At 56.4% G+C, this 57,671-nt stretch carries 51 protein-coding genes, 1 rRNA gene and 1 pseudogene (2 of these 53 cut by a window edge); 22 read left to right on the top strand and 31 right to left on the bottom strand.

Features of this window, described 5'->3' with window-relative positions:
- Positions 1–1,226, top strand: partial view of an FAD/NAD(P)-binding protein gene (locus RGU44_RS11100; RefSeq protein ID WP_322178351.1) — the 3' portion only. It extends 214 nt beyond the left edge of the window; the window shows 1,226 of its 1,440 coding nt (coding positions 215–1,440); its start codon lies beyond the left edge, outside the window; it ends in the stop codon at positions 1,224–1,226.
- 82 nt (positions 1,227–1,308) lie between these two features.
- Here RGU44_RS11100 and RGU44_RS11095 read toward each other — a convergent pair whose 3' ends face one another.
- The 4 genes from RGU44_RS11095 to ssuD form a co-directional block, all read right to left on the bottom strand.
- Positions 1,309–1,743, bottom strand: a complete 435-nt coding sequence (locus tag RGU44_RS11095; protein ID WP_322178352.1) for a hypothetical protein — start codon at positions 1,741–1,743, stop codon at positions 1,309–1,311.
- Positions 1,744–2,005: 262 nt separating this feature from the next.
- A complete protein-coding gene (locus RGU44_RS11090; RefSeq protein ID WP_407074570.1) occupies positions 2,006–3,112 on the bottom strand; it encodes a sigma-54 interaction domain-containing protein in 1,107 nt (368 codons plus the stop codon).
- Positions 3,113–3,120: 8 nt separating this feature from the next.
- Positions 3,121–4,308, bottom strand: coding sequence for an acyl-CoA dehydrogenase family protein (locus tag RGU44_RS11085; protein ID WP_322217805.1), 1,188 nt, complete (start codon positions 4,306–4,308; stop codon positions 3,121–3,123).
- Positions 4,309–4,422: 114 nt separating this feature from the next.
- Positions 4,423–5,562, bottom strand: a complete 1,140-nt coding sequence (ssuD, locus tag RGU44_RS11080) for an FMNH2-dependent alkanesulfonate monooxygenase (protein WP_322178354.1) — start codon at positions 5,560–5,562, stop codon at positions 4,423–4,425.
- Positions 5,563–5,974: 412 nt separating this feature from the next.
- On the opposite strand from ssuD, the gene RGU44_RS11075 reads away from it, so the two are divergent.
- The 9 genes and pseudogenes from RGU44_RS11075 to RGU44_RS11035 all read left to right on the top strand — a co-directional run bounded on the left by RGU44_RS11075 (position 5,975) and on the right by RGU44_RS11035 (position 14,303).
- Entirely contained in the window at positions 5,975–6,097 is a 123-nt protein-coding gene (locus tag RGU44_RS11075; protein ID WP_322217116.1) for a hypothetical protein, read from the top strand.
- A 50-nt stretch (positions 6,098–6,147) separates the two neighbouring features.
- Complete coding sequence (ampC, locus tag RGU44_RS11070; protein ID WP_322217113.1) at positions 6,148–7,329, top strand: class C beta-lactamase; 1,182 nt, start codon at positions 6,148–6,150, stop codon at positions 7,327–7,329.
- Positions 7,330–7,446: 117 nt separating this feature from the next.
- Positions 7,447–8,367 carry a LysR family transcriptional regulator gene (locus RGU44_RS11065; RefSeq protein ID WP_322178356.1) on the top strand — a complete coding sequence of 307 codons (921 nt, stop codon included), beginning with the start codon at positions 7,447–7,449 and terminating at the stop codon, positions 8,365–8,367.
- A gap of 135 nt (positions 8,368–8,502) precedes the next feature.
- A complete protein-coding gene (locus tag RGU44_RS11060) occupies positions 8,503–9,696 on the top strand; it encodes a CaiB/BaiF CoA-transferase family protein (protein WP_322217111.1) in 1,194 nt (397 codons plus the stop codon).
- Positions 9,693–10,631 carry a hydroxymethylglutaryl-CoA lyase gene (locus RGU44_RS11055; RefSeq protein WP_322217109.1) on the top strand — a complete coding sequence of 313 codons (939 nt, stop codon included), beginning with the start codon at positions 9,693–9,695 and terminating at the stop codon, positions 10,629–10,631. Before RGU44_RS11060 ends, RGU44_RS11055 begins: the two co-directional genes overlap by 4 nt.
- A 100-nt stretch (positions 10,632–10,731) precedes the next feature.
- The gene (locus RGU44_RS11050) at positions 10,732–12,069 is read left to right on the top strand and encodes an MFS transporter (protein WP_322178359.1); all 1,338 of its coding nucleotides are present in this window, start codon (positions 10,732–10,734) and stop codon (positions 12,067–12,069) included.
- A 123-nt stretch (positions 12,070–12,192) separates the two neighbouring features.
- Entirely contained in the window at positions 12,193–12,579 is a 387-nt protein-coding gene (locus tag RGU44_RS11045; protein ID WP_322217107.1) for a hypothetical protein, read from the top strand.
- A gap of 310 nt (positions 12,580–12,889) precedes the next feature.
- Positions 12,890–13,081: pseudogene (locus RGU44_RS25040) on the top strand (hypothetical protein); the annotation flags it as partial.
- A 307-nt stretch (positions 13,082–13,388) separates the two neighbouring features.
- Entirely contained in the window at positions 13,389–14,303 is a 915-nt protein-coding gene (locus RGU44_RS11035; RefSeq protein WP_322178361.1) for a hypothetical protein, read from the top strand.
- Positions 14,304–14,344: 41 nt separating this feature from the next.
- Here the strand turns inward: RGU44_RS11035 and pssA are convergent, their stop codons facing one another.
- On the bottom strand, positions 14,345–15,688 hold the full coding sequence (pssA, locus tag RGU44_RS11030) for a CDP-diacylglycerol--serine O-phosphatidyltransferase (RefSeq protein WP_322217105.1): 1,344 nt from the start codon (positions 15,686–15,688) through the stop codon (positions 14,345–14,347).
- Positions 15,689–16,269: 581 nt separating this feature from the next.
- On the opposite strand from pssA, the gene RGU44_RS11025 reads away from it, so the two are divergent.
- Positions 16,270–17,343, top strand: coding sequence for a diguanylate cyclase (locus RGU44_RS11025; protein WP_322178363.1), 1,074 nt, complete (start codon positions 16,270–16,272; stop codon positions 17,341–17,343).
- A 97-nt stretch (positions 17,344–17,440) separates the two neighbouring features.
- Here the strand turns inward: RGU44_RS11025 and RGU44_RS11020 are convergent, their stop codons facing one another.
- The gene (locus RGU44_RS11020) at positions 17,441–18,538 is read right to left on the bottom strand and encodes a glycerophosphodiester phosphodiesterase (RefSeq protein WP_407074576.1); all 1,098 of its coding nucleotides are present in this window, start codon (positions 18,536–18,538) and stop codon (positions 17,441–17,443) included.
- Between the two features lie 650 nt (positions 18,539–19,188).
- On the bottom strand, positions 19,189–19,752 hold the full coding sequence (locus RGU44_RS11015) for a histidine phosphatase family protein (protein WP_322183075.1): 564 nt from the start codon (positions 19,750–19,752) through the stop codon (positions 19,189–19,191).
- Positions 19,753–19,920: 168 nt separating this feature from the next.
- Between RGU44_RS11015 and RGU44_RS11010 the strand changes: the two genes are divergently transcribed.
- The 4 genes from RGU44_RS11010 (at position 19,921) to RGU44_RS10995 (ending at position 24,233) form a co-directional block, all read left to right on the top strand.
- Positions 19,921–20,856 (top strand): 2-hydroxyacid dehydrogenase, encoded by a 936-nt coding sequence (locus RGU44_RS11010; protein WP_322217103.1) that lies wholly within the window; start codon positions 19,921–19,923, stop codon positions 20,854–20,856.
- Between the two features lie 55 nt (positions 20,857–20,911).
- Complete coding sequence (locus RGU44_RS11005; RefSeq protein ID WP_322178365.1) at positions 20,912–21,313, top strand: DUF488 domain-containing protein; 402 nt, start codon at positions 20,912–20,914, stop codon at positions 21,311–21,313.
- Between the two features lie 233 nt (positions 21,314–21,546).
- A complete protein-coding gene (gene ccoN / locus RGU44_RS11000) occupies positions 21,547–22,983 on the top strand; it encodes a cytochrome-c oxidase, cbb3-type subunit I (protein WP_322178366.1) in 1,437 nt (478 codons plus the stop codon).
- Positions 22,984–23,102: 119 nt separating this feature from the next.
- Complete coding sequence (locus tag RGU44_RS10995; protein WP_322217102.1) at positions 23,103–24,233, top strand: HPP family protein; 1,131 nt, start codon at positions 23,103–23,105, stop codon at positions 24,231–24,233.
- On the opposite strand, the gene RGU44_RS10990 is transcribed toward RGU44_RS10995, so the two are convergent.
- The 4 genes from RGU44_RS10990 to RGU44_RS10975 all read right to left on the bottom strand — a co-directional run bounded on the left by RGU44_RS10990 (position 24,234) and on the right by RGU44_RS10975 (position 28,307).
- Complete coding sequence (locus RGU44_RS10990; RefSeq protein ID WP_322178368.1) at positions 24,234–25,097, bottom strand: LysR family transcriptional regulator; 864 nt, start codon at positions 25,095–25,097, stop codon at positions 24,234–24,236.
- A gap of 180 nt (positions 25,098–25,277) precedes the next feature.
- Entirely contained in the window at positions 25,278–26,696 is a 1,419-nt protein-coding gene (locus RGU44_RS10985; RefSeq protein ID WP_322217099.1) for a short-chain fatty acid transporter, read from the bottom strand.
- A 177-nt stretch (positions 26,697–26,873) separates the two neighbouring features.
- The gene (locus RGU44_RS10980) at positions 26,874–27,530 is read right to left on the bottom strand and encodes a CoA transferase subunit B (RefSeq protein WP_322178370.1); all 657 of its coding nucleotides are present in this window, start codon (positions 27,528–27,530) and stop codon (positions 26,874–26,876) included.
- Between the two features lie 75 nt (positions 27,531–27,605).
- Entirely contained in the window at positions 27,606–28,307 is a 702-nt protein-coding gene (locus RGU44_RS10975) for a CoA transferase subunit A (protein WP_322178371.1), read from the bottom strand.
- A 126-nt stretch (positions 28,308–28,433) separates the two neighbouring features.
- Here RGU44_RS10975 and RGU44_RS10970 point away from each other — a divergent pair, with 126 nt between their 5' ends.
- Positions 28,434–29,345, top strand: a complete 912-nt coding sequence (locus RGU44_RS10970; protein ID WP_322217098.1) for a LysR family transcriptional regulator — start codon at positions 28,434–28,436, stop codon at positions 29,343–29,345.
- 144 nt (positions 29,346–29,489) lie between these two features.
- On the top strand, positions 29,490–29,756 hold the full coding sequence (locus RGU44_RS10965; protein ID WP_322217096.1) for a hypothetical protein: 267 nt from the start codon (positions 29,490–29,492) through the stop codon (positions 29,754–29,756).
- Between the two features lie 7 nt (positions 29,757–29,763).
- Here the strand turns inward: RGU44_RS10965 and ssuE are convergent, their stop codons facing one another.
- Positions 29,764–30,345: an NADPH-dependent FMN reductase gene (gene ssuE, locus RGU44_RS10960; protein WP_219061349.1), complete on the bottom strand. Its 582-nt coding sequence runs from the start codon at positions 30,343–30,345 to the stop codon at positions 29,764–29,766.
- A gap of 406 nt (positions 30,346–30,751) precedes the next feature.
- Positions 30,752–31,360, bottom strand: coding sequence for an NIPSNAP family protein (locus tag RGU44_RS10955; RefSeq protein ID WP_322178374.1), 609 nt, complete (start codon positions 31,358–31,360; stop codon positions 30,752–30,754).
- A 306-nt stretch (positions 31,361–31,666) separates the two neighbouring features.
- On the opposite strand from RGU44_RS10955, the gene RGU44_RS10950 reads away from it, so the two are divergent.
- On the top strand, positions 31,667–32,566 hold the full coding sequence (locus tag RGU44_RS10950) for a LysR family transcriptional regulator (protein WP_322178375.1): 900 nt from the start codon (positions 31,667–31,669) through the stop codon (positions 32,564–32,566).
- A 284-nt stretch (positions 32,567–32,850) separates the two neighbouring features.
- Here RGU44_RS10950 and RGU44_RS10945 read toward each other — a convergent pair whose 3' ends face one another.
- From RGU44_RS10945 to RGU44_RS10870, 16 genes are all read right to left on the bottom strand, one after another.
- On the bottom strand, positions 32,851–33,048 hold the full coding sequence (locus tag RGU44_RS10945) for a transposase (RefSeq protein ID WP_322183150.1): 198 nt from the start codon (positions 33,046–33,048) through the stop codon (positions 32,851–32,853).
- A 187-nt stretch (positions 33,049–33,235) separates the two neighbouring features.
- Complete coding sequence (locus tag RGU44_RS10940) at positions 33,236–34,312, bottom strand: polysaccharide biosynthesis/export family protein (protein ID WP_322178376.1); 1,077 nt, start codon at positions 34,310–34,312, stop codon at positions 33,236–33,238.
- A gap of 145 nt (positions 34,313–34,457) precedes the next feature.
- Positions 34,458–35,867, bottom strand: coding sequence for an undecaprenyl-phosphate glucose phosphotransferase (locus RGU44_RS10935; protein ID WP_322178377.1), 1,410 nt, complete (start codon positions 35,865–35,867; stop codon positions 34,458–34,460).
- 13 nt (positions 35,868–35,880) lie between these two features.
- The gene (locus RGU44_RS10930) at positions 35,881–37,098 is read right to left on the bottom strand and encodes a glycosyltransferase family 4 protein (RefSeq protein ID WP_322178378.1); all 1,218 of its coding nucleotides are present in this window, start codon (positions 37,096–37,098) and stop codon (positions 35,881–35,883) included.
- A gap of 183 nt (positions 37,099–37,281) precedes the next feature.
- A complete protein-coding gene (locus RGU44_RS10925) occupies positions 37,282–38,427 on the bottom strand; it encodes a glycosyltransferase family 1 protein (protein ID WP_322217094.1) in 1,146 nt (381 codons plus the stop codon).
- A complete protein-coding gene (locus tag RGU44_RS10920; protein ID WP_322217091.1) occupies positions 38,366–39,820 on the bottom strand; it encodes a hypothetical protein in 1,455 nt (484 codons plus the stop codon). Before RGU44_RS10920 ends, RGU44_RS10925 begins: the two co-directional genes overlap by 62 nt.
- A 46-nt stretch (positions 39,821–39,866) precedes the next feature.
- Complete coding sequence (locus RGU44_RS10915) at positions 39,867–41,123, bottom strand: glycosyltransferase family 4 protein (RefSeq protein ID WP_322178381.1); 1,257 nt, start codon at positions 41,121–41,123, stop codon at positions 39,867–39,869.
- Entirely contained in the window at positions 41,120–42,121 is a 1,002-nt protein-coding gene (locus tag RGU44_RS10910; RefSeq protein WP_322217089.1) for a glycosyltransferase, read from the bottom strand. The genes RGU44_RS10915 and RGU44_RS10910 overlap by 4 nt, the downstream gene beginning before the upstream one ends.
- A gap of 50 nt (positions 42,122–42,171) precedes the next feature.
- Positions 42,172–42,687 (bottom strand): transcription/translation regulatory transformer protein RfaH, encoded by a 516-nt coding sequence (gene rfaH / locus RGU44_RS10905; protein WP_322178383.1) that lies wholly within the window; start codon positions 42,685–42,687, stop codon positions 42,172–42,174.
- A 52-nt stretch (positions 42,688–42,739) separates the two neighbouring features.
- On the bottom strand, positions 42,740–43,492 hold the full coding sequence (locus RGU44_RS10900) for a WbqC family protein (protein WP_322178384.1): 753 nt from the start codon (positions 43,490–43,492) through the stop codon (positions 42,740–42,742).
- A 34-nt stretch (positions 43,493–43,526) separates the two neighbouring features.
- Positions 43,527–45,743, bottom strand: coding sequence for a polysaccharide biosynthesis tyrosine autokinase (locus tag RGU44_RS10895; RefSeq protein ID WP_322178385.1), 2,217 nt, complete (start codon positions 45,741–45,743; stop codon positions 43,527–43,529).
- Positions 45,744–46,196: a low molecular weight protein-tyrosine-phosphatase gene (locus tag RGU44_RS10890; RefSeq protein WP_322178386.1), complete on the bottom strand. Its 453-nt coding sequence runs from the start codon at positions 46,194–46,196 to the stop codon at positions 45,744–45,746. It abuts the gene before it with no gap.
- Complete coding sequence (locus RGU44_RS10885) at positions 46,186–47,124, bottom strand: glycosyltransferase family 2 protein (RefSeq protein WP_322178387.1); 939 nt, start codon at positions 47,122–47,124, stop codon at positions 46,186–46,188. Before RGU44_RS10885 ends, RGU44_RS10890 begins: the two co-directional genes overlap by 11 nt.
- Before the next feature lie 3 nt (positions 47,125–47,127).
- Complete coding sequence (locus RGU44_RS10880; RefSeq protein ID WP_322178388.1) at positions 47,128–48,642, bottom strand: lipopolysaccharide biosynthesis protein; 1,515 nt, start codon at positions 48,640–48,642, stop codon at positions 47,128–47,130.
- 5 nt (positions 48,643–48,647) lie between these two features.
- Complete coding sequence (locus tag RGU44_RS10875; RefSeq protein ID WP_322178389.1) at positions 48,648–49,769, bottom strand: DegT/DnrJ/EryC1/StrS family aminotransferase; 1,122 nt, start codon at positions 49,767–49,769, stop codon at positions 48,648–48,650.
- 77 nt (positions 49,770–49,846) lie between these two features.
- Positions 49,847–50,608, bottom strand: coding sequence for a hypothetical protein (locus tag RGU44_RS10870; protein ID WP_322183077.1), 762 nt, complete (start codon positions 50,606–50,608; stop codon positions 49,847–49,849).
- Positions 50,609–51,731: 1,123 nt separating this feature from the next.
- On the opposite strand from RGU44_RS10870, the gene RGU44_RS10865 reads away from it, so the two are divergent.
- From RGU44_RS10865 to RGU44_RS10855, 3 genes are all read left to right on the top strand, one after another.
- Positions 51,732–52,898, top strand: coding sequence for a cysteine desulfurase family protein (locus RGU44_RS10865; RefSeq protein ID WP_322178390.1), 1,167 nt, complete (start codon positions 51,732–51,734; stop codon positions 52,896–52,898).
- A 57-nt stretch (positions 52,899–52,955) separates the two neighbouring features.
- Positions 52,956–54,764: an aminopeptidase P family protein gene (locus RGU44_RS10860; protein WP_322217086.1), complete on the top strand. Its 1,809-nt coding sequence runs from the start codon at positions 52,956–52,958 to the stop codon at positions 54,762–54,764.
- An 81-nt stretch (positions 54,765–54,845) separates the two neighbouring features.
- On the top strand, positions 54,846–55,001 hold the full coding sequence (locus RGU44_RS10855; RefSeq protein WP_322178392.1) for a hypothetical protein: 156 nt from the start codon (positions 54,846–54,848) through the stop codon (positions 54,999–55,001).
- Positions 55,002–55,011: 10 nt separating this feature from the next.
- On the opposite strand, the gene RGU44_RS10850 is transcribed toward RGU44_RS10855, so the two are convergent.
- Positions 55,012–55,290 (bottom strand): hypothetical protein, encoded by a 279-nt coding sequence (locus RGU44_RS10850; RefSeq protein WP_322217803.1) that lies wholly within the window; start codon positions 55,288–55,290, stop codon positions 55,012–55,014.
- A 186-nt stretch (positions 55,291–55,476) separates the two neighbouring features.
- Positions 55,477–56,364 carry a threonine/homoserine exporter RhtA gene (gene rhtA / locus RGU44_RS10845; RefSeq protein WP_322178393.1) on the bottom strand — a complete coding sequence of 296 codons (888 nt, stop codon included), beginning with the start codon at positions 56,362–56,364 and terminating at the stop codon, positions 55,477–55,479.
- Between the two features lie 684 nt (positions 56,365–57,048).
- Here rhtA and RGU44_RS10840 point away from each other — a divergent pair.
- Positions 57,049–57,671: ribosomal RNA gene (locus RGU44_RS10840) — 16S ribosomal RNA — on the top strand; it runs 916 nt beyond the window's last position.

Raw genomic sequence — 57,671 nt, 5'->3', positions numbered from 1 at the left:
CACGCATGGGTGTCGATCCAGACAACCCCGATGACCTGACCCAATGGCTGGGCGACTACATTGCGGCTGGCGGCTGGCCGGAGTCTGCCGGGCAACACGTACCCGTGGCAGAGCTGTTCCCGCCACGGGGTATTTTTGGTCTGTATGTGCAGCAACGATTGGCGGATGCGCGGGTGCTCGGCGCTTCATACGGATCTAGCCTGGAACATGTGCGCGGCGAAGCAACTGATCTGGAAAGCAGTGATGCGGGTGTGCGGATCACCCTGAGTGATGGCCGCCAATTACAGGGCACGTTTGCGGTGCTGGCCACCGGCATGTTCCCTGCTGCGCGCACCTCGCAACGCGAGTCCAGCGGGCTTAATGCGGCGTCTGTCGATCCGTGGGATGTCGACGCCATGCGCGAGCTCGACCCTTTGGCAAACGTACTGATCATCGGCTCGGGCCTGACCATGGTCGATGCATTGGTGTCCTTGGAGCAGGCCGGGCATCGCGGACCAATCGACGTGTTTTCCCGTCACGGTCTATTGCCCCACGTCCGCCGCCAGCCGCCGGTGTGGGTGGATTTTCTGGCCGAAGATCACAGTATTCGCAGCACGCGTCAGCTGCTGCGCAAGGTCCGCGAGGAATGCGAACACGCCATTGCTGACGGGATTGATTGGCAGGCGCCGCTGGATACGGTTCGTGCGCACATTGGCCGTCTGTGGTCCCAGGCCAGCGATGTGCAGCGTCGGCAATTCGTTCGCCATGTGCGGCCCTGGTGGGAAAGCCATCACCATCGTTCACCACCGCCAAGTGCAGCACTGCTGGCGCGACGTGTGGAAGAGGGACGGCTGACCATTCACGCCGCGTCATTGCAGGGGGTGGAAGTGCTGCCGACAGGGCAGGTACAGATTCGCATCCGTCGTCGCGGAGAGTCTGAGTCGTCGCACGTCATTGGCGATGCCTTGATTAACTCCACGGGCATCGAATACGACTGGCGTCGGGTGGACCGTGCATTGCCCAGGCAGCTTTTGGCGCGGGGCCTTATCCTCCCAGGTCCGCTGGCGCTAGGGATTGCCGCGCAGCCCGATGGTGCGTTGCTTGATGCGCAAGGGAACGTCTCACCGCGGCTGTTCGCCATGGGGCCGCCGTTGCGCGGAATGTGGTGGGAAAGTACTGCAGTAACCGACGTCGCCAGTCAGGCCAAAGCCCTGGCGGAGCGATTGGCTTCTCTGGATAAACACTGACTCATAAAAAACGCCGCTCAGCGGATATGCGCTGAGCGGCGTTCGTTCACGTCACTGGGATTCAATCCAGAGCGAGCAGTCCTTAGCGGATGCTGCTGATGCTGCCTTTGTTACCGGTAACCTTGACGTTGACCTTCTTGAACAGAAAGTAGTCTTCAACGCTGACTTCGTAGCGAGGTGCGACGATCAGGTCGGAACCGGAGCTTTTCACCGCTTTGAACGCGGCGGCAGCTTTCACTGCGGAGATCGGGTCAGGCAGGCCGATTGCGGAACCGCCCGCACCACCGTAAGTAACGCCATCGGCGAACTGGGTATCGCCACCCACGTTAAGCCAGCCGAACAGGATCGTGGTGGATGATTCGCCGCTGATTTGTTCCCCTACTTTCACATCGGCTTTCAAGTCAGCGGTGACCGAGCCAGCAATCGGCGCGGTTGGCTGGCTCATGTTATAGCTCACGCAGCCGCTGGTCGTTGCGATCAGGGTGGCGACAGCGGCAGCAAGGTATAACTTCTTCATGTGTGGTGACTCCTGGTGGTTTGTGCTCGGGCATAAATAAGCCGGCGCAACCATAACGGGAGTCGACCCCTGAATCTGTCAGACGCTTCCTGCATAGATGCAGGGTTCGTGACTAGGTTTAGTAGGGGATTTCGTACGGTATTAAATAGTTAATATTTCCCCCCGTAAATGCTGGGTTTGAGCAGTCGAAGATACTGTCGTTTCTGATCGAAGCGTTACGGTCCTACACCTTTTTACTTCGTGCCAGACACCTGATCGGCGTTCAGATTGATAGCTGAAGCACGCGATCTCCTGCCGTCTGTTCAGTGGGACGACGTTTGTTCACTGCCAGCTCGCCAATCTTGATCAGGCGGGTCCGCGTGACGTTGCGGCTCAAACCGAGCAAGTTGGCGGTGTGCACCTGGTTGTAATGGCTGAAGCGATAGGCCGCGCGCAACAGGGCGTCTTCGACTTTTTCGTGCAGGGCACCGGCCTGCTCTTCGAACAGGGTCTGGAACGCTCGCGTCAGCAGCGCCGCGGCGGAGTCGTCAACAGGCGCCGTATCATCCAGGCGCTCGATGCGCATGTTCGACAAGCGCAGATCGTTGTGCTGGATCAACCCGTTGCGGCAGATGAGCAGGGTATGGTGGATGACGTTTTCCAGTTCGCGGATATTACCCGGCCAGCTGTAGCTCCTGAGCTTGTGTTCGGCTTCTGCGCTGATGCTGATCGGGCCATAACCCAAGCGCTTGCTATAGACCTCGATGAAGTGCCGGGTCAATGGCAGGATATCGCCGGGACGCTCGCGCAGCGGGCTCAACTCCAGGCTTACCACGTCCAGCCGGTAATACAGATCCTCGCGAAAATGCCCTGCATTGATGGCTTTCTCCAGCTGTACGTTGGTGGCCGCCAGGACCCGCACATCAATGGGGATGCTTTTACGTGAGCCCAGACGCACCACTTCACGCTCCTGCAACACCCGGAGCAGTTTTACCTGGATGGGCATTGGCAGATCGCCGATCTCATCTAGGAACAGCGTGCCGCCATTGGCCTCTTCAAACCAGCCGGCTTTAGCGCTGAGGGCGCCGGTGAAGGCCCCTTTTTCGTGACCGAACAACTCGGCCTCGACCAGCGATTCGGAAAAGGCTCCGCAGTTGACCGCCACGAAGGGGCGATTGCGTCGGGCGCTGAGGTTATGGATATGGCGCGCGACCAGTTCCTTGCCGGTGCCGGTCTCGCCGATGATCAGCACACTGGCTTCGCTGGGCGCGACCTGCTGCACATGCGCCAACAGGGCTTGGGATTTTGGATCTTCGAAGACCTGAGCGGTGGCCCGGATCGACGTCGCCAAAGCTGGCGATGGGGGTAAGGTCAGAAGCTGCATGGGCATCTCTATCACTATGAGTAGAAGGTCGGAACAGGCAGAGATCGGTTCAATGCCCAGTCACCCAGTTCGTGGAGTTTGTAATCCACAGGATCGTGCAAGGTCTGAGTGCGCAGGTTGCGCCAATGCCGGTCGAGACGCAGGGACGCGTGGGTCGAGCGCGCCCCCGTCACCTCGAACAGCTTGCTACACAGCTCCAGGCCTTGGCGGCTGGCGGCGACTTTTGCGGTGGCGATCGCTGTTGCCAGATAACCACGCTCCTCGTTGCTTAGATCCGGGCCTTTGGCCCAAGCGGCATCGAGCAGTTCGGCGGCCCGTTCTACCAGCAACCGCACGCCTTCCAGCGCTACCCAGAACTCCCCGTAGTGTGCCAACACATAAGGGTCCTGGCGGATGTCCTCGGTCGTGGATTTGAACCAGGTGCGGGTTTCGGTGAGGGTGTATTGCCGCGCTTCATTGAAGGCCCCCTCGGCGATACCGAGAAACATGTGGGTGAACGTCAGTTGCGCGATCAGCGGACGCAAGCAGGCAAAGGGCGTACTCAAAGGACCGGGGTCAAGGAGCAACTCCGACTCGTCGACCCGCACCCGCTCAAAGCTGGCACTGCCGCTGTCGGTCTGACGCTGGCCCATGTTGTTCCAGTCTTTATGCAGGGTGATACCGCTGCGCCCGCTGGGGATGGCGGCGATCAGCAACTTGCCGCCCGCCGTTTCGTCCACGGCCGAAGCGATCAGCATCTGTGAATCGCTGGCCCCGGAGCAGAAGCTTTTTTTGCCGGAGAACTCCCGCCAGCCGTTGAATGTTTTGACGACAGTGCGTGTGTCCAGCGGGTTGAGGGCGTTGCCCCAGAACCAATTCTTGCGCGCGGTCTGCTCGAACCAGGGCTGCCATTGTTCCGGCTTGGCGAACAGGCGCACGGTGGCCAACATCAAATGATGGAAACCGAAGACATGAGCGATGGAACTGTCGACCTTGGCGAACTCGCGAACGATGTCTAAGGTTTCACTCCAGCGCCCACCTAGCCCGCCATATTGACGAGGAATGCTTAGCGCCAGCAGGCCGCTTTCGCGCAGTGCGTCGCGCTCGGCTTTGGGAGTGCCACCACGTTCATCACGCTCTGCGGCGGTTTCGGCAAATTGTGCAGCCAGTTTTTGGGCTGTCTGCAAGGGCGTGGACGGGGCGCTTGGCGGCTTGGCAGTCACACGGGTTTCCTCAAGGGTTAATGCAGGGTCGGACGGAAGTGTCACGCCCCCCCGATCCTGTTCAGGCTGTGTGAGCAGACTTGCCTGCGAAAACGGTATGTCAGGCGCAACCGATCACTTGGCCTGAGGCGGCAAGTCATTGGCGATCATTTCGCCAAATGGCCCGGTCAGGTTGGTGATCCCGCGACCGGCCAGGCTCGCGTAGGGCTCGGGCAGCAGCGGAAACACCAACTCGGCGAAGCGGTAGGCTTCTTCGAGGTGCGGGTAGCCGGAGAAGATGAAGCTCTCGATCCCCAGGTCCGCATATTCTTTGATCCGTGCCGCGACCTCTTGCGGGTTGCCCACCAGCGCGGTGCCAGCCCCCCCACGAACCAGGCCGACACCGGCCCACAGATTTGGTGCGATTTCCAGATTATCGCGACGCCCGTCGTGCAGCGCTGCCATGCGTCGCTGGCCCTCGGAGTCGAAGCGCGAGAACGACTTCTGCGCGGCCGCGATGGTTTCGTCGCTGATGTGCTCGATCAGGGTATCGGCGGCTTTCCAAGCCTCTTCGCTGGTTTCACGCACAATCACATGCAGACGAATACCGAAACGCACGGTGCGTCCTTTGCGTGCGGCACGTTCGCGAACGTCAGCGATCTTCTCGGCGACGGCGGCTGGCGGCTCACCCCAGGTCAGGTACACATCCACCTGCTCGGCGGCCAGTTCGTGAGCAGCCTCGGAAGATCCCCCGAAGTACAGCGGTGGATAGGGTTTCTGAATCGGTGGGTATAGCGCTTTGGCGTTCTGCACGCGCAAATGCTTGCCTTCAAAATCCACGGCTTCGCCTTGCAGCACGCGACGCCAGATGTGCAGAAACTCGTCGGTGACTTCGTAGCGCTCGCTGTGATCGAGATAGATACCGTCGCCACGGTTTTCATCCGGGTCGCCGCCGGTCACCACGTTAATCAACAGTCGGCCACCGGACAGTCGATCCAGGGTTGCCGCCATCCGCGCGGACACGGTCGGCGAGATAATGCCGGGACGGATGGCCACTAGATACTTCAGGCGCTCGGTCAATGGCACCAGCGCCGAGGCGATGACCCAGGAGTCTTCGCAAGAGCGGCCAGTGGGGATCAGCACCCCGTGATAACCCAAGTCATCCGCTGCCTGGGCCACTTGTTTGAGGTAATTCAAGGTGACGGGGCGGGCGCCTTTGGTGGTGCCCAGGTAATGGCCGTCGCCGTGAGTAGGGAGGAACCAGAAAACATCCATGACAAATCCTTCAAACAATGTGCAGCCAATTTTTTATGGACGCCGAACAGCAGTACGGCGCGTTATGCAGTAGGGCAAAAAAGCGGTGTCTCAGTCGGTAATGAAGTTCACGGGCTCAGAGCAAGAGCTGTATCAACGAGCCCCCCGTATTCACACCTTGGGCAGCGCTGGCTAGCGTCAGTCACCTGTTCACCGGCAACGCTTTTGTTGAATGACTGTTGCCGGGCAAACAGTTGCTGGGCCAACACTGCATTGAGTCAGTGCTAGTTATAAAGCTTATGAGTTATTCCTCAAAAGAACCTAATTTCATATTTTTATAACTTTAATATATATGTATGAGTCCTATGCTCGGGCGCTGCAGGCTTGCAGTGCTACGCGAGGCTGCGAGGCCCGACACACTCAAGGCGCCATCATGGGCGCGCACGTAGACGCATCAATGGCGAGCAGTGATGGCATGGGGCATGGTTCGTGTTTGATCGCCGAAAAAGGTACTTCAGTACCGAGAGTCGCCAAGCAGCGGTTCTGGAAAAACTAAATCATGTGATAGTTTTCGCCGTCCAATAGAAACCCCCAAAGGACGACCGGATGCACTCGAATGGAAAATTCTGCGCACCGTTTCTCTTTCTTGTCTGTGCGGCTTTGTTCGGCACCTCCGCAGCTGCGGATACGGAAAAGTCGGATATTGACAACCTCGTGCAAGACGCCGCCCAGGCGATCATGCAGCAGTACAAGATTCCCGGCCTGGCTATTGCAGTTACCGCTAATGGTAAACAAAGCTTCTACAACTACGGGGTGGCCTCCAGGGAAACCGGGCGAAAGGTCACCCGCAATACGCTGTTCGAGATCGGATCGATCAGCAAAACGTTCACGGCGACCCTGGCCACTTACGCTCAGGTCAACGGTCGGCTTGCACTCAGTGACAACCCCGGCAAATACCTGCCGCAGCTCCAGGGCAGCCAGTTGGACAAGGTGACGCTGATCAACTTGGGGACTCATACGGCGGGAGGGTTTCCCCTTCAGATTCCTGATGACGTCCAGAACAACGAGCAGTTGATGGACTACTTCAGGTCTTGGCAGCCCCTTTTCGCCCCTGGCACCTACAGGACTTACGCCAATCCCAGTATCGGCTTGCTTGGGATGATCGCTGCCAAGAGCATGAACATTCCTTTCGATGAGGCTCTTGAGGCCCAGCTTTTCCCGAAACTTGGCATGCACGGCAGCTACATCAATGTGCCTTCAAGCAATATGCCGCTCTATGCACAGGGCTATAACAAACAGGACGCTCCAGTCAGGCTTAGCCCAGGAGTGCTTGCAGCCGAAGCCTACGGAGTGAAAACCAGCGTCCAGGACTTGATTCGCTTCGTCGAGGTTAACCTGAACCTTACCCAGACAGATGCCACGCTTAAGCGCGCAATCGCCGATACCCATATAGGTTACTTCCAGCTTGGTCCGATGACCCAGGACCTTATATGGGAACAATATGGGTACCCGGTTAGCCTCGATACGCTACTGGAAGGCAACTCTGACAAGATGGCTTATGAGCGTCAGGCGGCCACCGAGCTGATCCCGCCCCAGCCCCCGCAACAGGCGGTCTGGGTGAACAAGACGGGCTCAACCCGCGGGTTTGGAGCCTACGCTGCCTTCATCCCTGAGAAGAAGCTCGGCATTGTGATCCTGGCCAACAAGAATTATCCCAACGAGCCTCGGGTTCGTTTGGCGTATCAAATCCTGAGCAAATTGGATTGCTGCTCGCGAGCAGAGCACTGAGGCATCTACCTGGGCCTACCACGGACGTTTTTCGTGCAGGCGAGTGTGGGGTTTTAAACCTCAGCAGCTGATTTACGGATATCCTCGGCCTCATCGCGAAGCCGAGAGCCGCACCCCATGCGCCACAAAAACCTCACCCGTCGTCTTGACTTGATTACCCTGCAATTGTTTGTCGCCGTGCACGAAGAAGGCACGTTGACTCGGGCGGCTGCGCGGGAGGCGATTGCGGTGTCGGCAGCCAGTAAGCGTTTGATGGAGTTGGAGAATGCACTGGGCATTGGCCTGTTCATGCGTAACGCTAAAGGCATGGCATTGACCGCAGCGGGGGAAACGCTGTTGCACCATGCGCGGCGGATGCTGTTCGATGTGGAAAAAATCGGCCTGGAACTAGGCGAACATATTCAGGGCGTACGCGGTTATGTGCGGATGCTGGCGAACCTGTCGGCGATCATCCAGTTTCTGCCGGAAGACCTGCACGACTTCGTCTCCAGCCATGAGCAAGTGAAAATAGACCTCGAAGAACGCCCCAGCAATGGCGTGGTGCAGGGCATCATTGATGGCGTGGCGGACATCGGCATTTGTTCGATGGACACCGACACCCAAAGCCTGTTCAGCGTGCCTTATCGCCAGGATACGCTGGCGGTCGTGATGCGCAGCGACCATCCCTTGGCCGATCGTGATCACGTGGCCTTTGCCGATACCCTGGACTATGACTATGTCGGTCTGCATGCGGCCAGTTCGATCAACATGCGCACCCACGCAGCGGCTCGTGCCTGCGGGCGGATCGTGCGCCTGCGGATTCATGTCCCAGGTTTCGATGCGGTGTGCCGGATGGTGCAGGCCAATATGGGCATCGGCATCCTGCCGCAAAAGGCGTATGAACTGTTCGGTCGCTCGCTCGGGTTGACGGCGGTGGCGTTGAGCGATGATTGGTCCGAACGCACCTTGTTGCTGGTAGCCCGCGACCAGGCATCGTTGTCACCGGTCAGCTGTTTGTTGTTCGAACACTTGCGCCGCCTGGAAAATCCCGCGAACTAGACACACCACCTCAAGCGTTCGCGTTTCGCGAACGACGCTTGCCAACAGAAGGTTGGATTCTTCAGTGCCTGGTCCTCTAGCCTTGGCTCACGTTACAAGGCTTACATTCCAATAAAAAAATATGAGGCACTGAAGATGACGGCTCCCCTGAGTGGAATCCGCGTTATCGAGATTGGAACACTGATCGCGGCACCCTTCGCGGCGCGTCTGATGGCGGAGTTCGGCGCTGAAGTGATCAAGATCGAATCGATGGGGCAGGGCGATCCTCTTCGTAAATGGCGAAAAATCCACGAGGGCACCTCCCTGTGGTGGTACCTCCAATCACGCAACAAAAAATCCCTTGCACTGAATCTCAAATCTCCCGAAGGCATCGCCATCGTCAAGCAGCTCGCTGAAAGCACCGACGTGCTGATCGAGAACTTGCGCCCCGGCGCCCTGGAAAAACTGGGTCTGGGCTGGGACGTTTTGCATGCGCTGAACCCCAAGCTGACCCTGGTGCGCATCTCAGGCTACGGCCAGACCGGTCCCTATCGTGACCGTCCCGGTTTTGGCGCCATCGGCGAAGCCATGGGAGGTATTCGTTACACCACCGGCACGCCTGGTTCACCGCCAGCGCGGGTCGGCGTCAGCCTGGGTGATTCGCTGGCATCGATGCACGCGGTGATGGGCGCACTGATGTCGTTGCTGCGGGTGAAGACCGGGCAGGGCGAAGGTCAGATTGTCGATGTGTCGCTGGTCGAAAGCGTGTTCAACGTCATGGAAAGTCTGGTACCGGAATACGCCATGCAAGGCCATATACGTGAGCGCAGCGGCGGCGCCTTGCCAGGCATCGCACCTTCCAACACCTACCCGACTGCCGACGGCGCCTACGTGGTGATTGCGGGCAATAGCGACCCGATTTACAAGCGACTGATGCAGGTCATCGGCCGCCCCGACTTGGGCGAAAACCCCGAATTGACGCATAACGATGGTCGGGCGCTGCAGAGCTCGATGCTCGATGAAGCGATCAGCACCTGGACCTTGAGCCAGCCCATCGACACCGTGTTGCAGGCCCTGGAAACGGCTGAGGTGCCGGCCGGGCGCATCTACTCAGTGGCTGACATCGTTGCCGATCCGCACTATCAGGCACGCGACATGATTCTCGACGCCGAGTTGCCGGGCGGGGCTGCGGTGAAGATGCCGGGCATCGTGCCCAAACTTTCCGAGACACCGGGCTCAATCAATTGGCAGGGGCCAAGCCTGGGCCAGCACACCTCCAGCGTACTCAGCGAACTGGGCATGACCGAGCAGGATATCGCCCGACTCAAACACGATGGAGTGGTCCAATGATTACTGACTATTCCGACAGCCTGATCGTCCAGGAGGTCGCGCCGCGAGACGGCCTGCAAATCGAGCCCAAGTGGGTAGAAACTGCCGACAAGATCGCCTTGATCGATCAATTGTCACTGGCCGGGTTTTCCCGTATCGAAGCAGGCTCCTTCGTCTCCCCCAAAGCCATCCCAGCGTTACGCGACGGTGAAGCGGTGTTTCTGGGCATCCAGCGTCAGCCTGGCGTGACCTACGTTGCGCTGGTGCCCAACCTCAAAGGTGCGCAGCGCGCCCTCAGCGCGGGTGCCGATGAGCTGAACCTGGTGATGTCCGCCAGCCAGACCCATAACCTGGCAAACATGCGCATGCGCTGCGAGCAATCACTTACGGCATTTTCCGATGTGGTGGCACTGGCTCGCGGCACGTCGCTGGGCCTGAATGCCTCCATTGCCACCGCCTTCGGTTGCCCCTTCGAAGGCGTGACCAGCGAAGACCGGGTGATGCAGATCGTCGATGCTTATCTGGAGTTGGGCATGCAGGGCATCACCCTGGCCGACACAACAGGCATGGCCAATCCACGTCAGGTCTATCGTCTGGTACAACGCGTATTGACGCAGGTTCCGGCGTCAATGCTGACGCTGCACTTCCACAACACCCGAGGTCTGGGCCTGAGCAATGTGTTGGCTGCATACGAGGCTGGCGCACGGCGCTTCGATGCCTCCCTTGGGGGGCTGGGAGGTTGTCCGTTCGCCCCTGGCGCCTCCGGCAACATCTGCACCGAAGACCTAGTGAACCTGTGCGAGGAAATGGGTATTCACACCGGTACCGATCTGCCTCATTTGCTGGAGATGTCTCGCCGTCTGCCTGCGCTGTTGGGTCATGAAATGCCCGGTCAGGTAGCCAAGGCCGGTCGCAACTGCGACCTGCATTCCGCGCCGGAGAATATGCCCGTTTGATCCTGTTTCACCCCTTAGCGTGACCAAGGGGGCACACGCCCCCGGACCAGACAACAAAAACAATCGGACACCCACGGGAAGTCCGTCTGGAGAAAATGAAATGACAATCTCTGTTCTGAACGCGGACAGCAGTCCTGCCGAGATCGTGAGCGCGGAAAAGGCCCTGATCAGTAAAGTCGCCTGGCGCCTGATGCCATTGATCATGGTCTGCTACCTGTTCGCCTTCTTCGACCGCATCAACATCAGCTTCGCCAAATTCCAGCTACAGACTGACCTGAGCCTGAGCGACACCGCTTATGGTCTCGGCGCGGGGCTGTTCGTGGTCGGTTACGTGCTGTTCGAAGTGCCCAGCAACATGATGCTGTACAAGGTCGGCGCACGGCGCTGGATCGCCCGGATCATGATGTCCTGGGGTGTGGCGACGGCGCTGATGGTCTTCGTCAATACTGAATGGCAGTTCTACGGTTTGCGCTTCATCATTGGCGCGATGGAAGCGGGCTTCGCGCCGGGCGTGCTGTATTACCTGACGTTGTGGTTCCCACAGCACTATCGCGGGCGGATCACCTCGATGCTGTTCCTGGCCTCGGCCTTCGCCGGTCTGATTGGCGCGCCGCTCTCGGGCCTGGTCCTCGGTCATCTTGATGGCGTGATGAACATGCGCGGCTGGCACTGGCTGTTCCTGCTGGGCGGTTTACCCTGTGTGCTGCTGGGCCTGTTGGTGTTGGTTGTCCTCAAGGACAAGATCGCCGATGCGCATTGGCTGACGGGCCAGGAAAAGACCTATTTGGCCAGCCGCGTCGCCCACCACGAACCCCACAAAGGCGGCGGCTCCTTGCTGGCGGCATTGAAGCTGCCAGGCTTCTTGATGCTCGGGCTGATTTACTTCTTGATTCAAGTGGCGTCCTATGGCCTCAACTTCTGGGCCCCGCAGTTGATTCGCAGCGCTGGCACTGAAAGCCCGGTGATCATCGGTTTGCTTACGGCTATCCCGTATATCTGTGGCGCCATCAGCATGGTGGTAGTTGGGCGGATGTCCGATGCCAGCGGCGAACGGCGCAAATACGTGGCCGGTTTGGTGGTGCTGGGAGCGATCGGTTTCTTTAGCGCCGGGATATTCGCCGAGCACACGTTGTTTCTTATCATCTCCCTGAGTTTGCTGGGTGCAGGCATCGTCGCCTCAATCCCTGCCTTCTGGGCCCTGCCACCAAAACTGCTGGCCGGTGCTGGCGCAGGTGCAGCCGGCGGTATTGCGGTAATCAATACCCTCGGGCAGTTCGGCGGTATCGTCAGCCCGATCATGGTCGGCCGAATCAAAGACCTGACCGGCAGCACCACCCCAGCGCTGTACGTGATCGGCATCGCCAGCCTGATTGCCGCCGGGCTGCTGCTTTGGGCTTTGCCGGCCAAACTGCGGACGCTTGACAAGACCGATCAGTGATTGCCAATCGACCAAGGCTCCTGCCTTGGTCGGCCTCATCGCAGCCTTCACTCGTCGCCTCCCCGAAACTTTGTCTCGACGCTCCTGCCATTTCTATAACACGACAGCGCAGGGAGTCAGGTGATGGCACGAGCAATCTGGAAGGGTGCGATCGGTTTCGGGCTGGTGCATATCCCGGTCGCGTTGAAGCGCAGTATGGAACCGGTCGGTTACAAGCGGATCAACAAGGTCACCGGCAAGGAAATGACCCCGGAAAATATCGTCAAGGACATGAGCGTCGATTGGCAGCCCGATGAGTACCGTGACACCTTCGAAGAAAAGATCATGCAACTGGTCGAGACCAAGGCCCGCCAAGGAAAAATCGAGGATGTCGAAACCAGTGTCGGCGAACTGGAGCGCAAAAGCGCCGATGTCATTGACCTCACCGAGTTGCTCAAGCGCAGCCTGAGCAGCAAAAGCCCGGCCAAAGGACGGGCACCTGCCCGAAAGAAAACCAGCAAAGCCTCTTGAGGTCTCTTTAAGCAAATCTCCACCTGCTCCGATCCAGTGCAAGGTAATCGATCATGGCCAAGCCATTGAGTGAGTACGCTCGCAAACGCAATTTCGACATCACTTCCGAGCCGTCGGAGCTTGCTGATCGAAAGCAGACCTCGCGCGGGGCCAAATCATTGAGTTTTGTGGTGCAAAAGCACGAAGCGCGTGACCTGCAGAGGAGTACGACCTCGTCGAGGCGCTACCGAAGAGCGTGATCAGTGGCGCGACTGTGGGTGAGACACGCACTGTGGATACAACCAAAAAAGCCAAAACGTCCTTCCACGTCCCTGACAAGCTGGCGCCTCAGTTGGCAACGCTGGTCGATAGACCGCCGAGTGGCGAATGGCTGTATGAAATCAAATTCGACGGCTACCGGATCCTGACCCATTTCAGCGCTGGACAGGTGCGCCTGCTCCGCCGCAACGGCAACGACTGGACTGAGCGATTACCACTGCAAGCCAAGGCTCTGGCAGCCCTTACGTGTCCAAACGCAGCCCGGACTGGATCAAACTCAAGTGTCGTTTACGTCAGGCGGCATTTATCGCCCTGCGTAGCGACAAGCCAGCGGGTGACGTGGTCCGCGAGCATCTTCTCTCTGCACGCACTCGAAGCTTACGATGCCTTGAAGAGTTAGCTTCTGTCTTGAACGGTCAGGAAATGCCTTGCTGGCTGGTAGGCACATTGGTATGTCTTGCCAGCCAGCGGTTTCTGTTCGGATCGCTGCTATTCGCTGCAGGCCATTTGCCATACCATCGGTCCATTCAATGGAAAGAGAGGGTACGTACGTGAGCAGTTTCCTGGACAAAATCAAGAACAAGATCAATGAGGCCTCTCCTGATCTGCTCGCTCGCACATCCGAGTTGATGGAGAAAGGCAAGAAGGTCGCTGTTGAAATGGCTGACAAGGCCGCTCCCGTGATCAAGCAGGCGTCTGCGAAAGCCAGCGCTTATGCCCAAGAAAAATCTCCGATCATTAAGGCGCAGGCGATCAAAGCGCTCGAAGAAGCCAAGGTTCAGCGTGCGGTTCTGCAAGAGAAAGCCCGAAACGACAAGGTGGCCCACGCCGAGTACGTAAGGACCATGTACTTGATGACCCTTACCCCGCGGTCGCTGGCGTTCATCGACGAGAAATTCAACCATTACGGTCGCTCGCTGAACTTCATGTGCATCACGGGTGAAGTACTGGCGTCTGACAAGCGTTCTGAGGTGAGGATGTCTGCCAGCCATTCGCTCAGTAGCACAGGTGGCGGGTTTCTTTGGCAAGGCACCGGCTCGGTGAGCATGAATGTGTCCAGCCACTCCTTCGTCAACGCCACAACCAACACGGCCCATGAGTTCTGGATCCGACTGCCGGACGGAGTCGAAAAGCCGATCTATCTGTTTGACAGCAACATCCCCATGCGCAAGGGACAGGTTGTTTCGCTGATCTTCTGCAACGCTGACGACAGCCCCAACGGGATGCTGGTGGCACTGGTCAACCATAATGCCAAAGCGATGTGGAAGGTCCTGGGTCCGGCCGAGATCAATCAGCGTTATAAGCTCTACACCAAAGAGCCAGGCTTGTTTAATGGTCGGGAAGTTCGCGAGACGACCGCGCGACTGCTCAACGAACTGGATATCCGCTTGAGCCAGTTGGGTGAGTGGGCCAGTCGCTTCGAAGCGCCCTCGAGTGAAGCCGATTCGGCCCTGCTCGGTCACTGAGCCCTGTCGTGGGCGCGCTACGCGATCATCGAACGTTGCAATTAGAGGATGCGGTACAACAAACGCTCTATGCGAACCCGGCTGACCCGACGCAGAAACGTGCGCACGGCGACCGGGTATTCGCTCAGCGTGTCCAGTTCGTCGTACTTGTCGACCCGCAAGGTATTACGCATCAGTTGAGTGACTTCCACATCACGGCGTGCAGTCCACTCGGACTTTGGATCGTCGATCAGCAGAGCATTTTCCAGGTCCAGCTGGAAGGCTCGCGGATTGAGGTTGTTGCCCGTCAGTAAGGTGTAGCGCTGGTCGGCCCAGAGTCCTTTCAGGTGGAATGTGTTGTCGCCGTCTTTCCACAGGTGCAGATTCAACTGGTCCTTGGCGATGGCCTGCTGATGCTTTTGTGCGAAGCGGCGCAAGCTGATTTCGTAGAGATAAGGCAGTGCGGCAATGACTTTAAAGGGCTCGTCGGCCGGGATGAAAAAGTCATTGGCGGTCTTGTCGCCGATGATGATATCGATGGTCACGCCGCGCTTGAGGGCGCGATTGATTTCCCGCGTCACGGTCACCGGCAGATTGAAATACGGCGTGCACAGCGTCAGTTGTGTCTGACTGGCCGCGATCAACTCGCAAATAGTGCGACTCAGCGGGTTCTTGTTGCCCACACCCAGCAGGGGAATGACACGCAGGCCACCGGTTTCATCGCTGCCGTCCGATGTGTCGTATGACGTGCGTTTGAGATGGCTCCTGAAGGCTCGGATTTCACCCCGCAAACTGCGAGAGGTGGGAGGCGCGGGCAGGTCCAGGCGGTGCACGGCTTTGGATGTGAGTACATCGTTGCGCACCAAGTGTTGCATCGAGTCGGCCAGTGCCTTGTTCTGCAACAGGTGATAGCGATCAAGGCGGTACTTGTCGAACTTGTGCAGGTAGACGTTATTGATGCTGGCGCCACTGTAGATCACGCAGTCATCGATCACGATTCCCTTGAGGTGCAGCACCCCGAACAGTTCGCGGGTCTGCACAGGCACGCCATACACCGGCACTTCAACGTCATGCTCCAGGTTCTGCGCCTGATACCACGCGGAGTTACCGGGCTGCTTGCCGGCACCGATCAACCCTCGTTGTGCGCGAAACCAATCCACCAACACCACGACATCCAGTGTCGGCCGCGCTGCTTTGGCGGCGTACAAGGCGTCGAGGATTTCCTGACCGGCTTCATCCTGTTGCAGGTACAGGGCAACCACATAGATTCGCTGAGTCGCAGCAGCGATTTTCTCCAGCAGGCAGCGTCGGTAGTCGGTGGCGTGGGGCAACATCGTGATTGCATCGGCTGCCAAGGCAAAACCACGAAGCGTGGGCAGGATGGAACGTCTGAAAGTGGAGCGCATAAGCCTCTCGAAGCGTTAGCCAGATAGCACGGGAGCTTACACCAGAGTGTCAGTGAGAGGGTTTGCTCTTTGCCTCGCTGCACAAAGTTGACCGGTATGGCAGTTGAAACACGCCAAAGACCATGAGTTGGGCGCGGCCCAGACCGAACAGCTTCATCATCTCTTGGTGCAGCACGTCGTTGAAACTGAACAATGACAGGGTTTGTTTTTTTATAATCGCGCGGGGGCATGGTGCCTGACCTTTTTGGCGAGCACGCCGGAAAACGCTAATAGTGCTGATCGCGAATACTTCTACTATCACCAACCATATGAAAATATGGGGCCGCACGTTCAGCTGGATGTTTAATCCCGTCCCGATGCGTTCTGTATCCGGACAAGAGGGTGATGGCTATTTGATAGCTCTCTGATAAGCTTCAGATCGTGAGCCAGGAGGTTAGCTGAATGACGCTACTCGTCGGTTCGCACCCTCAACAGAAGTGGATGCCATGGATGTGTGATTGCCTGTGGATCGATTGCCCGAACAGCCATCCTGTCTCATTCCCCGCCCTTATCGAGCGGTAGGGCAGAGGAGCCTCGACCCCATGCAAGACCCCGGAGGAAAAGGACTTTCACTCACGAAGCGGCTGTACAAGTCGCGCACGCTGGGAATGATCCTCGGGTTTTTCTGCGTTGCCGCCGTCGTCTACCCACTGCACAAGTCTGGCTGGGTATGGGGGCTGATGGTCCTTACCGGATTTGTCTGGCCGCATCTGGCCTTTCAATGGGCTCGCGTATCGACGGTTCCATTCCAGGCTGAGCAGCGCAATCTACTGATTGATTCATGTCTAGGCGGCCTCTGGGTGGGGGCCATGCAATTCAACCTGCTGCCCAGCGTCATCGCTCTTTCAATGATGTCCATGAACAATATGGCCATCGCGGGGCCGCGTTTTCTGCTGGGAGGCTGGCTGGCACAAGCGTTGGGTATTGCGGTCTCCCTGCTGATTTTTTCCCCGGTATTTACGCCCGAAACCACAGTTTTCCAGATGTATGCCTGTGTACCTTTGCTCGCTATCTACCCGTTGGCGCTTGGCTGGGTTGCGTACAAACAGACTCATCTGCTGAAAAACCACAAGCGCGAATTGCTGACCCTCAGTCGTACCGACAGCTTGTCGGGCCTGTTGAACCATGGCTCGTGGAAGGATCATCTGGACCTTGAGTTCCAGTCCTGCAGCAATACGCAGCAGAGTGGCACCATCGCCCTGATCGACATCGATCACTTCAAAGTGATCAACGATACCTATGGCCATGTGGTGGGGGACCATGTGCTCCGGCAATTGAGCACGGTACTCAAACAAAACCTGAGGGCCTCGGATCTGGCAGGGCGGTATGGCGGCGATGAGTTTTGCGTGATCTTGCCTGATACCCCGATCGTGGTCGCGGCCGAGATTATGGACCGCCTGCGCGATACCTTCGGCTCCATCCGTTACGAACGGGAACCGGCGATGAGGGTCAGCCTTAGCATTGGACTGGCCGCCTACAGCCCTGCCCATCTGGATGCGACCAGTTGGCTAAGTGACTCCGACAAGGCGCTGTATGGGGCTAAAAGCACGGGGCGTGACCGGGTCGGTTGTTTGATTGACGGGGCATTTCATCAGGTCGTGCGTGATCCCGCTTGAGTGCGGGGTCGCAGTAAACATGCTGTTCAGCAAGGACTCGTTAGCGCTTGCCTTGAGCCGATAACGGAGCCTTGCCTTCAGCACGGGTGAAATGCGCTCAATACCCGCTTCGACGAAGAAGGGTGTCGAGGCTTTCTGAAGACGGACGGCCATAGAACGTCAGCAGTTGTGCCGCGCGGTTGGTGAAGAAACCGTCGACTCCGCGGGCGCTGAGTGCTTTGAAATCCACCTCGTCATCGACGGTGTAGGGATGGATTATCAGGCCTTTGTCATGGGCCATACGGTTCATCCATGGCTTGACCAAGTCCACATAACTTTGATCGCCACCGTCTTTGAGCGCTGATGAAGGCCCAATGCCGATTGCTCCGTGAGCTTTGGCCCACTCAATCCACCCGGCGAACTCCGCTTCGGACTTCACGTCCTGTCCGGCATAAAAGCTGGCCTTGTCTTTGGCGCCAGAGGTCTTGAACGTGGCGTCCGAACTGGCCTGGATATAGCCATCCCCTAACCACAACAACAGCACTTTTGGCACCTGTGGCATGCTTTTTTGCAGCAGTTCGAGGCTTGGTTTTTCGAAGGTCTGCAATACCACGCGACCAGGCATGTGCGCGACATTCACCCGGCCCTGGGCGGCTTCGGGTCGTTGATCGAGCCAGCCGCGTTTGGCCAGGACATTTTTAAGGTCTTCTTCTATGCCGGGAAACTGGGCGGGAACCTTGGTCTCGATATACAGCCCCGGTTTGTTCTCACCGCCCTCGGCGATATCGATGACTTCGTCCAGGGTCAGAATTTTTAAACCGACATAACTGCTGCGGGCTCTGGCGGGGAAGGCGGTATTGAACCAGGAACCAGCGTCCAGCTGTTTGAGCTCCGCCAGCGTGAAGCTGCTCACAGGTTGCGTGATCCGGTCCGGGTAGACCTGCGCGATGTTGGTAGTGCGTCGGAGGGTATCGTCATGCAGGGCGATCAGAACTCCGTCCTTGGTGCGCTGAATATCCATTTCCAGATAATCAGCCCCCAGCTCTCGAGCCAGCATATAAGCGGGAATGGTTTCCTCTGGCGCATCAAACGACGCGCCCCGGTGCGCAATGACGGCAGGCCAGGGCACCCCGATTTTGGCGGCGAGTGTCTTGCTCGGCGGTTCAATCGCGAGCGTGGACTCACTCATCAGCAGCGCGCTCGCCAACAGTGTCATGAGCCCGACCGCTCGTGGAATACCTTTCAACATGTTTGATTTTCCTTTTCTGCACGGATCATTCACGCCCGTCTTGATCGCCATGCAGGCCCCGATAAATCGAGGCCTCCCAAGTCTCAAGCATTAACAGCAACCATCAGCGAGAGCAATCAAGCTGTCGTTGCTGCACTGTAGCAAGTCGTCGATGACGAAATGGTGAGTGAGCCGTCGGTCACTTTTGCAACGATTCGGCCCGTTTCAGGTATTCCAGGAACCGACAGGTCACGGTTAAAATGGCGCCAATTTTTAGTGAGGAATCATCCAGGCATGGAGATGACGGTAAAGACTTTTTTGGAACTCAACATAGCGAAGCGAGAGCCTGGCGTATTCTTTTCGAGCTGTATCCGTAGCTTCACTGATACCGAACTGCTCTACGAAATAGACGTTGATCAGAACTTGGAGACAGTGGATGTCGGGCTGTACTCGATGCATGACAAGTACGTGTGGTCACAGAAGCGTGTTTATTTCATCTATGACGAAGACGGCAAACAGTTCCTTCGCTCAGTCCCCCGGAACCAGATCTGACACTCATCGAATCATCTGGTTTTTTTGACCTGACATCATGTGCATAAGGGCGTCTCGGGTGCCTTTTTGCGCCCGCTCTAGAATCCTCACAAAAGCCCTTCCTGCATCCGTAACCGCCACCGCCCGTTGAACCGCAACTCAGTCGCGGATAATGGCTCGATGTCTATCGAGTTGAAGGCTGCCGTTGGGCACTGCAGGGCATGCAGGATGGCGGCGCGGATGACGAAGGGGTGGGTGATCGCGACGAAGTGTCCCTGCATGCGCAGGGTGTCGAGCCATGCGCCGACGCGGGCGCAGACCTCGGCCACCGATTCGCCGCCGTGCGCAGTTGAAGCGCTGTCTGCACTCCAGGCCTGGAGTGCTTCGGGCTCATGCGCCTGGAGGTCTTTGATGCGTTTGCCTTGCCAGTGTCCAAAATCGCAATCGCGCAACTCAGGGACGATATCCATCTGCGACCCGAACAGGTGAGCGGTTTGCCGGGCGCGGATCTCGGGTGCGCTGAGTAAATGCACGGAGGGCTTGAAGCGGTCGGCCAGCGAATGCCCTGCAGCCTGCCAATCCAGTTCGACAGGCTCGTCCAGCGGAAAACGCGCGAGCTTCTGTGCGAGTGTCCGGGCATGGCAGATCAAGGTCAAACGAGTCGCCATTATGGGGATCCATACGGGGTTTACGGGTGGGCAAGTTTACATGCCTCATGCCCTTGTATCATTTCGCGGGAGCGACCGCCGTTTGCCACGTGACGGGCAGGCCTGATAGACGGCATAGTCCTCAGACTGATTGAGTGTGGTCTGACAGTGGACTTGGGGATGGAGGAACGTATGACGACTGTTCTAGTGCTGGTTGAAACCATTAACGACTATTTGCCGATACTCGAAAACAGTGGTTTTAACCTGATTCTCGCGCCGAGTCCGGCCGAGCGGGCAAAAGCCATCGAGACGCATGGTGCGCAGATCAATGCCGTATTAACCCGCGGTCCGCTGGGTTTTTATGCCGATGAGATCGCCGCGCTACCTCATCTGGAAATCATCTGCGTGATCGGCGCCGGCTATGAGCATGTCGACCTTGAGGCCACCGGGGCTCGGAATATTACGGTGACAAACGGGGCCGGGGTCAATGCACCCTCGGTCGCCGACCACGCCTTGGCGCTGTTGCTGTCGCTGGTGCGTGATATCCCGCGTGCCGATGCATCGGTACGGCGCGGCGAGTGGCGTAAAGTCATGCGTCCTTCGCTGGCGGGCAAACGCCTCGGTATTCTTGGGCTGGGTGCGGTGGGCATGGCGATCGCCAAACGTGCCGCTCTGGGTTTTGATATGTCCGTGAGTTATCACAATCGCCAGCCTCGCAGTGATGTGCCTTACGCTTATTGCGCAAGCCCGGTCGAACTGGCGAGCGCCTCGGACTTCTTTATCGTCGCGACACCGGGTGGGGCAGAAACTCTGCAGTTGGTCGACAAACACGTACTGGATGCCCTGGGCCCTCACGGTTTTATCGTCAACATCGCGCGTGCCAGCGTCATCTCGACGGCGGACCTGATCGATGCGCTTGAACATGATCGTATCGCTGGCGCCGCACTGGATGTCTTCGATAATGAACCGCAGGTACCGGACGCGCTCAAGGCGTTGAGCAACGTGGTGCTCACCCCTCATGTCGCAGGACTCTCTCCGGAAGCTTCGCAGGGTACTGTTCAGTTGGTGGCGGACAATCTGCTGGCGTACTTTTCCGGGCAACCGGTGCTGACCCCAGTGCGCAGTTGAATCGAGCGTTAACGTTGTGACCCTGTTACGTAGCCGTCGGTAAAAGGAGAAGGCCATGATTCAATGCAAGCGCGCTTATGACCCGGCGTCCCCCGCAGATGGTTATCGGGTATTGGTCGACCGACTTTGGCCAAGAAACATGCGCAAAGACCGCTTGGTCCTCAACGAGTGGCTGCCTGACACGGGCCCGACCACCCCGTTAAGAAAGGCGTTCAAAAGCGGCGCGATGAGCTTCGCGGATTTTTGTACGGGGTATCGCCAAGAACTGACGGCTCATCCGGAACATTGGTGGCGACTTCTCGAACCTGCCCGCCAAGGCACGCTGACACTCATCTATTCGGCGAAGGACACGGAACATAACAATGCAATCGTGCTGAGGGAGTGGCTTGAAGAAGAACTGGATAAGCAAGGGCCGCAAAGTTCTCCCGTCTGTTATGCCGGCTCACACCTCAAGTGAGTAACAGGTGTAATGCAAGTCACTTCAATAAAAGTGAAGTTAAACATCATTAATTTGACATTGCCCAGCGTGCCGCTGATCGGCACACTGCGGGCGCTCACGGTTTACTGTCTCCATCCCCGCTGTCTCGAGTGCTTGCTTCATTGAGTTCTGACGCTTGGATTCAAGGCACACATGTGTCTTTTTTTCGGCGATCAGTGTGAGTCACTCAGTGTGCTTGTAATGGAATAATTATGGCCCGTGTAACCGCTCCCGATATCAACGCTTCCTATAATTACGACGTTGTTCGCCGCTTCACGTTAATGACCCTGTTCTGGGGGATCCTTGGCATGGGGATGGGCGTGATTCTGGCCGCACAGTTAGTCTGGCCGGAGCTGAACTTGAATATGCCATGGACCACGTTTGGCCGCTTGCGGCCTGTCCATACTAATCTGGTGATTTTTGCATTTGGTGGCGGTGCATTATTTGCAACGTCATTGTATGTGGTTCAGCGCACCAGTCGGGTTCGGTTGATATCCGACAGGTTGGCCAACTTTGTATTCTGGGGCTGGCAAGCCATTATCGTTGCCCTGCTGATCACGTACCCCTTGGGCTATACCACGTCCAAGGAATACGCCGAAATGGAATGGCCAATTGCGATAGCGGTGGCCGTCGTCTGGGTGGCGTATGCCTATTTATTTTTCGGCACTATCGCCCGCCGCACCGTTAAACATATTTATGTCGGTAACTGGTTTTACGGTGCCTTCATCGTGGTGACAGGCATGGTGCATGTGATCAATCACCTTTCGGTTCCGGTCAGTTTGCTAAAGTCCTATTCGGTCTATTCCGGCGCGACCGATGCAATGGTCCAGTGGTGGTATGGCCATAGCGTTGTGGGCTTTATTTTGTCTGTCGGCTTTTTGGGCATGATGTATTACTTCGTGCCGAAACAGGCCGCGCGGCCGATTTACTCCTATCGGTTATCCATCGTGCACTTCTGGTCAATCATCACTCTGTACATCTGGGCGGGTCCGCACCATTTGCACTACACCGCACTGCCCGACTGGGCTCAGTCGCTGGGCATGGCGATGTCGATGATTCTGCTGGCGCCAAGCTGGGGCGGCATGATCAACGGCATGATGACCCTGTCGGGGGCGTGGCATAAGTTGCGTACTGACCCGATTTTGCGATTCCTTGTCGTGTCCCTGGCGTTCTACGGCATGTCGACCTTTGAAGGGCCGATGATGGCGATCAAAACCGTCAATGCGCTTTCCCATTACACCGACTGGACCATTGGCCACGTACACGCTGGCGCGCTCGGCTGGGTTGCCATGATCAGCATCGGGACGCTGTACCACATGATCCCCAAACTGTATGGCCGCGAACACATGCATAGCGTGGGGCTGATCAACGTGCACTTCTGGCTGGCGACCATCGGTACCGTTTTGTACATCGCGTCGATGTGGGTCAATGGCATCACTCAGGGTTTGATGTGGCGTGCGATCAACGATGACGGGACATTGACTTACTCCTTCGTCGAAACGCTACAAGCCAGTCACCCAGGCTACGTTGTGCGACTTATCGGCGGCTCGACCTTCGCTGGCGGGATGCTGCTGATGGCCTACAACACCTGGCGCACTGTGCGAGCAGGCGAGCGCAACGTCCAATCACCGATTGTGGCCGTGGCTTGATTGACGACAAGAGATGTGAAGCGCTTCCCTGTCCTGGGATGAATTTTTTTTAGTATCGTCGCCCTGATACGAGGCTCATCCATTTGTTTGGGTGCGCCTTTTTAATTCTGGTTTTGATTATGCAGCGTTATCGCTTTATGGGTTGGCTTGCTCGTTTTACGCCGGCGACATTAAACACACGTCCCAAAGAATGGTTGAGAGCGAGTGTCGGAAGTTTTCTCGGGTTGCTGGTCAGCACGATGATCTGTCGCGCAGTCTTTGGCAGTTCAGTCGAATTGCATTTGATGGGGCCGGTGGCGGCGTCGGCCGTTATCCTGTTTGCCGTGTCTTCGGGGGCACTGGCGCAACCCTGGCCGGTCATTGGCGGCTATCTGACCTCAACAGCGGTGGCGTTGATTGTCACCCATTATGTCGGCTATTCGCTGGAAAGCGCCGCCTTGGCCGTTGGCCTGTCGTTGGGCGCGATGTGTGTGTTGCGTTGCTTGCACCCCCCTGGGGCGGCCTTGGCCCTATGCCTGGTATTGGCGGATACCGAACTCTCGGGGATGGGCCTTCAGGTGTTCTACCCGGTCATGCTCAATGCGATTTGCCTGTTGGTTGCGGCCTTGCTCTACAACAACATCACCGGAGTACGTTATCCCAAACTGCACGTTGTGACGGCTGTACGCGCTACCGACGATCCAGCCCCAGAGGAGCGCGTCGGCATCACCTCTGCAGACCTGGATCTGGCGTTGGCCGACATCGGTGAGTTTGTCGATGTGACACGTGAAGAGCTCGAAGACATCGTGCGTGCCACTGAAAAATATGCGTTACGGCGCAGCATGGGGGATATCACGGCGTCTCAGATCATGTCGCGCGATTTACAGTGTGCCACCCCGGACACGCCGGTCGAGCAGGCGCTGAATATGCTGACCTCGCAACACCTCAAGACGTTACCTGTTCTGGATAAGGAGCGGCGCCTTGTCGGCATTGTCAGCTTGATTGATTTGCTTGGGCATTCGCGCAATACCAGACGATTGGGGGTATTGGGCCGATTGGGCCTGCGCCGCGGAAGGGTGCTGGAGCACGTGATGACCCGCCCAGTAACGTGTGTGAGCGGTAATGCACATGTCGTCGAACTGATTCCGCTGTTATCAGGATCGGGGCTGCACTGCTTGCCCGTCATCGAGAAGGGAGAGCTGGTCGGCATCGTGACCCAGACCGATCTGATTGCAGCGCTTCATCGGGATTTGATCATGCACCTTGGATGACTAGATGATTGGGTCCCAGCGTTGCGACCAATCACTGTCTGCTTTGACGATGTTTCGTAACAGCTCGAAAGCCGACTGCAATACCGCCGAGTCACGATCACGCGAATAGACCAGATAGGTGGGGTAGGTGAACTCTGGCGCCTTTGGCACGCGCTCGAATACGCCGCTGTCCAGATAACTCTGGACCACCCGGGTACGGAAGTAACCGGCACCGCCATTTTCAAGAATGTAGTGCAGCGCCAATGGCCCCAGGTTGAAGCCGATCGCCGCTTTGGCCTGGTCTGGAAGCGCCGCATCGTGTTGCTTGCGGAAGTCATCGCCCCAGTCGACATACACGTAGGGCTCCGGGTTGGATGTCAGGCGCACCTGAATCAGTTTCTCTTCCAGCAGTTGCTCGACTTGCAGGCCCGGCCAGTAGGTTGGCTGATAGACCAGCGCGGCATCCAGTACACCCAGTTCAAGTTGTTGCAACAGTTGCTTGCCGTCCCCTATCTCTGCGCGCAAGGCGTGGGTCGGGATTTTTTCGCGTAGCTGTTGCACCCAGCTCAGCATCAGCGGGTTGCACAAACTGACTTCACCCCCGATGTGCAGCACATTGCGGTAGCCTTCAGGCAGAGGAAGGTCCCGACGCGCCGCTTCCCAGGTCTGCACCAGTTGATTGGCATACGCGACGAACGCTTCGCCATCAGCCGTCAATTTAGCGCCGGCCCGGTTGCGGATGAACAGCGTGCAGTTGAGATGACTCTCAAGTTTCTGCACGCGGGCCGTAATGGCCGTCTGCGTAACATGAAGTCGTTCGGCGGCAGCGACAAGACTGCCATACCGCGCGATCTCTACAAAGGTTCGAGCCAGGTCGATGTCCATGTGGGTTCACTTCAAATCAGAGGGCCTGATTGTAGAGACATCCGCCAGGTGTAGGGAGTCATCAATAAAAATGCCAGAGCACGCTGGAAACCTTGGCTAACTCAATCGGAAGGATTATCTCGATGGTGGAGGAACCGCTAAGAAGGCCACCTCTTGCATCGGTAAGAAGCGGCCAATGGTTTATGGCATGACCGGCGGTAGATACGTCAGCGTGGTGCCCAACGCCCACAGCATGAACAGCACCAGAGGCGCATGGACCAGCAACTGTACAAATGAGAAGCCAATCAGGTCACGCGCCTTCAGGCCCAGAACGCCCAGCAGCGGCAGCATGTAGAACGGGTTGATCAGGTTCGGCAGGGCTTCGGCTGCGTTGTAGATCTGCACCGCCCAGCCCAGGTGATATTTCAGGTCATTGGCAACTTGCATCACGTAAGGCGCTTCGATGATCCACTTACCACCACCTGACGGAATGAAGAAGCCCAGCACCGCCGAGTACACGCCCATCAGCAACGCGTAAGTATCGTGCGAGGCGACCTGGGTGAAGAAGGTCGAAATGTGGTGGGCCAGGGTCTGCGCATCGCTGCCTTTGACCGTGGTCATCAGTGCCGCAATCGAACCGTAGAGCGGGAACTGGATCAATACGCCGGTGGTGGTTGGCACCGCGCGAGACACCGCATCCAGGAAGCTGCGCGGGCGCCAGTGCAGCAGGGCACCGGTCATGATGAACAGGAAGTTATAAGTGTTCAGCCCGGAGATGGCGGTGATCGCCGGTTTGGTCGAAAACTCATGGAACAACCAGCCAGCAGCCAGCAGCACTAACAGGATGATCAGTATCGGGCTGTACTCAAGCCACTCGCCAGGACGTGAGCGCTTGGGCATTGCCGGCAGGCTGAAACTCGGGTCGACACCGCAGGCCGCTGCATCCTTGGCGCTGGAAGGGCCGGGCGCGGTGGCGTAGGCGATGACCAGAGAGACCACGATCAGGATCGCCAACATCACGCCTGACTGCCAAAGGAAGATGGTTTGGGTGAAGGGGATCATGCCGGTAATCGCCAGAATCGACGGTGGCAGGCTGGCCGGGTTGGCTTGCAGTTGCGCGGCCGAAGACGAAAGGCCTAACGCCCACACCGCACCCAGGCCCAGGTAAGCAGCCGCGCCGGCGGCACGGTAGTCCATGCGCAAATCGGTGCGCCGCGCCAGCGCGCGAACCAGCAGACCGCCAAATACCAGCGACAAGCCCCAGTTAAGCAAAGAGGCGACCATGGAGATCAACGCTACCCAGGCCACCGCCGAGCGCCCGTTCTTCGGGATACGCGCCAAGCGGTCGATCAAGCGTACCGCAGGTGGTGAGCTGGCGACCACGTAACCACCGATCACCACGAAAGCCATCTGCATGGTGAATGGAATCAGACTCCAGAAACCGTCGCCAAACGCGGTGGCGGCCTCAGTCGGTTTGGCGCCCATGGCCATGGTCGCAACGGCCACGATAACCACGGCCAACACGGCAAATACCCAGGAGTCAGGGAACCAGCGTTCGGCCCAATTGGCGCAACGCAGGGCAAAGCGGGCATAGCGGCTGTCTTCGATATGGGCGGCCATGGGTCCTACCTTTTTTTGAATTTATTATTGAGGGGCTAAGGGTGTAGCCCGTTTTTGTTAGAGCACGCGCAAAGCGGTGAAGCTACAAAACAACAAACCCCTTCAAGTACTGAAGGGGCAGAATGGCACAGCGTGGAGGCGTCGTTTGGTGACCTCTTGGCTATCACCACAAAAGGATCAGAAACTCATTTCCACGACATCGTCCGGCACGATCAGTTTGCCAGCGGTCTTGGCGATGATTTCTTCGATGCTGACCCCCGGCGCGCGTTCGCGCAGGATGAATGCGCCGTCGGCGATTTCCAGGTAAGCGAGGTCGGTCAGCACTTTGCGGATGCAACCGGCGCCGGTCAGCGGCAGGCTGCAACGCGCCAGCAGTTTGGATTCACCGTCTTTGGAGGCGTGGGTCATGGTGACGATGATGTTGTCGGCACCGGCCACCAGGTCCATCGCGCCACCCATGCCTTTGACCAGCTTGCCGGGGATCATCCAGGAGGCAATGTTGCCCTCGACGTCAACTTCGAAAGCACCCAGCACGGTGAGGTCCACATGACCGCCACGGATCATGGCGAAAGATTCAGCCGAGGAGAAAATCGATGCGCCTTTGCGGGCGGTCACTGTTTGTTTGCCTGCGTTGATCATGTCGGCATCGATGGTTTCTTCGGTCGGAAACTCACCCATGCCGAGCAGGCCGTTTTCCGACTGCAGCATCACGTCGATATCGGTGGGCACGTAGTTGGCGACCAGGGTCGGAATGCCAATGCCGAGATTGACGTAAAAACCATCTTTCAGTTCGCGTGCGACGCGCTGTGCCATTTGTTCGCGGGAAAGTGCCATGGTCAGGTTCTCTTATTGTTCGGAACGAGAGTGTTCTGGGCGAGAAGACTCTTTGAGTGCAGCGAAAGAACGGCCTTAGGCCTTCTTGACGGTGCGCTGTTCGATGCGTTTCTCGAAGGTGCCCAGGATCACGCGATCAACATAGATACCCGGGGTGTGAATCTCGCTGGGCAGCAGTTCGCCTGGCTCGACGATTTCTTCGACTTCGACCACGGTGACTCTGCCAGCGGTGGCGACGACCGGGTTAAAGTTCTGCGCCGTGTTGCGGTACACCACGTTGCCGAAATGGTCGGCTTTCCAGCCTTTGACGATAGCAAAATCGCCGGTGATCGCTTCTTCAAGGATCACGTGACGTCCATTGAACTCGCGGGTTTCCTTGCCTTCAGCGACGGGAGTCCCGTAGCCGGTGGCGGTGTAAAACGCGGGGATGCCGGCGCCGCCTGCGCGAAGTTTTTCGGCCAGAGTGCCTTGCGGGGTCAGTTCGACTTCCAGCTCGCCGCTGAGCAGCTGGCGTTCGAACAGCGCGTTCTCGCCAACATAAGACGCTACCATTTTGCGGATCTGGTGGTCTTCGAGCAGCACACCGAGACCAAAGCCGTCGACGCCGCAATTGTTGGAAACAACCGTAAGGCCTTTGACGCCACGGCGCTTTATTTCCGCGATCAGGTTTTCAGGGATGCCACACAGACCGAAACCACCGGACAAGACCGTCATGTTATCGGTTAGCCCATCCAGCGCTTCTTCGTACGTTGCCACTCGTTTGTCGAGCCCAGCCATAATGATCCGCCTTTTGTAGTTGTTGACCGACAAGCAGGCTGTCGGAGAGCGTTCAGTGCATCTTCCCTTGCCTGTAATGATTTGTTAATTTTGTTTTTCTGATGGATTGATAAGAAAACTAAATAGATGAACGTCAAACAGCTCAGGGCTTTTCTCGCCGTGTCGCAATGCCTGAGCTTCGCCCAGGCAGGGGAGCGCCTGCATCTTTCCCAGCCAGCGTTGAGCCTGACCATCAAAAGTCTGGAAGAGGACCTTGGCGGGCCGCTGTTCAGTCGCACGACGCGCAGCGTCAGCCTCACACCGGAGGGCGAAACCCTGTTACCGCTGGCGCGTCAGTTGTTGGCGGATTGGGACAACACCGAAGAGTTGCTGCGCCAGCGCTTCACCTTGCAGTTGGGCAAAGTATCGATCGCGGCGATGCCGTCATTCGCCGGTAACTGGCTGCCGAGCGCACTCAAGGTGTTTCGTGATCGCTACCCACGGGTCAACGTCGCGGTGCATGACGTGATCAATGAGCAAGTGCTTGAGATGGTTCGTCATCGTCGGGTGGAGTTGGGTATCGGTTTTGAGCCGGAATCGAGCAATTCGCTGCTGTTTACCCCGTTTTATATGGACCGTTTCGTGGCCGTGGTGCCTATGGATTCGCCGTTGGCCGAACGCGAGGAAGTGACCTGGAGTGAGCTGTTGCAGGAAGACTTCATCGCACTGCAGCGGCCATCCGCCGTGCGTTTGTTGCTGGAGCAAGCCCTGCAGGCGCAGCATGGCAAGCTGTCGGTCGCGTTTGAAAGTCATCAGTTGGCGACTATTGGCCGTATGGTCGCTAATGGGCTCGGGGTCAGCGCGGTACCGTCGTTGTGCGTGCAGCAAATGCGCGAGCTGGGCGCGCATTGCATCGCGCTGATCGAGCCGCGTATTGAACGGCGCATCGGCTTGATGATGCTGGCTGATCACACATTGTCGACGGCGGCCCAGGCCTTGCGAGAGGTGTTGATTGGGTGTGCGCAGGAGCAAGTCTCGGGAATGCCCCGACTTCACTAGAGGAATGTTTGGGTGGGCGGGCTTTCTGAGGACGAGTGGAGAACACAGGAGAATCGATAGCGACTATCGAGCGTGATGATTTCTACTCGGCCTAGGTGGCGAGTAGCCTTGACTCATTCCGAAAAGAACCCTGTGAACACGCCCATGAATCGCCTATTGACCCTTGCCCTGTTGCTCACCGCTGCCGTTCTCTCAGGATGTGCCAGCCACGCTCCTGAGCTGCGTCCCTACACCGCCGAAGAGACTCGCGAACTGGCGCTTGAAGACTTGAACCGTCGCGGGTTGTCGTTTGATGAATACCAGACCAAAAAAGCCCAATTGACCCACTCGCAACAGATCGTCCATGAATTCGACAACCGCGGCGAGATGAATGCAGCGCAGGGTGTCGCTCACCCTGATCGTCAGGGTTGACGGGGGTTCACAGCGCCAGCTTCAAATGGCCGCCGGCCAGCGAGTGCCGGGCCTGGACCCTTCGCAGTAATCCATGATGGAAATGTTCCAATCCTTCATGCAGACGCTCGGTGAGGATATCGTCGAGTTCGCCACCCTGTTCGTTGTTGCTGTAGCTGATCTGGGTATCGATGGCGAAGATGCCGTGTAGTACTTCCTGGCACTTGAGCGCCGAGAGCACCGGTTTCAGGGCGTAGTCCACCGCTAGCATGTGCGCGATGCTGCCACCGGTGGCCAGAGGCAGAACAACCTTGCCGTGCAACGAACGCTCGGGCAGCAGATCGAGCAGGGTTTTCAGTGCGCCGGAAAATGACGCCTTGTACACAGGTGTACCGATTAACAGGCCATCGGCCTGTTTGACCGCTTCGATAAAGTCGATGACCTGCGGGCTGTCGAAGTGCGCGTAGAGCAGGTCTTCCGCCGCAAAGTCTCGAATTTTCAGGGCCTGGACGTTCACATCGTGGGCTTGCAGCCAATGACGCGCGTGTTCCAAGACCACGCCGGAGCGGGATTTCAGGGCAGGGCTGCCTGAGAGAGAAACTACCAACATGTTGTACTTCCTTGGGTCAATGTCACCCGCCATGGTGATGGCTTCGGTCTGTTACCCAGTACAAAGCAGCATGCATGCCAGCATCGAATAATTATCTAACGTTTTGAAAATAAACGATTTTATAGAAATATATGACGCGCCCGTGTGTCGTTATGACTGCACAATAGGCACGTAACTGTTGGTTCGCTGTTTCTGTGGCAACAGTTTAAGCGTCCAGCCAATACACCTTCACCTAGCTGGGGATATGGGACTTGGGACATCGACCGCGTCCAATATTCGACGTAGCCGACTTATAACGGATAGGCCACCTTCCAGCCTGAGGACAGGGCAGATGTGAACTATTGGAAGATATGATCCGACGAGCTGCCTTAGCTGATGCAGCTAATCGGACGCCTTGCACACTCCTTCAGCGCAGAGGCGAGTAAGGTTCTGGTATGCATATCATTGTTGTCGCTCTGGCAATTTGCTGAGGTGCACCCTTGGGCGGCCAAAGGCCTTCAGCATAATGACGCGCTCTTAGCACACCGCGCTCTTCCAAACTGGAAAACCCCCAGATGTGGGTGATGCGCGGCGGCCCATCAAGCGCGTACATATTCAGCACTAGATGAGAGGTATATTCATTTGTCGGCGCAAGAGCATCCTCCCAACTGGCTAGCGTAGGTGTGAGACCTCCCGGCTTAAGAAAATACGTCCTGAATTCATAAAAATTTCCAAACGCCGCGGGGGAAATATCCGCCAAGAACGGAAACCGCATATAGCTTTCCGTGTTCAATCGGATGGCGGGATCAGTGATCCCGAAAGGCGCTTTCACCATCAGCGCTCGGCGACGTTCGTCTTCAAGAGCATCCGCAGTGTCAAACCCGCGCAGGAGTTTAACTTGGAAAAGGTCGCCAATCTCTGAGCGCCAGACACCGAGTAATTGGCCAGGCCCTTGCGCCATCCACGCGCACGCGGCAGTCGCGACGGCGCCCTCTGTGAGCGGTGGACAACTTAGTGTTGTGAGTTCATAAAACATGCGATATCTCGACTATTCAAATCAACAAGACCCCGCCTAGGGTTCATCGTGGGCACGACGACAGAGGAGGGGCGTTTGACACTCATGTCGCATTAGCCAGGGCAGATGGCAATCGTTTGGATGAGTCATCGGCAAGTAAGCCGAATGAAGACTCCCACCACTCAATGGCCAGCGCGCTGATGACGTTCGAACGATGGGTACCTTCACTGGATTTTTGCCAATCCAGTGACACACGATGAGGATAATTGCCGTTAGATACTCGATAAATGGGTGTACATTTGTTTTTTTAACAACGGGTGGTTGTTAATGCTTGATCGACTGACAAGCATGACGGTGTTTGTCCAAACGGTTCGCTATGGGTCCTTCGCTGCCGCAGCGGAAAAGCTCAATATGTCGCCACAGATGGTGGCTAAACATATCGAGGCGCTTGAACAACGGGTGGAAACTCGGTTATTAAATCGGACGACCCGGAAGCAAAGCTTGACGGTATTTGGCCGGCTTTATCTGGACCGATGCCATTCGGTCCTTTCCGAAGTGGAAGCCGCCGACATGCTGGCGCAGTCTTCGCATGCCAGGCCGCAAGGTCGTTTGCGCGTCAATGCCCCTGTTACTTTTGGACGCCACGGGTTGATGCCGGTGGTCACGCAGTTTCTTAATCGCTATCCCGATGTTGACGTTGAGCTGACATTATCAGATCGCCTAATCGATCCGGTCGAAGAAGGCTATGAAGCTGTCGTGCGTCTCGGTCCGCTGCAAAAAAATCTCGCGCTTATTGCACGGCCGTTGCGTACCTATCGTCTTGTAGCGTGTGCATCTCCGGCGTACCTGCTTGCGCACGGTACGCCACAACTGCCGTCGGATCTCATCGACCACGAGTGCCTGGGCTTCGCCCCTTGGGTATCCGACCTCAGTCGGAATTGGCATTTTCAGCAGGATGGACAGATTACGGAGGTGCCGGTGCGCGGCCGCTTGCAGATCAATGACTGGGAAGCACTGCACGTAGCCGCGTGCGACGGCTTTGGCATCTTGATCGGTTACGAGCGTGCCCTTGCGGCCGACCTCGCATCGGGCCACTTAGTTCGAATACTCCCCACTTACGAGGGGCCTGCCCGCCCCATCCACCTGCTTTACGCAGCGGACCATCGGATGACATCAAAATTGCGCTGTTTTGTCGAATATATGATGGAAACTTTAGGTCAGCGTTAAACGTCGGCTCAATGGGTCTTGCAAGTGAAGGCTTCACACACACACACACACACACACACACACACACACGCATTGTTAGTATGCGCACGGGCATCAAGCCTTGAGCAGAGAAACCGGTCGCCACTTATTGCGCCAGCAATTGGTCGATTCCACTTGCCCGCTGGGCGACTATCCAGGCATGCAGCATATATATCACCGGTACGGTTTTTCTTGTCGTATTCGGCGCCGTAAATCCGGTTCCAGGTCTCGGACTTCACTTTCGATTTCGTACAGCCACTGATGGATTACAGCGCTTGAAGCTCTGCTTCAAGTGCTGTGGTCTCGGTATCGATCAGGTCATCAAGCAAACTGGCCTGCTGCGGATTCAGCTGCTGCGCTTGGCAAACGTCATGCGCTTGGGCTGCGCGACCTCTCTGTGACCTGCACCCCGAACAGTAATCTTCAACAACCGACAATTTCGCCTGTTCTGTGTACTTTTTCATGACCCCCTCAATGTTGATGTCCAATATTCAGGGGGTCAGATCAAAATACGCGGACACCATCGTCCTTATCGACCGGGTTCGGAAGGTGTGTTCGCTGCCCCCTTACGCAACAGTCGTCAGCCGCCAAATCGCAGGCAAAAAAAACCCCGCATTCGGCGAAGGCGGGGAGGGTTGTAGTGCGGTTCAGTTATTTGAAGGCGGTGCCAGTAGCGACTACGCTGGCCGATGGCAGCAAGTTGCTGATGAAGCGGTTCCAACGGGTGATATTGGCCGGACCGACGAACACCACATCCTGTGCCTCAAGTTCAAATTGACGTGCCAGCACATAGGAGGTCGGTTTTGTTGCGTTGAGGTGGTAGACCGTTGCGCCCTGGCCATCGTTATCCGCAGCGCGAATCACGTAGACCGCATTGCCGTCGGCAGAGTCCGGGCTGAGGCCACCGGAATTGCCAAGGGCTTCCATCAGCGTCACGCTGGTTGTGCCGAAAGAGATCACTTGCGGGCGCATGACTTCACCCAGCACATAGATCTTGTTCTGCGAGTTGCTGTTCAAGTGCAGGTAGTCGCCATTCTTGAGGAGGATTTTGCTCAGTTGCGAACCTTTGCGGTTGAGTGCGTCGATATCGAGCACGTACTCCTTACCGTCACGACTGAGGGTCAACCCCGCCAGGTTGGCGTCGGTCAGGTCCACCCCGGCAGCGCTGATGGCCTGCACCAGACTCAGCGGGATGTTGGTGATCGGTTGCGTTCCAGGATTCTTGAACGCACCTGACAGCACGATGCGCTGGCTGTTGTAACGATAGACTTTGACGTCGACTTTGACCTCGGTGTATTGCGGCAGCAAGCCCATCCTCAACTGTTCGCGTATCTGTGCGACGGTCTTGCCCGCGGCCTGGATCTTGCCGACATAGGGAAAGAACACCGTTCCGTCGCTCAGCACTTCCCGACTGTTGGCATCGAGCTGGTCCAGGGAACCCGGGGCTGTCAACTCGGGGTGTTCGAAGACGGTCACCAATAAAGTGTCACCTGCACCGACCACGTATTCGGGAGTACGGTAGTTCACCAGCTCCGGCGGCAGCACTGAGGTTTTGGTTGAGATATGTTGTTGCTGCACGCTCTTGGGCGTAATGGCCACGAGGTGGACTTTAGGTTCGTCCGGTCCATTGTCTTCGACTTCATCTGGCGTCATATGCTGCCCGGGAGCAAATGCGCAGCCTTGCAAAATCAGGCTGGAAAGCAGCACAACAGCTAGGGTTCGCTTCATATATTTTATCCTTCCGAAAGGTGCACGGTGCACCACAGTGATTTCATTGCTTCCCTTACCAACACCGGTACCGCGTTATTGCAGTCGTGCACGCCCCGGTTCGCCTCCTCAACGAGCCTGGTTATACAAAAGATAGATGATTTATTTAAAATGCGTTTTTGTTGAGAAAGCCTTTGAACAGGGTCAACAGAATGATTTTTATGTCCAGCCAGATTGACCAGTGTTCGATGTATTCAAGGTCGAATTCGACGCGTTTCTGCATCTTGTCCAGCGTGTCCGTTTCGCCACGCCAGCCATTGATCTGCGCCCAGCCGGTGATTCCCGGTTTGACCTTGTGCCGCAGCATGTAACCGCTGACTTGCTTGCGGTATTGCTCGTTGTGCGCCACCGCATGAGGCCGTGGGCCGACGATGGACATGTCACCGCGCAACACGTTGAAAAATTGCGGCAGCTCGTCAAGTGAGGTGCGACGCAGGAAAGCGCCGAGGGGTGTGATTCGTGCGTCATTGCGCGTGGCCTGACGGACGTTATCGCCGTTTTCCTGCACGCTCATGCTGCGAAACTTCCAGACCATGATTGGCCGTCCATCCAGTCCATAACGACGCTGTCGAAACAGTACGGGGCCGGGGGATGTGAGCTTGATTGCGATTGCAATCAATACCAGGGGTAAGGCGATCATCAACAGAATCAGGCTGGACAGCACGATGTCTTCCACGCGTTTGACCACGCGCGAGGCGCCGTCCATGGGGGAATCGAAAATGCTGATACTGGCCAGGCCGTTGATGCTCTCACTGCGTGCGTGCAGCAGCTCGAACATGAACATATCCGGAATCAGGTACACCGATGCGGTGGTGTCGCTCAAGCCTTTGACCAACTCGCACAGGTGTGGCTGACCGAGTGCAAGGGTGATGTAAATCTTGTCAACGCGACCTTCACGAGCATCGTTGATCAACTGCTCCAGATTGCCCAGTACCGGCACTCTTCGGCCAACGACGGTGAGGTCCATCTGCTGAGGCTCCTCATCGTAGAAACCGAGCAGATCCATGCCCATCCAGGGGGCGCTGGAAATCGAGGTGGCCAAGCGTTCACCACATTGCCCCGTACCGACAATAGCCACGCGGCGAGTGTTAAAGCCTCGCCGCCGCAAGTTGTGCAACAGGCTGCGGATCAATAGTCGATAACTGCACAGCGTCACCAGCACCAGCGCGAACCAGGCCATTTGGCCGTTGTCCGGCACACTGACGTGGTTAAACAGCAGGTAGTTCACCGTCAGCAGGATGACGAACGTCGTCGACCAATAACTGAAGATTTTGGTCAGTTCACGCAGAATGCGTTCTCCGCGCCAAGAGCCATAGAGCTGGTGATACTCGCCGATCCAGTGGAAGACCAGCACCGAAAGCATGATCAGGATCCACGGCTCGGCGCCCATGGGTGAGCCTTCGACCCGGTTCAGCCAATAGCCGCAGAGCACGATGACGGTTAGATCAAGCAAGCGGTGGGCGACGGATAGCAGGGATTGGTTAGCATGCAAAATGCCACGAAATTGTGTGCTCATGACCTGTGCTCGTTCAGAGTGATTTGATCGGAACTACACGTGCGTGGTGATCGGCGACGGCCACTGGCGGAGTAGATACCGCTGCGCTCGCTGGCCGAGGATGGCGCGAGGTGTGCGCGGCGCTCAAGCGTGCTTCGACGAAGTTTTTGATCTCTTGCTCGAAGCGCTCGCAGGAAAAACGCTCGGCGTTGGTGCGACAGGACTGGGCGCTGATCCGGGGCTTGGCGTTTTCGAATTCGCCGATGGCCGCCACCAGTGCGGATACCGTCTGCTGGTGATAGAACACGCCGGTCGGCATGGGATGGTCGAGGCCACAGATGGTTTCAAGCACGCCACCCTTGGCATAGGCGATCACAGGGGTGCCACAGGCTTGCGCTTCTACCGGGCTGATGCCGAAGTCTTCCTCGGCGGCAAAGACAAAGGCCTTGGCGTTGCGCATGTGTTCGAGCAACACGGCAAACGGTTGATAACCCAGCAGGGTCACGTTCGGCGCGTGGATGGCGCGTGCTTTTGCCATTTCTGGACCATCGCCGATCACGATCAGACGTTTGTCCGGCATTGCCGCGAAAGCTTCGATGATCATCGGCATGCGCTTGTAAGGCACCATGCGCGAGGCCGTCAGGTAGTACTCCTGTTTGGTTTCTTGCAGGGTGAACCCCAAGGTGTCCACCGGTGGGTAGATCACTGTCGATTCGCGGCGATAGGCTTTGGAGATGCGCCGACCAATGAAATACGAGTTGGCGATAAAGTCATCGACCCCGGCGGCGGTGCGTTGATCCCACATGCGTATGTAATGCAGAACTATCCGCGCAAGCTTGCCTTTGAAGCCTTTGTTCAGGCCGGCTTCGTGCAGGTACTGGTGTTGCAAGTCCCAGGCGTAGCGGATCGGCGAATGGACATAGCTGATGTGCAACTGATCGGGGCCGCTCAGCACCCCTTTGGCCACGGCGTGGCTACTGGAAATGATCAGGTCATAACCGGACAGATCCAGTTGCTCGATGGCCAGCGGCATCAAGGGCAAGTATTTCTGATAATGGGTTTTGGCTTTTGGCAGATTCTGGATGAACGTAGTCTGAGCCTTCTTGCCACCCAAATGGGCGCGATCCTGATCGCTGAGAAAATCGATCACCGAGAACAGATCAGCCTCCGGCCAAGCCTTTATCAGCGCAGCGAGCACGCGCTCGGCGCCAGCGTAGGTCACCAGCCAGTCATGGACGATAGCAATTTTCATTGGATTTTCTCATGTGTGCACACGCCCGGGTTCAGACTCGGGCAGGCTGCGTCTTGGTGTGACGATTGTTAAGGCGCGTACCGAGTTTGATAAAAGGCAGTTCGACACAGCATCAACACTGATGGGCGCAACAGATTCCGCGAATGACTGATCGCACCCAGCCATAGCAGCAATAGGAATACTTCAAGACTTACTGGAAGACGATTTCGCAGGAATGCTCTCGTTAACAGCCTGCTTCGTCGCCGTGTGCCGGGGCAGTTCTGGGGCGCTGGGTTGCGTGAGCACGGCATCGATGCGTTGGGAAACGCGGCGGGCCGAGTCCTCCCAGGAAAACCGTGTCACGTTGTTCAAGCCGCGACGGCGCAGAGATTGACGTAATGAAATATCGGTAAGAATGCGCTCCATGGCCGAGGCAATATGGCCGACGTCCAGGGGGTCGAAGTACAGCGCGCTGGCTTGCAGCACCTCGGGAATCGATGCGGCATTGGCTGCCAGTACCGGGCAACCACAGGCCTGTGCTTCCAGCGGCGGGATGCCGAAGCCCTCATACAGTGAGGGGAATACGAAAGCTGTTGCGCCCTGATATTGTGCTATCAGCTCGGTGTCGCTGAGCCTGCCGAGAAAGTGGATGCGGGGATCGCTGCTGGCCAGACGTTGCAGGCTAGGGTCAGAGAAGATTTCGCTCGCGGCACCGACAATGTGCAATTGCAGATCCTCTTGAGTACGCAATGTCAGGAATGCTTCGATCATGCGACTGAAGTTTTTGTGCGCACTGGGTGAAGACACCGCCAGCAGGTAGTTCTGCTTGTTGGTGAGTGGCGGCCCCGGTTGAAAGTCGTCGCTGACCGCATTGGGTACTACGAAAATCTTGCTCTCGGGGTAGTTATAGAACTGTGAAATTTCCCCTTTCGAAAAATTGCTCACGGTCAACAGCGCTTTGATCCGCATCAGCAGGATGGGGGTCATCACCCGATACAGGGTACGAAATGCGCGGGTGTAGCTTTCCGGGTGACGTACGTAAGTGATGTCGTGGTGGGTGGCAATCTGGTTCCCATACATCAGCGGCGCAGTGCTGCACAGTGACACTAGCAATGGGTTGCCCTGGCGACGCAGATACAGCGGCAGGTCCAGTTGTTCCCAGAGGTGACCGCTATTGCGGCCAATGCATTGCACCTCTAGCGCCTTGGCGCTTTCGTGCATTTTAATGCCATGAGGGGCAACAAAGACCACGTCGTCTCGCATCTGCTTGAGCGCCAGACAGGTCTGCTCAGCGAACCGTTGCACACCGCGCAGTTCCTGAGTGAGAAAACGAGCATTGATCACAATCATCGGAGGCGACCTGAGGGGAAGTTTGAAGGGTAAAAATAGGGTCAGTTGCCGGCCATGGCTGTAAGGGCGCGCAATTTACCGGGCTAAAGAGCGGAGGTTTGATGCCCAGGCTGATGATTTTAGGAAAACCGGTTATAGGGAGCAGTGCCGAGCAGCGACTGTCGTCGCATTGCCAGGCAATACCGCTGTCGAAACGGCCCTTTTCGGGCTCGCCGGTGTCAATGATCTGTACATTGCCACGCTGCGCGCTGCTGGCATCTATGTGTATCTGCTGCGGGTTCTCGCCTGCGCTCCAGGCCACCAGTATCTGTTCCGGGCCTTTGGAGAAACGCAGGAGGTAAGTCGAGCCTTCCACTCGGCTTTTTTCCGGCTCATAACTGTATTCGCGTAACGTTGGACTGATTGCCTTGAGGGTCAGGTAGGCCGGCTTGATCGTCATGTCTTGCTCCAGCAGGCCGAAATTCTGTTTCAGATCGCTGCGGTCTTCGCCGTCATTGAGGAGGTCATACCACCACATGCCCTTGATATCCGGCACGGTACGCACCAGAAAGAAGCTGCGGGCGAGGTACGCAGCCTGGGTTTTTTCATCCACGCCGCACTTACCTTCGTTGCTGGGCCAGCCCATTTCAGTCAGGTACAAAGGCACTGGTTTGCCCGCAATCGACCTGAAATTTGCATCCACCTCGCGCAGCCAGGCAATCCAGTGTTCCGGGGTATGGCGCTCGACATTCCGGCAATACACAGACGGATGCAGTGACAGGCCATCCACTTTGGACAGCACATCCGCTTCGAGTAAACGATCAGCGAATCCCAAGTCGATTCCTCTGCTGGTGATAGCGCCCGCCAGAATTTTTACAGGATGGTTTTGCTCTCGAATACGCTGCACAGTTTCATTAATCAAGGCGATGTAATCGGCTGAGGAACCCGCATCGGCCGGGTTCTCTGAGTCCCACTCATTCCATATTTCGAAAAAATCGACGCGGCCCCTCAACTTCCTAGTGACGAAACTTGCATAGTTGCCGAAGGCTGCCCTGACTTGCGGCTCGCGGGGTTTTGCATTGTTGGCGTAAAACGGGTTGCCATAACCCAGTACCAACAGCGGTCCTAATCGATGTTCGTGCGCTTTGCTCAACCAGTCTTTCCAGGCCGGGTCGATATGTAACTGGCCACGCCGGGGTTCAGCCGTCGACCAATAGGCTTCGTCACGTACCGAGTCGATCCCAGCGTCGCTGATCAATTTCATGGCGCTGGCCGATGAGTCGTTTTTATTGAGCAGGTGAGTACCAACGCCAACGATGAACGATTCATCACCCATGGCTGCGATGCTGAGAAACAGGCTCGTGAGAAATAACGTCAGTTGCTGGCGTGACGTGGTTAGATTAGGAGTGAGCATGTTTCGTCTCAGTGAAGAAACAACGGTCCGGAGCGGTTGCTCAGGGTCACGGGCCGGGCAATACCGAATGGGACAGGGGTTGATCTTCATGCCGTACGATTTTGTCCAGAAGGGTCTGGGCGAAAATACTTTGATAGCTGTCGAGCATCAGGTCCAAGTTGAGTAGCGAAGCGACGCTCGTACGTGCCTGGCCGCTAAGCCGGCTGAGCAGCTTCGGCTGCTGATGCAAGCGCAGCATGGCCAAACCTAGTGAGTCCGGGTCATCGGGGTTACATAGCAGGCCGTTGAGCCGATCCTGAATGAGCTCGGGCAACCCACCCATACGGCTGGCGATAACCGGCAGTGAATGGGCGCACGCTTCAACGGCGACCATGCCGAAGGGCTCGTTCCAGATGGATGGCACTACAGCCACATCAATCTGGCTGTAGAACTCCGACGGCACTTGGTAACCGACAAAACTGATGTTTGGCGAGGTCACCAACGCCTTGAGCCGCGCTTCATCATTGCGCTGGCCGCGTCCGGCAATCTGTAATGTGGCGTCGAACGGCAGGCGTTGGAATTGGTCGATCAGCCAGTGCACGCCCTTCGCCTCGGACAGCGTGCCCATGTAGCCAAAACGCAGCGGTTCCTTAGTGTTCAGGGCATTGGCGTGCCGAGGCTTTACCGTTGGCGCGGGGAATGGGCTGCTGTTGTGCACGACATAGGCCTTGGCACCCTGGAAATAGCCTTGGCCTTGCAAGGTGTCGAGCATGAAACGACTTACTCCAACCACGGTATCGACCTGGGCCGAGCGCGAGTCATAGCCCTTGCGAAACACTTTGCAGCTGAAGCACTGGCGCTCACAGTTTTTGCCGTTTTTGAACATCGTGCTACTGGGGCAGAGCAGGTACATGTCATGCAATACCTGGACAATAGGTAAGTCAGCTGCGCGGATCTCGTCCCAGGCTGAAACCGACCAACCACTCAGATTGTGGCAGACCACCACATCTGGCTGCTCTGCGCGGATGACATCACGTACATACTCGCGCATGTCGCTGTTATAGCGGTCGCGCATATGCCAGCGTAGTCGACTCAACTGCCCAGGGCGCTGCTCGGTATGGTGCCAATAGAGGTTGCGCAGGCCCGCGCGATAAACCTTGATCTGGTTTAGCGAGTCTTCCCTCAGCCCCGGCTCTGGTGCAGTGGCTAATACCACCACCTTGCAGCCACGTGCTTGCAGGCCTTCCGCAGTGCGCTGCAGGATGATCTCTGCGCCGCCGCCGATATGTGGAGGATAAAGACTGTTGATGAACAGTACTTTCATAGTGGATACGACTGATGTAGCCCTAGCACGCCGGACTCACCGTCGTGAATGGCCTTTTCGATCAGGCTCAAGCGTTGTTCTGCGCCACGTCGTTTGGCGATCACCCGCAGCAGGCGAAAGAACACCCAGCGGTTGAGACTGTACAGCCATGACGATGATGCCCAGATGTTCTTGTCGAACCATGCCTGATTACGCGCGCCGTAATAGGCGCGCAGGTCTGAACCACCCAGCAGGAAGCTTTCATAGATGTTGTTGGTTTTTGCCTTGATGTTCCACGACTCTTCCAGGTCGTCGAGGAGCGCGTCGGGGACCAGGAATATCCGGCCGCCGCCAGCGGTGATACGCCAGGTGTATTCACTGTCATCCGCATACAGCAACAACGCGTCCAGCGGCAGACCTATTTTTTCATACAGGCTGCGGTGGGCGAGCAAGCCGCCATAGGTCGCGAACGGTAATTGCACCATGGGCATTTGCGACTGCTTGGCCCGAGGATGGCCCCAAGGCAAGCGCCGCCAAATCTTGTAGGGCAACTGGGCGATATGGAAACCGAAGAAGCTCGAGCGCCGCTGAATGGCGAAGCGCTTGGGGACACCGGCGGCGAAGTCTGCCTGATGGGTCGGGCGGAATCCCAATACGGCGGCTTTCTCACGGCCATCAATGCGCTCGCGTTGATACAGGCATTGGTGCAAGGTCGCGATGGCATTGACGGTCGGCGCGTTATCGTCGTCCATCAGCCAGATGTAATCGGCACCGGCATCCAGCGCAGCCTTGATACCTACGGAGTAGCCTTTGGCAGAACCGGTGTTGTGCTGCAGGTAAATGATTTGAACCTGGCCGGGCCAGGCCCGAGTCAGGGATTCGAGTGGCGCCACCGACGCATTGCTGACGATGATTACCCGTTCGATCTGGGGGCTGGCCAAGGAACGACCGACCAGCGTTTGCAGGTAAGACAAGCGATCACCATAGGTGAGTGTCACCAGCGTTGTTTTAGGGGTCATGGTGAGTTCCAGGCGATTAGAAAAAATCGAAGGTCTGTGCAAGCGACCTTTCAGACTCGCGCTTCCATCCTTGCCAGGCTGCTGATGGGCAGCGTGACCTTTTGTTCACGTTGCAGCAGATTGAGCAGGATCACTGCACGCTCTTCGCCGTCCGCGGTGAGGAAAATCGCTTCAATGTCGCAGAAACCGCCGGACTTAATGAGTACGTGCTCGCCCTCTTGAAACTCCGGCTGTGGGGCAGGGGACAACAGTCGTTGGCGAATTTGCTCAATCAGTTCGTCCTGCACCGGCACCGGATGTCCACCGAAGGTGACGATGCGCGCTACCCCACGCGTTGAGCGGATCGGGTACCAGTTGTCGTGCACCTGATCCATGCGGATAAACAGGTAGCCGGGGAATAACTCTTCCTCGCTGACGGCCCGTGGATTGCGCTTCTTCGGCGCCGCTGCTTTGAGTGGGCGATAGCATTCGAACTGCTGACGTTGCAGGTGCTCTTCAGCGCGAGCTTCCTGACGCGGCTTGGTCTGGATTAGATACCAGCGAGCGGGGCTTTCCGTGTAAGACATATGTTTACTCCACTGCAATCCGGGTTTGACTGGGTAGTACAACATCAGGTGTTCAGGCGGTGGCGGCCAAGGCCTCATGTCCATGAGGCGCGGTGCTGTTGCTGAGCGAGTAGCACGACAGCAGTTGTTGAACTTGCTCGACACAGTTGAACATCAGTACATCAATGATCGACAGATTGGCTACGAAGGGATCTCTGTATTGCCGATAGTCGATGGGGTCGATTTTGAAGAACTGCAGCGACAGGTCATGTCGCGCAAAATACTCAGGGTCATACAACTCAGCCCCGCCAATGGGATTGAGATAACGCTCGCAAGCAAGATTGCGCACGATTCGTACCACCCGATCCTGTTTGTCGATGGGGGGGCCGATGTCCAAATCAGAGCTACGAAAAATCGGCGTATCAATGTGCAGATAGGCGCACATTTCCCTGATCGAATGTTCGATGTAAAGCGCCAGGTTCTGTTGAGGGAAGTTTATCAATCGCTCCAGTAAGGGCATGACTTGAGCAAAGTACGGAGCCTTGCGATAACTTTGGGTGATCAGGCTTATCAGGCGTTGAGCCTCGTCGGCGAAGTTGTCGCACAGTTCACGCTGGTTGATCGGCAGATCGAATCGATCCCGTTTCAGCGGAAAGGTAATCAGTTTGGCTTCGCCGTTGTAAAGGATGCGGTTGCGGTTGACCCAACCCGACCTGATGTACTGCAAGTCATCGCCAAGGACGAAGACATCGCTTGATGCAATCAGTTGGAAGTAACCCAGGTAGGGAAACAGGTACGGCTGCATCATTGCGAGCGTCTTGGCCATGTTCATCTCCTTGATGTCAGTGATATCCGTGCGTTCACTTTCGAGCGGGACTGTAGTCATATCCATAGGCTGAGCAGTCATAGGCATTGTTCGATGCCTTGCGCAAAACGCCATTGAAAATGGCGCCTTTGATGACCACACCGTTTTGGCCCAGACGGCGTTTGCAGGCTTCGATTTCCTTGACGGTGCTCAGGCCGAAACGGGTGACCAGTAAACAGGTGCCCGCCTGGCGTCCGACCAAGGTGGCGTCGGTCACGGCGAGGATCGGTGGCGTATCGATAATTACCAAGTCATAGAGCGGCGACAAGTCGCTGAGTAGCTTGTTGAAGTTGTCGTGCATCAACAACTCCGACGGGTTGGGTGCAGCAAAACCACAGGAGATAAAGTCCAGATTAGGCACTTCGGTGGCGTTGATCACTTCCCGGCTTGTCAGGCGAGCGGCGAGCGTATCGGACAGACCGTGTTTAGGGTGCAGGCCGAATACCTTGTGCAAATAGCCCTTGCGCATATCAGCGTCGATCAGCAGTACACGCTTACCCGTCTGGGCAATGATCACCGCCAGGTTGCTGGACACGAACGACTTGCCCGAACCGGGTGACGGGCTGGAAATCATCAATACATTGTTACGTGCTTCGAGCATCGCGAAGTGCAGGCTGGTGCGCAGACTGCGCAGCGACTCCACGGCCAACTCGGAGGGTTCGGAGACGCTCAGCAACTTCGATTCCTTGCCCGCGGAACGGCTCTGGTTATGTTTTTCCAGGCGCTCTTGTTTTCGCGAGTACGGCAGCGAGGCATAAACTGGCATGCCCAGGTTTTCGATGATTTCCGGGTTGTCCACGCCGCGATAGAACGCTTGGCGCAGGAATACCACGATGACTGCCACCAATGCGCCAATCAAGGTTGCGATAACCACGATCAGTTTGCGCATGGGCCTGACTGGCTCTTCGACATTGACGTCAGCGTTGTCGATGATGCGTACGTTACCGATGCTGCCGGCGCGAAGGATGTCCTGTTCCTGGCTCTTGTTCAGCAGCAAGGTGTAGGTCTGAGTGGTGACTTGCATGTCGCGCGTCAAGCGCAGCAACTCTTGCTGGGTGACAGGCAACGCCTGGATTTTTTTCAACAGGCCTTGTTTCTGTGCTTCAAGTTGACCCATCTGAGTCATCAGCGCGCGGTAGGTAGGGTGTTCGCGGGTGTACAGCCGTTCAACCTCGACCCTTTTGAGTTTCAGTTCGGAGAGCATGGAGTCGAGGTTGACTACTTGGTCGAGCACTGATTTGGTTTCGATGCTCAGGTCCACCGATTTTGCGCTGGCCTGGAAAGCGTTCAGGGCTTGCTCTGATTGCTCAAGCTGCTTACGTACCAGCGGCAGTTGCGAGCGCAGAAACTCCAGGCGCTGTGCGGCTTCGGCAGAGCTGCGTTCAACGTTCTGGCGCACGTACAGGTGGCTGACTTCATCGAGGATAATCTTGGCCTGTATGGGGTTGGTGTCCTGAATGGACAGGTAAATGATCCCTGAATCCTTGCCGGCTTCATTGATGGTCAGGCGGCCCTGATATTCCAGTGCGCTGGTCAGCGTGCGCTCTTTGGTCAGCTTGAACTCAGTGCCGGGGCGAGCCTTAAGCGTGGCCACCTGGATTTTTACGCCATTGCCTTCGACGGTCTGATTGGTCTGGCCCTTGAGCAGCAGCTTGCTTTTTTTGTCATACAGCGAGAACGCGTCTGCTCCGTCGGCCACCAGTGTCATCGGTTCGCCGAGCAGTGCGTCAGGAACTTCCAGCTGGAAGACGCTGATTTGTTCGCCCCCCCACGCGTAGTTCTTCAGGCCGAACAAGGGTTCAGCGAAGCTGCCTTCGGTTAGCGGTTTGTAAGTTCGGGCCATGTATGCGCCGAACACAGGGAAGTACCGTGGCTTCTGGATAATGTTGAGCTTGAGGTCTTCGACCACACGGCCGAGCACGGCCCGCGACTTGATCAGCTCGATCTCGGTAGTGGCCTGAGACACAGACATAGGCTTGCCGCTGACTTCGGTAGTCGCTTCAATGCCGATTTTTTTAGGCTCGATTTGAATCATCGCAGCGGCTTGATAGGCCGGTGTCGCGAGCAGGGCGTAGGCCACGCCGATCAGGCAAAAAAAGCTGATGATCGAGGCGATCAGACCCTTGTGATCAAACAATGTGCGCAAGATAGTTGCCAAATCGATCCGGGTGTCCTGGTAATAGTCCAGGGAAGAGCGGTTCATAGCGGTCATTTATCTTGTTACTCCTGACTGTAGGTAAGGGAGCCAGTCATCGACACAACGCGAAAGGTGCTCGAAGGTCTGTTCGAAGGCTAGTTTCGGGCGCCGGTAGGGGTCGGCTATTTCCAGCTCGTGTTGCCATTTGCCAATCAAAAACACTTTGCCGCGCGCTTCTGGAGCCAGTTTCAAAATACTTTGCATCTGCGCCTGTTCCATGAGCAGGATCAGCTCGGCCTGGCGCAACATCTGTCGGTCGACCTGACGCGCCTCATGGCGGTGAGCAGGCACTTGATGCGTCTTCAGGACTTCGCGGGCCAGAGGGTCCATCGGCGCGCAAAGCATTGCGTGAATCCCTGCCGATGAAATCTGCACACCGGATGCCTGCACGCGTTGGCGGAACATCGCCTCAGCCATCGGGCTGCGGCAGATATTGCCGACGCAGATCACTAACAGGTTATTGAACATGACCTTTGCTGCCCGACAGCATCAGCCACAGACGTTTGTTTAGATTGACGCTGACGTTACGTGCCACCAGCAGCAACGCGTGTAGTTTGTTCAGCGGCCTTATGGCCGACAGCGACAAACCAAACACCTGAATCAGAAAGTATTCATACAATTCCTGATTGCCAATACGGTTGTAGTAGTTGGCCAGGCTGGTACATGTCTGCAGGCTCATGTGCAATTTCCGTTTGTGCGATCGCATGGAGAAAACTCCACCCGGATGCAGGCGGTACATGGCAGGCTTGATCTCGGCGAGGAATTTACCTTTGCCAAATGCGCCGAGCAGCGACCACCAACACAGGTCGTTGAGTGGCGCGAGGAGCAACTCTGGCGGCAGCTTGAAAAAGACATTACGAAAGCACACGGTCAGCGTTGAAATCGGTCGGGCCTTTTGCAGTTCGATGGCGCTGGCGTCGCGACGTAATTCGCCCTGTAACTGGATGCCTCGCTCACCATCGTGGTCGAAGGACATGGCGTCGTGATAGGTCAGTGCGTAATCCGGATGACTCTCGAGGAAGTCCACTTGGATTTGAAGTTTGCGTGGGTCGGTCCAGTAGTCGTCGGCCTCGCAATAAGCGATGTAGCGTCCACGCGCTTCCTTGAACAGTGCCGGTACGCAGGGATTGCCTTGCTGGTACTGATTAACGTCTTGATAAAACGGCCTGATGATTCCTGGATAACGTTCGGCATACTCGGCGATGACGCGCGCAGTGCCATCGGTGGACGCATCGTCGTTGATCAGGATTTCGAAAGGAAAATTCGTTTGTTGTGCCAGAAAGCTTTCTAGCGTCTGGGCGATAAACGCCTCCTGGTTATAGGCGGGGCAGACGATGCTCAACAGCGGCTCGGGAGCGCGCGGCTCAGTGGTGGCATTTTGCGAGGTGGCATCCATGGCTCAAGTACTCGGTTTGCTGAACAAAATGAAAATCTTCACGGCCAGAGGCTTATAGCTTGCTGCCACCAGCGTCAGGGTTACCAGACCACACACCGCCAGGCCCATGAACGTCGTGATGCGGTCATCACCTGCAATCATGCGAAACAGCGGTTCGCTGATAACAATCCCGATCGCGGTCATCAGGCTGATACGCAAAATATCGTGTAGCCATCGGCCATTAATGCCTGGTGCCAATCGGTTGTGCACGATCGGTGGCCAGATCAGGAAAGACACTAGGCGCAGAGCGAACCAGGCCACTGCTGCGCCGTAGGCGCCTTGATAATGGATGGCCAGAAGCATCACCGGCACGGTCACTACGGCTGACACCACGCTGTACCAAACATGCAACTCGATCTTTCCATGGGCGTATTGCAGGTAAAACTGGAAGGCACTGGCGGCCATGATCGCGCTGCCCAATGAGTACCAGAGGAGTATCGAATGGCTCCATTGGGCAGCAACGTGGTCACCGGTCCAAGCGTAAATCAGCGGTTCGGCGTGCACCCCGATCACCGCAGCCAGTGGAAACAGAACGGTGCACACGAATCGGTTGGCGGATAGAAACAGAGCATGCATATCGTCCTGACGGCCTTCTGCCATCAGTACAGTCAAGCGGGGTAATAGCGTTTGCGCCAGTGGGTTGGCCAACATCAGGATGCCGGTGCTGATAAGTGCTACCAGCGAGAAATAACCGTACTCTTTGAGCAGCAGCATTTCCGAGAGCAACACCTTGTCTATCTGAGTCAAGACGATCCACAACACGGTTGTCAGGGACATGCTGGCCGCAAACGGAATGATCGGCTTGACCAGTGCCCAGTTGAAACCGCTCAACAGATGCGGGGTTGGCATTTGCTGGTAGGCCCGGGCCGCGAAGATCAAGGTTTCGATCAATCCCACCAGCACCTGGAATTCGAAAAAGTCCCGAGGGTCGTTCGAAATGGAACTGACCAGTAGCAACCCGCCGAAATAGCGCAGGGTGGCAATGATCACATTGGCGATGTTTAGCCACGCGTGTTGTTCCAAACCTTGTATGCCGCTTTTGTAGAGCGTCGAATACAGGCGCAAGGCGATGATCAGCCCCATCATGCTGATACAGCTGATAAGGGTTTGGTGATCCAAGACCTGAGCGTTGAGCCATTTCACTGCAATCCATGGGCTGGCCGCGTAAATCACCACGCAGCACAGTACTGCCAGTGGCACGAAGATAATCTCGAACGAGCGCAGCAAATGCCCCGCGTTTCGTTCTTCAGTCGGCAAACTCTGCTGGTGCGCAACAGCACGAACCAGGCTGGGTGACATCCCTGCATCAAGTAGCTGTAGCCATGCCTGCATGACGGAAAAGAAACCGATCAGGCCATACGCTTCGGCCCCTAGATGGCCGAGGTAGAACGGCATTATCAGAATGCCAACCAGCAGCGCGTAGGCCTGTCCGGCATAGCTCAAGGTGGTGTTTCTGATGACGGAAAGTTTTCTCGGCATGGCGTTTAGATAACCTGAGCGAAGGCCGTATCTTTAAAGCTGATCGGGCCAAGACTGCATTCAGTGATAAGGGTGTCGATGATCTTGTCTTGGTCATCGTGTGCCAGCCCCGGATAGATCGGCAGGCAAAGTACGCGCTGGCTCAAGGCTCGCGAAGCGCTCTGGGCGGCTTGGGGCTGCAGGTATTCGAGGGTGTCCAGAGACGGGTAGAAATAACGCCGAGGGTTGATGCCTTTATTGTTAAGGGCTGTCCGCACCCGTAATAGTTGTTGTTCACTGTGTAGGCCGATGGGGAAGTAGCTGTTGTTAAGCTCGCTATTGGGTGTGGCTTGTTGAAAATCCACGTAATCGCCCAGCCGAGACTGATAACGATGAGCGATTTCAGCACGCTGTTCGAAGATGCTGTCGATGTCGTCGAGAATGCACAGCCCCATGGCCGCCGAAAACTCGTTGAGTTTGGCGTTAATCCCTAGGCCGTCGATTTTGTCGGTGTCGGCGATGCCGAAGTTGCACAGCAGGTACACACGCCGGGCCAGCTCGTCATCGTTGGTGATGATCGCTCCACCCTCAATGGTATGGAATAACTTGGTCGCATGAAAACTGAGTGTGCTGATGTCGCCCCACGTGAGCACCGACTGACCGGCATGACGAACCCCGAATGCATGGGCACCGTCGTAGACGGTTTTTAGTTGGTGTTTACGCGCAATTTGCTCGATGCGTTCGACCGCACAAGGGTTGCCAAACACATGCGTACCCACGATCGCCGTGGTATCGGAAACGATCCTGCTTTCGATGTGGTCGGGGGAGATGTTCCAGGTGCGCGAGTCAATGTCGGCGAAGATCGGCCGAATACCTTCCCACTGTAACGAACTGCTGGTCGCTACAAAGCTGAACGGTGTAGTCACAGCGCTGCCGCTCAGACCCAGTGCGCGATAAGCGACCTGCAGGGCCAGCGTGCCATTATTGGTCAGCAGCACATGTTTAACGCCCAAAAAAGCCTTGAGGCGCTCCTGCAACTCGCACACCAAGGGACCATGATTGGTTAGCCAGCCCCGTGCGTAGATGCCTTCTACGTAGGTTTTGAACTTGTTGATGTCTCCGAGGTAGGTCTTGGTCACGTTGATCATCGAAGCCTCCATGTCTGACGCTGAATAGTGATAGCGAGCATTGAAGTACTGAACTAACCGAGCGTTGATGTGGGCGGCTAACTGCCTGTTTTTCGGCTGACCAACCGGGCTCGACGTTGGTTGATTTTAAGAATGATTCGTGTGGCAAGGCTGCCCGCATGAGGATCGCCATAATGAAAGATGGCGGTCGCACGTTTCAGGTCGGGGCCGACAGTACGGTTTGCATGCAGCGAGCGATAACCCCAGAAGAAATAGATGCTGCCCGGCTCCAACTGCAATGTGGTGGGCTTGAACCAGCCGCGTTGCATTGCCAGGCACATCAACGTGCGACTGAAACGATTTTGCAGCAGCGCTTTTTCAATAACATTGAGGACCACGCTCGAGCGCACGGTTCGTAAGTTAGGAAACAGAACTAAATCTCCGCGCTCTTCACCGTCTTGCGGAATAAAGATGGGAACCAGTGCGGTCACTAGACTGGCGTCGTAATGAAAGCAATTGGACTCCCGTTGTCCCTCGTTCCCTTGTACACAGCGAAGGACCGGAAAAATCTGGTCACTGATGGCCTGTTTGTTTGCGGCTTCGCGATACAACCTGGCCAGCAATGCCTTGAACCGGGGGTCGGCCCAGATATTCACCAGCAGGCTGCCAGCTAATGCCTGTTCGCCGTGATAGGCAAAATACTCGCCGGGATGGAGGTTCGCGTGGTGGTCGGTGTAGGTGCGCAGCTGTTGTAGATCGGCTTCGCTGACGACACCTCTCAGTTGGGCAAAGCCATTGGTATCAATCTCATTGGCCAGCTTTTTTACGTGCGGCTCATCAATGTCAAAAGATAAAGGCATCGCTTCAGGCTCTTTATAGGTAAGTAAGTGAGCGGGACGGCCATCCGGTGCAGCTGCCATTGCTGAGGGGCATGCATTACAAACAAACACCTTCACATCACATCGTTTAAACACGCTACCGCCCGAATCTGCTGATCCCGCCGCGGCCTGGTGACTGAATAACAATGTTTAAACGTTCGTTTAAACGTTCACGCTGTAACTTAGACGAGCGGTCGAAGTAAACCCTCAGGCAATGCTACCGCCCGACCGAGCACGCTCAGTAAAAAAACAAGTGTTCAATTAGTTAACGGACTCCCACAGGCGCAAGAAACTGCACCGTGCCTAAAACTAATTTTGTGTGGGCAGAACTGTAGAACGTGTTGGCTTGACGCGTTGCGCGCTCTGCTCTTTGACAGGGCTGCATTGGCAACGAATCGTCTGACAGACATATATATCGACGGCGGCTTCCTTTCTGTCAAATTATTTCGTCAAGAAACTGTTAAATTTTTGATAAATGGTTTTGTTGTGATTATAAGCTATTGATTTTATTAAGAGTCAAAAAACCATCGCCTGCACCGCTTAGGTGCTGCGACGTTTTTTAGACGCATAAGAAAGGCGGGAATAATGCAATTAATCACGGTGAAGTCTGGGCAAGTAATCACCGGTCCGCAGTGAGTGTAGTTGGCTTTTATTAAAGGACACAAACTGCTCGAATGAGTGCATTGGCACTGTTGTAACTATGGTGTTGAGTGGTTTTTGCTGGGCGCGGTTTTTGAAAGTTGAGCGGGTCGATTCCTGGTCTCCGCAGAGGGGGTTCACTTTTTATCAGTTGAATGTGGCGGTTTAGGACTCAACTGCCAGCAGACGTAGAAATAACCCTTATGTCTAGTAGGGCTATTTGACAAAAGACGAGTATCGTCCATGACGCTGATCACCTTGAGCCGACAGGCAAGGATGAGCCCGGATCAGTGGGGTAAGCGTGCTTGGGTTAGGGTGATATTTTTTATATGCATTTCAGGAATATATAAATAATAATTAATAATTTTTTGATCTATTTAAAATCAGGCACTATCAAGCTTTCGACGCTTCGACATCACGCAAACATTCCAGCGTTCTGGGTTGTGCGCCTCAGAGTTATCTGTCTATGAAAAGCCTTCCGCTGTATTTCGATTACGCCGCTACCACACCTGTGGATGAGCGTGTCATTAAGGTCATGGTCGAGTGTCTGGGCCGATCCGGGAATTTTGGTAATCCTGCATCCAGCTCCCATCTATATGGTCAGCAGGCCCGGCAAGCTGTCGAACAGGCCCGTCAACAGATTGCCGATCTTGTCGGCGCAAAGGCCACGCAAATAGTCTGGACGTCCGGTGCGACCGAGTCGAACAACCTGGCGCTCAAGGGCGTTGCACAGGCTCGAGTGCAGCGGGGTGGGCATATCATCACCAGCCAGCTTGAGCACAAGGCGATTCTCGATACGGCGCAGCAATTGCAGGCGGCTGGCTACGAGGTGACTTACTTGGCGCCGGATGCTCAGGGTTTGATCGCTCCTGCAGTTGTCAGCGCCGCGCTTCGAGAGGACACCTTTCTGGTGTCCCTGATGTTGGTCAATAACGAGTTGGGCACGCTCAACGATATTGCAGCCATAGGCCAACTCGTCCGTGAGCACGGCGCGCTGTTCCATGTCGATGCCGCTCAAGGTGCTGGCAAAGTAAGCATTGATCTGGCCGCGCTGGCGGTTGATCTGATGTCGTTCTCCGCACACAAAGTCTACGGTCCAAAAGGTATTGGTGCGCTCTATGTCGGGCCGCGTGCCGACCAGCGCTTGCAGGCTCAGATCCATGGTGGCGGACACGAAGGGGGGCTGCGTTCGGGCACACTGGCCACCCATCAAATTGCGGGCATGGGTGCTGCTTTCGCTTTGGCTGCCGAAGTGTTTGAGCATGAGACTGCTCAGATCGAGCGTCTGCAATTGCGCTTGCGGCAGCAACTGGCCGAGATTCCGGGCTTGCGCGTCAATGGCTGCCCTACCCAGCGGGTCGCGCACACCCTGAGCCTGACCTTTGGCAAAGGCGATCTGAATCTGGATGCACTGAGCAGTGACTTGGCCTTTTCGTCCACGTCAGCCTGTAACTCGGCAAAAAATGCACCGTCGCATGTGCTTCTTGCCCTTGGTCACGATGTGCAGTCTGCGCGTCAGACCATTCGCTTGAGCCTCGGGCGCTTCACCACGGAGGACGATGTTGACCGTGCCGTCCGGTTGATCAAGGCCTCATTGACCGAGCCTGCCTTCTGGGCAGTTGCTCAGCAGTGAGTGCTGCTCCATTATCTGAACCGGAACATGCCAATTACCGGTTCAGCGGGAGAGTCAATGAGTACGCAGTCGAAAACCAACGGAGTGGTCGCCGAACGTTTGGCGCAAGTGCGCGCCCTGATGAGCCGGGAGCGTATCGATGCTTACCTGGTGCCGTCGGCGGATCCACACCTTTCTGAATACCTGCCGGGCTATTGGCAGGGCCGGCAGTGGCTTTCGGGTTTCCATGGCTCGGTCGGTACCCTGATCATCACCCAGAGTTTTGCGGGTTTGTGGGCCGACAGCCGTTATTGGGAGCAAGCCACTAAAGAGCTGGCGGGCAGTGGCATCGAGTTGGTGAAATTGATGTCGGGCCAGCCTGGGCCGCTGGATTGGCTGGCTGAAAAGGCCACGAGCAAAAGTGTTGTCGCCGTGGACGGTGCCGTGCTGGCGGTTGCTTCGGCGCGTACGCTCGCGGCCAGGTTATATGAGCGTGGCGCTAGTTTGCGGACGGATTTTGATCTGCTCACAGAACTATGGCTTGACCGTCCTGGGTTGCCGACCAATGCCATTTATCAGCATTTACCACCTCAGGCGAGCGTGAGTCGAGGCGACAAACTGGCCAAATTACGTCAGGCGTTGCAAGAGCGCGGTGCGGATTGGCATTTCATAGCGACCCTAGATGACATCGCCTGGCTGTTCAATCTGCGCGGTGCCGATGTTTCCTATAATCCTGTGTTCATCTCATTTGCCTTGATTGGTCCTCAACGGATCAGTCTGTTTGTCGACTCCGTCAAAGTTGATGCCGAGCTGCGCCAGGCACTGGAGGGGGAGGGCATCACACTCGTCGAATACACCAACGTTGCCTCGGCGTTGCGTGATGTACCGGCCGATGCACGACTACTGATTGACCCGGCGCGTGTCACCTGTGGCTTGCTGGACCACCTTAAAGCTGAGGTGACACTGCTGGAAGGCCTCAACCCGACAACGCTGTTCAAGTCGCAAAAAAGCGATGCCGATGTTCAACACATCCGTCAGGCCATGGAACAGGATGGTGCTGCACTTTGTGAGTTCTTTGCCTGGCTGGAAACGACGCAGGGAAAGGAGCCGGTCAGTGAGTTGTCCGTTGATCTTCATTTAGGTCAGGCTCGCGCCCGTCGTCCGGGCTATGTCTCACCAAGCTTCGCCACCATTGCGGGTTTCAATGCCAATGGGGCCATGCCGCATTATCGTGCCACCGAGCGCGAGCATGCGCAGATTGAAGGTGATGGCCTGCTGCTGATCGATTCGGGCGGTCAATACCTGGGTGGCACTACGGACATCACGCGGATGGTGCCCATCGGAACACCCAGCGCCGAGCAAAAACGTGATTGCACACGTGTACTCAAGGGCGTGATCGCGCTGTCTCGGGCACATTTCCCGCGCGGGATCGCTTCACCGTTGCTGGATGCTATCGCTCGAGCGCCGATCTGGGCTGAGGGCGTCGATTATGGTCACGGCACCGGGCATGGTGTCGGGTATTTCCTCAATGTGCACGAGGGACCGCAAGTTATCGCCTATCAAGCCGTTGCAGCACCGCAAACGGGGATGCTGCCGGGCATGATCACCTCTATTGAACCGGGCACGTACCGTCCTGGTCGCTGGGGGGTGCGCATCGAAAACCTGGTGCTCGCGGTTGATGCCGGGAAAACCGAATTTGGTGAGTTTCTCAAATTCGAAACCCTGACCCTGTGCCCTATTGATACCCGTTGTCTTGAGGTTTCCTTGCTGGCCCAAGACGAGCGTGACTGGCTAAATGCCTACCATGCTCAGGTCAACAAACGTCTCAGCCCATTGCTGCAAGGGCCAGCTCTGGAGTGGTTGCGTACACGCACCGTCGCGGTCTAACCCGTCGATTGCGCTGCCGGCTCATACCTGCGGCGCAGCGGCGAAGGCTTCGACCCTATAGTCGACCGTGCGAGTTCGGTTGTGGCTGAAAGCCCGGCGCGGGCCGCGCTGTCGCAATGCATCGGTGCATCGGTGGTTGCGAGAATGCTGTCTACTCCCCGGATTCAACAGCAAGTTCTCGATGTCAGTCACGATTGGCTGGTCCGGCAAATCGATGCGCAAGGGGTGAGCGAATAAGCGAATAGAGCTACTTGCAGATGATGATCATGCTGCGGCTGGTATAGCCCGCTGGGTTGAGACCAAAAGGGTAATCACCTGGATCTTCCACAGCGTCGCCGGATTTGGCGATGAGTTTATAGCCTTTCGCGTCGCATGAGCTGGCCGCCAGTTCATAGCATTTGTCCCAGGAAGAGGTGAGTCCGGAGCAGTTGATATGAAGTCCGCGTTTGCCGATCTTCACCGGTTTGTAGGTCGCTGCACAGCCAACGAGCGCCAGTAATGCCAAGACGATCACTAAGTGTTTCATTTCTTTCCTTACCTGGCGAATGCATGAATGCCAGCGCTTTGCTCTAAATTCACGTGTGTGCATGACCGGTGCCGGTGACGTCCAGGTCTGGATGAAGCTCCAAGGGTAATAGCGGTTACGGAGCTCAACATGGCTCAACCGAGTTACAAATGCTAGAGGCGTTTTATATCCGCCCCGAAAGCGGGGTCAGTCAGCGGGTACCAACGCTGGTCGTTTTGGGCGCATGGTCAGTGTCGCACCCACCGAAGCCAGAATGATTGAGCCAATGGCGAGCCACTGCGTCAGCGTAAGGCTTTCATGCAGGAAAAGTAGTCCGGACAGTGCCCCAAACGCGGGTTCGATACTCATTAATGTGCTGAAGGTTCGGGCGGGCAAGCGCGTCAACGCCATCATCTCCAGGCTGTAGGGCAATGCGGTCGACAGAATTGCCACGCCTAACGCGGTCGTGAGCAACGCCGGGTTGAGCAATGCCGAGCCTGCGTGCACGATCCCGATAGGCGCAATGAATATCGCCGCAATCAATACGCCTAGCGCTGCGGTCTGAATGCCGTTGTCCGCACCAGCTTTTTGGCCGGACACGATATACATCGCCCAGCAGACCCCTGCGCCGAGTGCGTAGCCTATCCCGGTCAGGTCGATATTCGCGCCGCTCTCCCCGGTCGGTATGAGCAGCAGCAAGCCTGTGACAGCCAGGATTATCCAGACAAAGTCAATTGCCCTGCGCGAAGAGAGGAGAGCCACGGTCAATGGTCCTGTGAACTCAAGCGCGACGGCGATCCCAAGTGGCACGGTGCGTAAGGACATATAGAAGAGGAAGTTCATGCCGCCCAGCGCGATGCCATAGATGATGACGGTGCGCAATGACTTGGCGGTCAACGTCGCTCGCCAAGGACGCAGGACCAGCAACAGAATCAGACTGGCAAAAACCAGCCTCAAGGTGGTGGTGCCTTGTGCTCCTATTAGAGGAAACATGCTCTTGGCCAACGATGCGCCGGATTGGACCGAGGCCATTGCTATAAGTAGCAGGCCCACCGGGAAGAGAATCGAGCCTAGGCTGCGGTGCTGGTCGGTCATTACGGTTTAATCGTCCACGGTCATCTGAATAGGGGGGGGCAAGATTAGTAGCGGAGCCTATGATGCTTAAGAAAGGCGGCCTGAGCAATATATTGCTCAGGGGTGTGCGTCAGCTATATATAGAAGGCAGCTTTAGGGTCAGTCACCAGCCTTTTTGGGGACGTTTTACCAATGTGACAAGTTTGTGAAATTAGGTGTTGACGCCCCAGCTAATCTCTCTATAATTCGCACCTCTTCCGGAGCAGATGAAACGGAAAACTCCTTGTAAATCAAAGAGTTATCCAGAGTAAGCGGCGAGGAAGGGGTTTTGATCTTCTGGATCGAAAGCGGTAGAAAAGAGGTGTTGACAGCAGCGTGTAACGCTGTAGAATTCGCCTCCCGCTAACGAGAGACGTGAAGTTGATCGAAGCGCAAGTGGTTGAAGTTGCAAAGGAAACTTTGAAACTTGTTAAAATAACCGCTTGACAGCAACAGGGGCTGCTGTAGAATGCGCGCCTCGGCTGAGACGAAAGATCTCAACCACCCGCTCTTTAACAATTGAATCAAGCAATTCGTGTGGGTGCTTGTGTTGTAAGACTGAAGTCAACTGATTATCAGCATCACAAGTTACTCCGCGAGAAATCAAAGATGTAACCAACGATTGCTGAGCTAAGTTTAGGGTTTTGTCAAAACCCAAAGATGTTTGAACTGAAGAGTTTGATCATGGCTCAGATTGAACGCTGGCGGCAGGCCTAACACATGCAAGTCGAGCGGCAGCACGGGTACTTGTACCTGGTGGCGAGCGGCGGACGGGTGAGTAATACCTAGGAATCTGCCTGGTAGTGGGGGATAACGTTCGGAAACGGACGCTAATACCGCATACGTCCTACGGGAGAAAGCAGGGGACCTTCGGGCCTTGCGCTATCAGATGAGCCTAGGTCGGATTAGCTAGTTGGTGAGGTAATGGCTCACCAAGGCTACGATCCGTAACTGGTCTGAGAGGATGATCAGTCACACTGGAACTGAGACACGGTCCAGACTCCTACGGGAGGCAGCAGTGGGGAATATTGGACAATGGGCGAAAGCCTGATCCAGCCATGCCGCGTGTGTGAAGAAGGTCTTCGGATTGTAAAGCACTTTAAGTTGGGAGGAAGGGCATTAACCTAATACGTTAGTGTTTTGACGTTACCGACAGAATAAGCACCGGCTAACTCTGTGCCAGCAGCCGCGGTAATACAGAGGGTGCAAGCGTTAATCGGAATTACTGGGCGTAAAGCGCGCGTAGGTGGTTCGTTAAGTTGGATGTGAAATCCCCGGGCTCAACCTGG

It is taken from the genome of Pseudomonas sp. 5C2 (assembly GCF_034314155.1).
Lineage (GTDB): Bacteria > Pseudomonadota > Gammaproteobacteria > Pseudomonadales > Pseudomonadaceae > Aquipseudomonas.
The sequence above is the reverse complement of the archived record's forward strand: the minus strand, read 5'-3'. Positions and strand labels throughout refer to the sequence as shown.

Bases quoted from the DNA above. Each gene is read 5' to 3' on its own strand.
- RGU44_RS10990 (WP_322178368.1), bottom strand. From the start codon at position 25,097: ATGGACATCGACCTGGCTCGAACCTTTGTAGAGATCGCGCGGTATGGC.
- RGU44_RS10970 (WP_322217098.1), top strand. From the start codon at position 28,434: ATGAACGTCAAACAGCTCAGGGCTTTTCTCGCCGTGTCGCAATGCCTG.
- RGU44_RS10900 (WP_322178384.1), bottom strand. From the start codon at position 43,492: ATGGCCAAGACGCTCGCAATGATGCAGCCGTACCTGTTTCCCTACCTG.
- RGU44_RS10885 (WP_322178387.1), bottom strand. From the start codon at position 47,124: ATGGATGCCACCTCGCAAAATGCCACCACTGAGCCGCGCGCTCCCGAG.
- RGU44_RS11010 (WP_322217103.1), top strand. From the start codon at position 19,921: ATGACGACTGTTCTAGTGCTGGTTGAAACCATTAACGACTATTTGCCG.
- RGU44_RS11050 (WP_322178359.1), top strand. From the start codon at position 10,732: ATGACAATCTCTGTTCTGAACGCGGACAGCAGTCCTGCCGAGATCGTG.
- RGU44_RS10965 (WP_322217096.1), top strand. From the start codon at position 29,490: ATGAATCGCCTATTGACCCTTGCCCTGTTGCTCACCGCTGCCGTTCTC.
- RGU44_RS11060 (WP_322217111.1), top strand. From the start codon at position 8,503: ATGACGGCTCCCCTGAGTGGAATCCGCGTTATCGAGATTGGAACACTG.
- rfaH (WP_322178383.1), bottom strand. From the start codon at position 42,687: ATGTCTTACACGGAAAGCCCCGCTCGCTGGTATCTAATCCAGACCAAG.
- RGU44_RS10895 (WP_322178385.1), bottom strand. From the start codon at position 45,743: ATGACCGCTATGAACCGCTCTTCCCTGGACTATTACCAGGACACCCGG.
- RGU44_RS11055 (WP_322217109.1), top strand. From the start codon at position 9,693: ATGATTACTGACTATTCCGACAGCCTGATCGTCCAGGAGGTCGCGCCG.
- RGU44_RS10870 (WP_322183077.1), bottom strand. From the start codon at position 50,608: ATGCCTTTATCTTTTGACATTGATGAGCCGCACGTAAAAAAGCTGGCC.
- rhtA (WP_322178393.1), bottom strand. From the start codon at position 56,364: ATGACCGACCAGCACCGCAGCCTAGGCTCGATTCTCTTCCCGGTGGGC.
- RGU44_RS10865 (WP_322178390.1), top strand. From the start codon at position 51,732: ATGAAAAGCCTTCCGCTGTATTTCGATTACGCCGCTACCACACCTGTG.
- RGU44_RS11045 (WP_322217107.1), top strand. From the start codon at position 12,193: ATGGCACGAGCAATCTGGAAGGGTGCGATCGGTTTCGGGCTGGTGCAT.
- RGU44_RS11065 (WP_322178356.1), top strand. From the start codon at position 7,447: ATGCGCCACAAAAACCTCACCCGTCGTCTTGACTTGATTACCCTGCAA.
- RGU44_RS10880 (WP_322178388.1), bottom strand. From the start codon at position 48,642: ATGCCGAGAAAACTTTCCGTCATCAGAAACACCACCTTGAGCTATGCC.
- RGU44_RS11075 (WP_322217116.1), top strand. From the start codon at position 5,975: ATGGGCGCGCACGTAGACGCATCAATGGCGAGCAGTGATGGCATGGGG.
- ssuD (WP_322178354.1), bottom strand. From the start codon at position 5,562: ATGGATGTTTTCTGGTTCCTCCCTACTCACGGCGACGGCCATTACCTG.
- RGU44_RS10930 (WP_322178378.1), bottom strand. From the start codon at position 37,098: ATGAAAATTGCTATCGTCCATGACTGGCTGGTGACCTACGCTGGCGCC.
- RGU44_RS10875 (WP_322178389.1), bottom strand. From the start codon at position 49,769: ATGATCAACGTGACCAAGACCTACCTCGGAGACATCAACAAGTTCAAA.
- RGU44_RS10920 (WP_322217091.1), bottom strand. From the start codon at position 39,820: ATGCTCACTCCTAATCTAACCACGTCACGCCAGCAACTGACGTTATTT.
- RGU44_RS10915 (WP_322178381.1), bottom strand. From the start codon at position 41,123: ATGAAAGTACTGTTCATCAACAGTCTTTATCCTCCACATATCGGCGGC.
- RGU44_RS10980 (WP_322178370.1), bottom strand. From the start codon at position 27,530: ATGGCACTTTCCCGCGAACAAATGGCACAGCGCGTCGCACGCGAACTG.
- RGU44_RS10950 (WP_322178375.1), top strand. From the start codon at position 31,667: ATGCTTGATCGACTGACAAGCATGACGGTGTTTGTCCAAACGGTTCGC.
- RGU44_RS10850 (WP_322217803.1), bottom strand. From the start codon at position 55,290: ATGAAACACTTAGTGATCGTCTTGGCATTACTGGCGCTCGTTGGCTGT.
- RGU44_RS10890 (WP_322178386.1), bottom strand. From the start codon at position 46,196: ATGTTCAATAACCTGTTAGTGATCTGCGTCGGCAATATCTGCCGCAGC.
- ssuE (WP_219061349.1), bottom strand. From the start codon at position 30,345: ATGTTGGTAGTTTCTCTCTCAGGCAGCCCTGCCCTGAAATCCCGCTCC.
- RGU44_RS11005 (WP_322178365.1), top strand. From the start codon at position 20,912: ATGATTCAATGCAAGCGCGCTTATGACCCGGCGTCCCCCGCAGATGGT.
- RGU44_RS10860 (WP_322217086.1), top strand. From the start codon at position 52,956: ATGAGTACGCAGTCGAAAACCAACGGAGTGGTCGCCGAACGTTTGGCG.
- RGU44_RS10995 (WP_322217102.1), top strand. From the start codon at position 23,103: ATGCAGCGTTATCGCTTTATGGGTTGGCTTGCTCGTTTTACGCCGGCG.
- RGU44_RS10910 (WP_322217089.1), bottom strand. From the start codon at position 42,121: ATGACCCCTAAAACAACGCTGGTGACACTCACCTATGGTGATCGCTTG.
- pssA (WP_322217105.1), bottom strand. From the start codon at position 15,688: ATGCGCTCCACTTTCAGACGTTCCATCCTGCCCACGCTTCGTGGTTTT.
- ccoN (WP_322178366.1), top strand. From the start codon at position 21,547: ATGGCCCGTGTAACCGCTCCCGATATCAACGCTTCCTATAATTACGAC.
- RGU44_RS10975 (WP_322178371.1), bottom strand. From the start codon at position 28,307: ATGGCTGGGCTCGACAAACGAGTGGCAACGTACGAAGAAGCGCTGGAT.
- ampC (WP_322217113.1), top strand. From the start codon at position 6,148: ATGCACTCGAATGGAAAATTCTGCGCACCGTTTCTCTTTCTTGTCTGT.
- RGU44_RS10945 (WP_322183150.1), bottom strand. From the start codon at position 33,048: ATGAAAAAGTACACAGAACAGGCGAAATTGTCGGTTGTTGAAGATTAC.
- RGU44_RS10985 (WP_322217099.1), bottom strand. From the start codon at position 26,696: ATGGCCGCCCATATCGAAGACAGCCGCTATGCCCGCTTTGCCCTGCGT.
- RGU44_RS11095 (WP_322178352.1), bottom strand. From the start codon at position 1,743: ATGAAGAAGTTATACCTTGCTGCCGCTGTCGCCACCCTGATCGCAACG.
- RGU44_RS11025 (WP_322178363.1), top strand. From the start codon at position 16,270: ATGCAAGACCCCGGAGGAAAAGGACTTTCACTCACGAAGCGGCTGTAC.
- RGU44_RS10925 (WP_322217094.1), bottom strand. From the start codon at position 38,427: ATGATTGTGATCAATGCTCGTTTTCTCACTCAGGAACTGCGCGGTGTG.
- RGU44_RS10940 (WP_322178376.1), bottom strand. From the start codon at position 34,312: ATGAAGCGAACCCTAGCTGTTGTGCTGCTTTCCAGCCTGATTTTGCAA.
- RGU44_RS10955 (WP_322178374.1), bottom strand. From the start codon at position 31,360: ATGTTTTATGAACTCACAACACTAAGTTGTCCACCGCTCACAGAGGGC.
- RGU44_RS11090 (WP_407074570.1), bottom strand. From the start codon at position 3,112: ATGCCCATGCAGCTTCTGACCTTACCCCCATCGCCAGCTTTGGCGACG.
- RGU44_RS11020 (WP_407074576.1), bottom strand. From the start codon at position 18,538: ATGACACTGTTGGCGAGCGCGCTGCTGATGAGTGAGTCCACGCTCGCG.
- RGU44_RS10935 (WP_322178377.1), bottom strand. From the start codon at position 35,867: ATGAGCACACAATTTCGTGGCATTTTGCATGCTAACCAATCCCTGCTA.